Annotated in this window: 52 protein-coding genes and 2 pseudogenes (2 of these 54 cut by a window edge); 23 read left to right on the top strand and 31 right to left on the bottom strand. The window is 67.1% G+C overall.

What is annotated here, in order from left to right:
* The 4 genes and pseudogenes from ACIRR9_RS37600 to ACIRR9_RS37615 all read right to left on the bottom strand — a co-directional run.
* Positions 1–407, bottom strand: the 5' portion of a protein-coding gene (locus tag ACIRR9_RS37600) for a DUF6461 domain-containing protein (protein ID WP_403761539.1). It extends 400 nt beyond the left edge of the window; only the first 407 of its 807 coding nucleotides appear in the window; it begins with the start codon at positions 405–407; the stop codon falls past the left edge of the window.
* 201 nt (positions 408–608) lie between these two features.
* Positions 609–1,847 (bottom strand): annotated as a pseudogene (locus ACIRR9_RS37605) (IS701 family transposase).
* Between the two features lie 125 nt (positions 1,848–1,972).
* The gene (locus ACIRR9_RS37610) at positions 1,973–2,329 is read right to left on the bottom strand and encodes a VOC family protein (protein ID WP_403761542.1); all 357 of its coding nucleotides are present in this window, start codon (positions 2,327–2,329) and stop codon (positions 1,973–1,975) included.
* Positions 2,330–2,374: 45 nt separating this feature from the next.
* Positions 2,375–2,602, bottom strand: coding sequence for a hypothetical protein (locus ACIRR9_RS37615; protein ID WP_403761545.1), 228 nt, complete (start codon positions 2,600–2,602; stop codon positions 2,375–2,377).
* 232 nt (positions 2,603–2,834) lie between these two features.
* Between ACIRR9_RS37615 and ACIRR9_RS37620 the strand changes: the two genes are divergently transcribed.
* Both ACIRR9_RS37620 and ACIRR9_RS37625 read left to right on the top strand, forming a co-directional pair.
* Entirely contained in the window at positions 2,835–3,281 is a 447-nt protein-coding gene (locus tag ACIRR9_RS37620; protein ID WP_403761548.1) for a hypothetical protein, read from the top strand.
* 52 nt (positions 3,282–3,333) lie between these two features.
* Positions 3,334–4,173 (top strand): transposase family protein, encoded by an 840-nt coding sequence (locus tag ACIRR9_RS37625; RefSeq protein ID WP_403761551.1) that lies wholly within the window; start codon positions 3,334–3,336, stop codon positions 4,171–4,173.
* A gap of 152 nt (positions 4,174–4,325) precedes the next feature.
* Here the strand turns inward: ACIRR9_RS37625 and ACIRR9_RS37630 are convergent.
* Positions 4,326–5,129, bottom strand: a pseudogene (locus ACIRR9_RS37630) (IS630 family transposase); the annotation flags it as partial.
* A gap of 469 nt (positions 5,130–5,598) precedes the next feature.
* On the opposite strand from ACIRR9_RS37630, the gene ACIRR9_RS37635 reads away from it, so the two are divergent.
* On the top strand, positions 5,599–7,167 hold the full coding sequence (locus ACIRR9_RS37635) for a hypothetical protein (protein ID WP_403761554.1): 1,569 nt from the start codon (positions 5,599–5,601) through the stop codon (positions 7,165–7,167).
* Between the two features lie 692 nt (positions 7,168–7,859).
* Here ACIRR9_RS37635 and ACIRR9_RS37640 read toward each other — a convergent pair.
* On the bottom strand, positions 7,860–8,585 hold the full coding sequence (locus tag ACIRR9_RS37640; RefSeq protein ID WP_403761557.1) for an SDR family oxidoreductase: 726 nt from the start codon (positions 8,583–8,585) through the stop codon (positions 7,860–7,862).
* A gap of 95 nt (positions 8,586–8,680) precedes the next feature.
* Between ACIRR9_RS37640 and ACIRR9_RS37645 the strand changes: the two genes are divergently transcribed.
* The gene (locus ACIRR9_RS37645) at positions 8,681–9,250 is read left to right on the top strand and encodes a TetR family transcriptional regulator (RefSeq protein ID WP_403761560.1); all 570 of its coding nucleotides are present in this window, start codon (positions 8,681–8,683) and stop codon (positions 9,248–9,250) included.
* 224 nt (positions 9,251–9,474) lie between these two features.
* Here ACIRR9_RS37645 and ACIRR9_RS37650 read toward each other — a convergent pair whose 3' ends face one another.
* The 14 genes from ACIRR9_RS37650 to ACIRR9_RS37715 all read right to left on the bottom strand — a co-directional run bounded on the left by ACIRR9_RS37650 (position 9,475) and on the right by ACIRR9_RS37715 (position 21,922).
* Entirely contained in the window at positions 9,475–12,270 is a 2,796-nt protein-coding gene (locus tag ACIRR9_RS37650) for a BTAD domain-containing putative transcriptional regulator (RefSeq protein WP_403761563.1), read from the bottom strand.
* 26 nt (positions 12,271–12,296) lie between these two features.
* Complete coding sequence (locus tag ACIRR9_RS37655; RefSeq protein ID WP_403761566.1) at positions 12,297–12,743, bottom strand: Tad domain-containing protein; 447 nt, start codon at positions 12,741–12,743, stop codon at positions 12,297–12,299.
* Positions 12,740–13,165 carry a TadE family protein gene (locus ACIRR9_RS37660; protein ID WP_403761569.1) on the bottom strand — a complete coding sequence of 142 codons (426 nt, stop codon included), beginning with the start codon at positions 13,163–13,165 and terminating at the stop codon, positions 12,740–12,742. The genes ACIRR9_RS37655 and ACIRR9_RS37660 overlap by 4 nt, the downstream gene beginning before the upstream one ends.
* The gene (locus ACIRR9_RS37665; RefSeq protein ID WP_403761571.1) at positions 13,162–13,569 is read right to left on the bottom strand and encodes a TadE/TadG family type IV pilus assembly protein; all 408 of its coding nucleotides are present in this window, start codon (positions 13,567–13,569) and stop codon (positions 13,162–13,164) included. The genes ACIRR9_RS37660 and ACIRR9_RS37665 overlap by 4 nt, the downstream gene beginning before the upstream one ends.
* A 3-nt stretch (positions 13,570–13,572) precedes the next feature.
* On the bottom strand, positions 13,573–13,773 hold the full coding sequence (locus tag ACIRR9_RS37670) for a hypothetical protein (RefSeq protein WP_403761574.1): 201 nt from the start codon (positions 13,771–13,773) through the stop codon (positions 13,573–13,575).
* 60 nt (positions 13,774–13,833) lie between these two features.
* Positions 13,834–14,730, bottom strand: coding sequence for a type II secretion system F family protein (locus ACIRR9_RS37675; protein ID WP_403761803.1), 897 nt, complete (start codon positions 14,728–14,730; stop codon positions 13,834–13,836).
* The gene (locus ACIRR9_RS37680) at positions 14,730–15,644 is read right to left on the bottom strand and encodes a type II secretion system F family protein (protein ID WP_403761577.1); all 915 of its coding nucleotides are present in this window, start codon (positions 15,642–15,644) and stop codon (positions 14,730–14,732) included. The genes ACIRR9_RS37675 and ACIRR9_RS37680 overlap by 1 nt, the downstream gene beginning before the upstream one ends.
* A 5-nt stretch (positions 15,645–15,649) precedes the next feature.
* A complete protein-coding gene (locus tag ACIRR9_RS37685) occupies positions 15,650–17,005 on the bottom strand; it encodes a CpaF family protein (protein ID WP_403761580.1) in 1,356 nt (451 codons plus the stop codon).
* On the bottom strand, positions 17,002–17,823 hold the full coding sequence (locus ACIRR9_RS37690; RefSeq protein ID WP_403761583.1) for a MinD/ParA family protein: 822 nt from the start codon (positions 17,821–17,823) through the stop codon (positions 17,002–17,004). The genes ACIRR9_RS37685 and ACIRR9_RS37690 overlap by 4 nt, the downstream gene beginning before the upstream one ends.
* Complete coding sequence (locus ACIRR9_RS37695) at positions 17,820–18,512, bottom strand: SAF domain-containing protein (protein WP_403761586.1); 693 nt, start codon at positions 18,510–18,512, stop codon at positions 17,820–17,822. The genes ACIRR9_RS37690 and ACIRR9_RS37695 overlap by 4 nt, the downstream gene beginning before the upstream one ends.
* 90 nt (positions 18,513–18,602) lie before the next feature.
* Positions 18,603–19,433: a hypothetical protein gene (locus tag ACIRR9_RS37700; RefSeq protein WP_403761588.1), complete on the bottom strand. Its 831-nt coding sequence runs from the start codon at positions 19,431–19,433 to the stop codon at positions 18,603–18,605.
* A gap of 23 nt (positions 19,434–19,456) precedes the next feature.
* A complete protein-coding gene (locus ACIRR9_RS37705; RefSeq protein ID WP_403761591.1) occupies positions 19,457–19,987 on the bottom strand; it encodes a hypothetical protein in 531 nt (176 codons plus the stop codon).
* 236 nt (positions 19,988–20,223) lie between these two features.
* Positions 20,224–20,730: an ATP-binding protein gene (locus ACIRR9_RS37710; RefSeq protein ID WP_403761594.1), complete on the bottom strand. Its 507-nt coding sequence runs from the start codon at positions 20,728–20,730 to the stop codon at positions 20,224–20,226.
* A gap of 244 nt (positions 20,731–20,974) precedes the next feature.
* Complete coding sequence (locus ACIRR9_RS37715; RefSeq protein WP_403761597.1) at positions 20,975–21,922, bottom strand: ATP-binding protein; 948 nt, start codon at positions 21,920–21,922, stop codon at positions 20,975–20,977.
* 343 nt (positions 21,923–22,265) lie between these two features.
* Here ACIRR9_RS37715 and ACIRR9_RS37720 point away from each other — a divergent pair, with 343 nt between their 5' ends.
* The 5 genes from ACIRR9_RS37720 (at position 22,266) to ACIRR9_RS37740 (ending at position 30,130) form a co-directional block, all read left to right on the top strand.
* Entirely contained in the window at positions 22,266–22,727 is a 462-nt protein-coding gene (locus tag ACIRR9_RS37720; protein ID WP_403761806.1) for a hypothetical protein, read from the top strand.
* 25 nt (positions 22,728–22,752) lie between these two features.
* Complete coding sequence (locus ACIRR9_RS37725; RefSeq protein ID WP_403761599.1) at positions 22,753–24,096, top strand: hypothetical protein; 1,344 nt, start codon at positions 22,753–22,755, stop codon at positions 24,094–24,096.
* A gap of 225 nt (positions 24,097–24,321) precedes the next feature.
* Entirely contained in the window at positions 24,322–25,899 is a 1,578-nt protein-coding gene (locus tag ACIRR9_RS37730; RefSeq protein WP_403761602.1) for a type I restriction-modification system subunit M, read from the top strand.
* Positions 25,896–27,083 (top strand): restriction endonuclease subunit S, encoded by a 1,188-nt coding sequence (locus ACIRR9_RS37735; RefSeq protein ID WP_403761604.1) that lies wholly within the window; start codon positions 25,896–25,898, stop codon positions 27,081–27,083. The genes ACIRR9_RS37730 and ACIRR9_RS37735 overlap by 4 nt, the downstream gene beginning before the upstream one ends.
* Entirely contained in the window at positions 27,080–30,130 is a 3,051-nt protein-coding gene (locus ACIRR9_RS37740; RefSeq protein ID WP_403761607.1) for a type I restriction endonuclease subunit R, read from the top strand. The genes ACIRR9_RS37735 and ACIRR9_RS37740 overlap by 4 nt, the downstream gene beginning before the upstream one ends.
* Before the next feature lie 806 nt (positions 30,131–30,936).
* On the opposite strand, the gene ACIRR9_RS37745 is transcribed toward ACIRR9_RS37740, so the two are convergent.
* The 6 genes from ACIRR9_RS37745 to ACIRR9_RS37770 all read right to left on the bottom strand — a co-directional run bounded on the left by ACIRR9_RS37745 (position 30,937) and on the right by ACIRR9_RS37770 (position 38,449).
* A complete protein-coding gene (locus ACIRR9_RS37745; protein WP_403761609.1) occupies positions 30,937–32,199 on the bottom strand; it encodes a hypothetical protein in 1,263 nt (420 codons plus the stop codon).
* Positions 32,200–32,216: 17 nt separating this feature from the next.
* The gene (locus ACIRR9_RS37750) at positions 32,217–32,483 is read right to left on the bottom strand and encodes a hypothetical protein (protein WP_403761611.1); all 267 of its coding nucleotides are present in this window, start codon (positions 32,481–32,483) and stop codon (positions 32,217–32,219) included.
* Positions 32,480–35,125, bottom strand: a complete 2,646-nt coding sequence (locus ACIRR9_RS37755) for an SUMF1/EgtB/PvdO family nonheme iron enzyme (protein WP_403761809.1) — start codon at positions 35,123–35,125, stop codon at positions 32,480–32,482. Before ACIRR9_RS37755 ends, ACIRR9_RS37750 begins: the two co-directional genes overlap by 4 nt.
* 5 nt (positions 35,126–35,130) lie before the next feature.
* Positions 35,131–35,907 (bottom strand): class I SAM-dependent methyltransferase, encoded by a 777-nt coding sequence (locus ACIRR9_RS37760; protein ID WP_403761614.1) that lies wholly within the window; start codon positions 35,905–35,907, stop codon positions 35,131–35,133.
* A 224-nt stretch (positions 35,908–36,131) separates the two neighbouring features.
* Positions 36,132–36,416 (bottom strand): ATP-binding domain-containing protein, encoded by a 285-nt coding sequence (locus ACIRR9_RS37765; RefSeq protein ID WP_403761812.1) that lies wholly within the window; start codon positions 36,414–36,416, stop codon positions 36,132–36,134.
* Complete coding sequence (locus ACIRR9_RS37770) at positions 36,413–38,449, bottom strand: AAA family ATPase (RefSeq protein ID WP_403761616.1); 2,037 nt, start codon at positions 38,447–38,449, stop codon at positions 36,413–36,415. The genes ACIRR9_RS37765 and ACIRR9_RS37770 overlap by 4 nt, the downstream gene beginning before the upstream one ends.
* A 674-nt stretch (positions 38,450–39,123) precedes the next feature.
* Between ACIRR9_RS37770 and ACIRR9_RS37775 the strand changes: the two genes are divergently transcribed.
* The 6 genes from ACIRR9_RS37775 to ACIRR9_RS37800 all read left to right on the top strand — a co-directional run bounded on the left by ACIRR9_RS37775 (position 39,124) and on the right by ACIRR9_RS37800 (position 43,738).
* On the top strand, positions 39,124–39,786 hold the full coding sequence (locus ACIRR9_RS37775; protein ID WP_403761619.1) for a hypothetical protein: 663 nt from the start codon (positions 39,124–39,126) through the stop codon (positions 39,784–39,786).
* Positions 39,774–40,823, top strand: a complete 1,050-nt coding sequence (locus ACIRR9_RS37780; RefSeq protein ID WP_403761622.1) for a hypothetical protein — start codon at positions 39,774–39,776, stop codon at positions 40,821–40,823. The genes ACIRR9_RS37775 and ACIRR9_RS37780 overlap by 13 nt, the downstream gene beginning before the upstream one ends.
* Before the next feature lie 21 nt (positions 40,824–40,844).
* Positions 40,845–41,153, top strand: a complete 309-nt coding sequence (locus ACIRR9_RS37785; RefSeq protein WP_403761624.1) for a hypothetical protein — start codon at positions 40,845–40,847, stop codon at positions 41,151–41,153.
* A 103-nt stretch (positions 41,154–41,256) separates the two neighbouring features.
* Positions 41,257–42,432: a hypothetical protein gene (locus ACIRR9_RS37790; RefSeq protein ID WP_403761626.1), complete on the top strand. Its 1,176-nt coding sequence runs from the start codon at positions 41,257–41,259 to the stop codon at positions 42,430–42,432.
* Positions 42,429–43,085 (top strand): hypothetical protein, encoded by a 657-nt coding sequence (locus tag ACIRR9_RS37795; protein WP_403761628.1) that lies wholly within the window; start codon positions 42,429–42,431, stop codon positions 43,083–43,085. Before ACIRR9_RS37790 ends, ACIRR9_RS37795 begins: the two co-directional genes overlap by 4 nt.
* Complete coding sequence (locus ACIRR9_RS37800) at positions 43,082–43,738, top strand: hypothetical protein (RefSeq protein WP_403761631.1); 657 nt, start codon at positions 43,082–43,084, stop codon at positions 43,736–43,738. Before ACIRR9_RS37795 ends, ACIRR9_RS37800 begins: the two co-directional genes overlap by 4 nt.
* Positions 43,739–43,951: 213 nt before the next feature.
* On the opposite strand, the gene ACIRR9_RS37805 is transcribed toward ACIRR9_RS37800, so the two are convergent.
* Together ACIRR9_RS37805 and ACIRR9_RS37810 are read right to left on the bottom strand one after the other, a co-directional pair.
* Entirely contained in the window at positions 43,952–45,442 is a 1,491-nt protein-coding gene (locus ACIRR9_RS37805; RefSeq protein WP_403761633.1) for a hypothetical protein, read from the bottom strand.
* A gap of 71 nt (positions 45,443–45,513) precedes the next feature.
* Positions 45,514–46,317, bottom strand: a complete 804-nt coding sequence (locus ACIRR9_RS37810; RefSeq protein ID WP_403761635.1) for a hypothetical protein — start codon at positions 46,315–46,317, stop codon at positions 45,514–45,516.
* Positions 46,318–46,397: 80 nt separating this feature from the next.
* Between ACIRR9_RS37810 and ACIRR9_RS37815 the strand changes: the two genes are divergently transcribed.
* Positions 46,398–46,604: a hypothetical protein gene (locus ACIRR9_RS37815; protein ID WP_403761638.1), complete on the top strand. Its 207-nt coding sequence runs from the start codon at positions 46,398–46,400 to the stop codon at positions 46,602–46,604.
* A 662-nt stretch (positions 46,605–47,266) separates the two neighbouring features.
* On the opposite strand, the gene ACIRR9_RS37820 is transcribed toward ACIRR9_RS37815, so the two are convergent.
* The 3 genes from ACIRR9_RS37820 to ACIRR9_RS37830 all read right to left on the bottom strand — a co-directional run bounded on the left by ACIRR9_RS37820 (position 47,267) and on the right by ACIRR9_RS37830 (position 51,049).
* Positions 47,267–48,955, bottom strand: coding sequence for a protein kinase (locus ACIRR9_RS37820; RefSeq protein WP_403761641.1), 1,689 nt, complete (start codon positions 48,953–48,955; stop codon positions 47,267–47,269).
* A 150-nt stretch (positions 48,956–49,105) separates the two neighbouring features.
* Positions 49,106–50,068, bottom strand: coding sequence for a hypothetical protein (locus ACIRR9_RS37825; protein WP_403761643.1), 963 nt, complete (start codon positions 50,066–50,068; stop codon positions 49,106–49,108).
* Positions 50,069–51,049 carry a hypothetical protein gene (locus tag ACIRR9_RS37830; protein ID WP_403761646.1) on the bottom strand — a complete coding sequence of 327 codons (981 nt, stop codon included), beginning with the start codon at positions 51,047–51,049 and terminating at the stop codon, positions 50,069–50,071.
* On the opposite strand from ACIRR9_RS37830, the gene ACIRR9_RS37835 reads away from it, so the two are divergent.
* The 7 genes from ACIRR9_RS37835 to ACIRR9_RS37865 form a co-directional block, all read left to right on the top strand.
* Complete coding sequence (locus ACIRR9_RS37835; protein ID WP_403761649.1) at positions 51,036–52,646, top strand: hypothetical protein; 1,611 nt, start codon at positions 51,036–51,038, stop codon at positions 52,644–52,646. The genes ACIRR9_RS37830 and ACIRR9_RS37835 overlap by 14 nt on opposite strands.
* A gap of 1,072 nt (positions 52,647–53,718) precedes the next feature.
* A complete protein-coding gene (locus tag ACIRR9_RS37840) occupies positions 53,719–54,105 on the top strand; it encodes a CPCC family cysteine-rich protein (protein ID WP_403761652.1) in 387 nt (128 codons plus the stop codon).
* The gene (locus tag ACIRR9_RS37845; protein ID WP_403761655.1) at positions 54,102–54,833 is read left to right on the top strand and encodes a HEAT repeat domain-containing protein; all 732 of its coding nucleotides are present in this window, start codon (positions 54,102–54,104) and stop codon (positions 54,831–54,833) included. Before ACIRR9_RS37840 ends, ACIRR9_RS37845 begins: the two co-directional genes overlap by 4 nt.
* A 3-nt stretch (positions 54,834–54,836) precedes the next feature.
* Positions 54,837–55,466 (top strand): DUF6000 family protein, encoded by a 630-nt coding sequence (locus ACIRR9_RS37850; RefSeq protein ID WP_403761658.1) that lies wholly within the window; start codon positions 54,837–54,839, stop codon positions 55,464–55,466.
* A gap of 84 nt (positions 55,467–55,550) precedes the next feature.
* Positions 55,551–56,162, top strand: coding sequence for a hypothetical protein (locus ACIRR9_RS37855; RefSeq protein WP_403761661.1), 612 nt, complete (start codon positions 55,551–55,553; stop codon positions 56,160–56,162).
* Positions 56,163–56,340: 178 nt separating this feature from the next.
* The gene (locus ACIRR9_RS37860; protein WP_403761663.1) at positions 56,341–56,754 is read left to right on the top strand and encodes a hypothetical protein; all 414 of its coding nucleotides are present in this window, start codon (positions 56,341–56,343) and stop codon (positions 56,752–56,754) included.
* Positions 56,754–57,671: the 5' portion of a caspase domain-containing protein gene (locus tag ACIRR9_RS37865; RefSeq protein ID WP_403761666.1), read on the top strand. The gene runs 1,290 nt beyond the window's last position; the window shows 918 of its 2,208 coding nt (coding positions 1–918); it begins with the start codon at positions 56,754–56,756; the stop codon falls past the right edge of the window. Before ACIRR9_RS37860 ends, ACIRR9_RS37865 begins: the two co-directional genes overlap by 1 nt.

A 57,671-nucleotide genomic window follows, 5' to 3' on the forward strand; every position in this document is an offset into this window, starting at 1 on the left:
CCGTCCTCATACCAATGGAAGAAGTGCATGGGCTTACCTCCATTGCTGGAGTGCACTACAGCGCACCCGCCATCCGACAAGGCCTCCAGAAAGCGCGACTGCATCCCCATGCCCCCGTCTGCGACGTGCAGGACGAGCGTCCAGTCACCACCTTCGCCTGGGACGGTGAATGCTCCCGCGATGAAGGACTCGTCCCAGTAGTCCGTCGGGTCGCCCAGTTCGTCCTGCCGCTCGATCAACGCGTCCGCCCCTGTGCACGTGCCCTGGGGTTCCGCCTCCATCACCTGCAGCACCTCCCTCGGGGCAACGCCCCGCACCAGGGTCAGGGTGTACCCGGTTTCCAGCGCATAGCGGAACAACGGAGAGGAACGTATCCAGGCATAGTCATGTGCGGTCACCGAAGTCATGCGGCACAGTCTGCCTGCTGCCAGTGACAAGGCCAGGAAACAAGCTGGTCACTGTCACAGCCCTCGCACATTCCGCGTCGACCCAGCCGGTGAATCCCTCACGAACCAGTCGCCGGAGTCGTTCACGCGTGCCCAGGACAGCCAGGAATAGCGCACCCACGGAACAAGTGCTCTGCGCCAGTGAGCTGTAGATCGTGATCTTCATGTCTGGGATGTGGCTTGTCGCCGGTAATGGCTGGTGCGAGACCGGGCTTGGTGGCGGCGTCGCCAGTCGGACCAGCCGAGCCGGTGGGTTGCGCTGTGGGTCGGCCGGACGACGAGTGTGATGAACAGACGCTGAATCTCGTTGCAGGACAGCGGGACCAGCCCATCCGGGGCGGGATGGCTGGCGTGTTCGTCGGCGCGGACGACAGCGAGGAAGGCATGGGCGAGCATGGCGAGGGTGACTCAGCGGACCCAGGAGGGATAGCGGCGGACCTGGTGCTCATCGAGTCCGGCCAGCCCCTTCTCGGCCTGGAAGGTCTCTTCCACCCGCTATCTGGATCCGGTGACCCGCACCAGCTCGGCCAGCGGCACCGGCCGGGGCGAGAAGCAGCGGTAGTAGGCAAGTTCTCCGGTGGAGCGGTTACGGCGGATCAGCAGCTGGTGGCGGCCCGGGCACGGGCCGGCCAGGTCGATGACGGCCCAGTCGTAGAAGCGGTGCCCCTTCGCACCGTGTCCGGCCGACAGCCTCTGCCAGGCCCGCTTCGGCAGCCGTTTGACCAGATGGTCGGCCCGGAACTTGCCTGCTGGGGTGGGGACTTCTACGGAGCAGGCCACCGCAAGGACGTAGCCAATGCCGCGTTCTGCCAGAGCTGTGCGCAGTTTCGGGTTGTCGCCGTAGACCTCATCCCCGGTGACCCAGCCCACGTGGTGTCCGGCGTCGAGGAACCGTTCGATCATCGTGCGGGCCAGTTCCGGCTTGGTCGCGAAGACGATGTCCTCGCCGAGCCCTGCTGCCCGGCATCGTTCCGGGTCGCGCGTCCAGGAGCGCGGGATGTACAGCTCCCGGTCCACCGCCGCGTGTCCCCGATCGCCCGCGTAGACGAGGTAGACCGCGACCTGGGAGTTCTCGATCCTGCCGGCGGTACCGGTGTACTGGCGTTGGACGGCGACGGTGTGGGTGCCCTTCTTCACGTCGCCGGTCTCGTCGACGACCAGCACCGCGGCCTCGTCGTGGAGGTGCTCGATGACGTATTCGCGCACGTCATCACGGATCGCGTCGGCGTCCCAGACGGCCCGGGACAGCAGGTGCTGCATGCCGTGCGGGGCGGTATCGCCAGCCCACTCCGCGATCGTCCAACAATTCTTGCGCGGCAGGTCCGACAGCAGACCCAGCACCAGCCGCCCGGCCCGCAGCCGAGGCTCGACCCTCGCGAACCGGCCCGCTATCCGGCCCATGGCAACCTCGAACGCCTCCCGCCAACGCGCGGGATCTATGCTGTGGCCCGCGGCCACCGTCTCGTCGTCAGTCCACACAACTCACGATGATCAACGGTGGCCGCACCTCTTGTGGTCTCCCCCTGTCAGTGCCGGACGAGACAGAACGGGTGTCCTGCCGGATCCCCGAAGATGCGCCAACTCCGTTGTCCGTCACCCGCGTCGAGCAGTACGGCGCCCTGCTTGAGGACGTCTTCCTGAGCTTGTTCCAGGTCCTTGACCTCCAGGTCGAGGTGGAACTGCTGGGGGTGAGTGGAGTCCGGCCACCGCGGCGGCTGGTAGTTGTCCACCCGCTGGAAGGCCAGCACGAACCCGCCGTCAGTGTGGAGTGTGGCCCAGCCCTCCCCGAGCGACCACCGCGGATCCGGCTGGTTCACTACGCCACCGAGAAGCGACTGGTAGAACCGGGACAGCCCGACGACATCGGCACAGTCCAACACCACGCACTGCAGCTCAGTGGTCGGCTCCGGAAGTCCTTCGGGGGTTGATCACGTAGCAGGCACAGCGGAGGATTCTTCCTGGCGAAGGGCAGTGTCCCGGTCGAGTCTGGCCAGCAGATCGTCCAGGTCGGAGGTGGTGAACTTCCACTGGAACGGCTGTGCTGTGACGTTGTAGCGGTCTTCGAAGGCTCGGAGCCGGTTCCTGACCTGGGCAAGGTCGGTGAAGTCGTTGGGTGACACGACCTTGCGCTGGACGATGCAGAAGTAGATCTCCACCTGGTTGAGCCAGAAGGCGTGGACTGAGCCGCGTGCATCGTGAAGTCGCAGGTTACGGGTCTGGTGTGCGCAGGGTTCTCGATACTTGTGCAAGTCGCGGGCGGATGACTTCGGTGAAGATCGTCGGGCGTCCCATTCCGGTGGTCTGCTGGGTTCGGCTGCGCCCGCGACCAACCCGCGCCTACGATCCGTCGGCAGGTCGGCACGCCATGAGATCGAGGGGACTGCGGAAATGCAGGAGCGGCAGTGGATCACCACTCGCCGAGGCGAACTGGATTCCCTCGCCGAGCAGTTGACCAAACAGCTGCAGGAGGTCCAGGTCGAGCGGGACGAACTGGCGATCGCGGAACGAGTGTTGAACCGATTGGCCGAGCAGGCCCAGGCCGACGCCGAAGCTGTCGCTCCGGTGTCCGCGAAGGTGGCCGGGCGGGCGGTCTTGCTCATCCCGCACCGCAGCGACGCGGCCGACGAGGACGCGTTGCCCGGCGACTACCGCAAGATCCTGGCGATCGTGCGGGAGGCCGACGGCCCGGTGCAGGTCAGGGTGGTCGGCGAGCGGCTGGGCCTGGAGACTTCGGTGCGCGGCAAGCTGGAGCCGTTGCGCGCGAAGATGACCAAGCTCGCCGACCGCGGATGGCTGCACAAGCGGCCCGACGGGCGGTTCACCGCGCGTCCGTGACCGCGCAGGACGGGGCGTAACTGGCGGGCCCCCGACGGCAGTTGAGTCTGGTGTGAAGAAAGCCAACCACGTCGTCGAGGGCCCTGACGGCCTTGTCTACACCGCCCGTCTGCCGCTGTCGAGCGCCACCCTGAACTATCTCGCCGCCCTGATACGCGGCCACTGCAAGAAGATCAGCTCACGGTGGCGGGCCCTGCCCCCGGGAAGGATCGCCGCCATCGTGCTCGCAGTACTGCGCTGTGACCAGCGGCCGGGCGATCTGGCTGGCGGCAACGGGATACACCGCACCACCGTCACCCGGTGGGTCCGCGAAGTCGTCGGCCTGCTGGCCGCCCGCACCCCGCGCCTCCAGCGGGCCCTGAAGAAGATCGCCCGAACGGGCGGCGGAGTCGTACTGCTGGACGGCACGCTGATCCGCACCCGACGCCGCACCGGCACAGCGAACCGGAAGAACTACTCGGGCAAGCACAAGTGCCATGGCCTGCTCGTGATCGCCCTCACCGACGACCGTGGCCGGCTGCTCTGGGTCTCGGCGACCCGGCCCGGACGGACCTCGGAGATCACCGCCTGCCGGCACGACCAGCTCACCGCCAAGCTGCGGGCGGCCGGGCTCGGCGCCATCGCCGACCTGGGATTCGTCGGGCTCGACGACAGCGACCCGGACGCCGGCCCAGCGGTGATCACCGGCTACAAGGCCGCTCGGAACCGGCCCCTGGCACGGGGACAGAAGCTATCCAATAAGGCGCTGGCAGCCGTCCGGGCCCCAGTCGAGCACGGATTCGCCCACCTCAAGAACTGGCGCGTGCTCGGCAGGCTCCGCACCGACCCCAAATGGGCGACCGCCCTTGTCAGGGCCCTACTGGTCCTCACGAACCGCGAAGTCACCCGCTGACCGACGATCTTCACCGAAGTCACCCGCCCGCGACCAGCACGAGCTTCCTGAACCCCGCGCACACCAGCCCCCTCACCAGCAACTTCACGATGCACACCGCTCACTGGGGGGTGGACCATGACCGCGTTCGGGAAGACGTTGGTCAGGCGGTTGGCTGCCTTCTGCCCGCGGTGGGAGGAGCCGTTGTCCACGACCCAGAAGAGACGCTCCGCGCTGGCGTACGGCTCTTGGCCCATGACCTGGGCGACCAGGTGCATGAACGGGTCGATGCCGGTGCGGGGCTCGGTGCGGCCGAACACCCGGGCGTGGTGGACATCGTAGGCGGCGAGGTAGGCCAGGGCACCGCCGCGCCCGTAGGTGTGGTTGACCCGCATCGCCCGGGCCTGTCCGGGGGCCAGGGTGGGGTGGCAGCGGCAGCGGGCCTGGATGGAGGTCTTCTCGTCCGCGCTGATGACGTACTCGTCCGGTCCGAGCGGTTCGCCCTGCCAGGTGCGGGCGTACAGGTCCAGTACACGGGCGGCCTTGGGTCCGAAATCGGGGTCGTGGATGAAGATCCAGGAGCGGTGCTGCCAGGGCTTGAGCGCATCCTGGGCCAGCCAGCGGCGGACGGTGGACGCCGACACGGCCGGGGCGATGCCCCGTACCACGGCCTCGCGGGCCAGCTCCGGGCATGACCAGCGTGACAGCGGCGCGTCGGTCTCGGCGGGCAGTTGGCAGGCCAGGGCCTTGGCCCGGGCGGCCTGCAGTGCGGTGAACGAAGGCGGGCGACCGGGGCGCCGGCGGTCGGCCGGCCCAGCCATGCCCTGCTCGGCGAACCGGCCCCGCCACCTGCGCACGGTATCCAGGTGCAGGCCCGTCTCGCGGGCGATGCGCGCGTTGGAGCGGCCCCGTGCCGCGTGAAGCACGACGTTCGCGCGCATCCGCGCCTGGTGGGGCGTCTTGTAGCCGTAGGCCATCTTCTTCAGCCGGTGCCGCTGCGAGGCGGTGAGCGATATCGGGCAGGCGGCGGCACGGGGTAAGGCAGGCAGGCCGATCAGCAGAAGTGGATCTTACCGGCTGGAGCCTGCCGCACCACTGCCGCGGGTGCCCAGGCGGGACGGCCCCATGTCCACCGACCACCTACGACACTCAAGCCCCTGGGCCCGCGCAGCTGCTGCAGGAGCGGGCGGCGCTGGGCGGTGTCGACCAGTTCCGGCGGTGTGGTTCCGGTCAGGCAGGGGTTCGGTTCGGGACAGAGTCCGAGGATGGCGGGGTTCGGACGGGTGGGGGCTGCTTACTGTCGACGAGGTCTGTTGGCAACTATCTCCGGGATGGGCGCGCGGCTTCGAAGGATCTGAACGGACCCGGCAATGCCCCGACTTCACTGCGCGTCTTCTGCCCGCATCGTGTGAACCACCGAGGTAGGGGGTCCTTAGCGTGCCGTCCTTGCTCCATTATGAGATCCTCACGGATCCGACATCGCTTCAAGCCTCGCGTCCTGGTGCGCCGTCCGCGGGGACGGTATACCTGATCGTCTCCAATCCGCACCTGGCCAACGTGAAGTGGCAGCACATCGATGTGCTGATACCGATCGGCAGCGGCAGCGGTGACCTGACGGACAACGCCGCAGCGATCACCGCGAGTATCCCCAGGAGTTACCAGCCACTGCCCGGTGACGACGCCCCGGCCTTCACTTGGCGCAGCGGGGACCGCTTCCGGGCCGCAGCCCCCACGGGGCAGGATATGACGCTGCCCGGACAGGAGCACATGGTCCTGAAGCTGGAGAACATCCCTGTCTCCGAGCATGCGGGCCTGGCCGTCGTGTCGATCCATGAGCTTGCCTACGGCGGCGACAACAACGCGCCGGCGTATAACCCGCAACACCCCTACTACTACGGAACCACGCTCGGGCTGGTGAAGCAGACGCCGCAGGTCCCGCAGAACTTCCGCGCGGAACTGTCCCTGGTGGGCGAGAGCCAGAACGTCGTCCTGCACTGGGACGGGCCGAACAGCCTCAAGTACTGGATTCGCCATCCGGACGGGTCCCCGGAAGAGGTTCCGCCGGTGCAGCCCGGTCCGACACCTTACGGGCACCACACCCACACACTCCGACGCCCCCTGAAGCGGGGCACCACCTACACCCTCGTAGCCGGGACCGTCGGCACCAACGGGCAGGCGCAGGAGGGGTACTTCCTCACCACCACCGTCCACGCGCTCATCCCCGAGTTCGAGAGCGGGACGCGCGCCCCGTGGATCGAGGGGACGACGGACCGAGGCCGGGTCACCTTCACCAGGGACGGCGCGAGGGCCGACGACTTCAACAGTGTCCTGGGGACGATCGAAGCCGCGATTGCCGACGTCCACGACGTGAGGACCGGGAGGGTCAAGGGACGGAGCGCCGACTCCGGCTGGATCGGCTTCCCCGACACCGGCATCACCGTTCACCACGGCCCCAACCAGGACCTCGGCGTCGTCACCGCCGAGCTCATCGACGTCAAGGGCGTCAACACCACGTGGGTCGGTGATCGCGACAGTGGCAAGGGCTGGATCGGGTTCCCCCAGCCGGGCATCGACGTCCGCAAGGACGGCGGCCAGGCATGGGGCTCCGTCTCGGCCGACACAGCGGACCTGAACAGCGTGACCACACAGTGGGTCGAGGGACCCAACGACAAGAAGAGCCGCCTTGCCTTCACCGACACGGGAGTGAAGATCACCGACCCCGACCGCCACAGGGGCACCATCGTGGCGGGCGAGACCAACGTTCGCAGTGTCGTCACCCCTTGGGTGTCAGGGCCTATGCCCGGAGCGGGATGGATCGCTTTCCGAGTGGAGGGGGTGGATGTGATGCGGGACAGTGAGGTCTCCTTCGGCACGATCCGAGCCGCCTCGTACGAGGAGAAGCACGGGGGGACCGGACGCCCCCTGCACCGAAGGCTCCCCCCTTATGAATGGCCGCCGAAGTCGAACAAGCAGACACCTTCCACTAACAGCCACCTGCGCGAGGATCCGGAATAGACGACCAGGCCGGCTTCCTTCGGATCATCGAGCGGCCAGGATGAGGATGCCTGCGACGAGGAGAGCTGCCGGCGCAGAGGTTTCTCAGGCCTCGTGTCGGCGACGTGCGGTGAGGCTGGTTACCCCGCTGAGCGCTTGCCGCCCGTCCTCCAGGTGGGCTTTGCCGATAGCCAGCCGGCGGATTGCCTCGGCGTAGATGCGGACCAGCTTGCCCAGGCCGCTGTTCTCTCGCCGGAGGCGGGCGATCTCGTCATCGGACCGGACGCTGTCCTTCGGGGCCGTGGCCGAGCGGCGCCGGTCGGCCAGCTGGCTCTGCAGTCAACCCCCCGAAGGACTTCCGAACGCGACCACTTAGCGATCATGCAAGGCAGCGTCTCACGGCACCTGATCACGATCTGCGACTGGAGTACTTACTCCAGTCGCAGATCGTGACCTGACGTGAAGGCAGCTGCGGTGCGAAATGAGGGATGTACGGCGGGGTTGTGACGGCGTCAGTTCCACCTGTTCGTAACGCTGACAACCGTTCTGCCGCTCCGCAGCGCCCCGCCCTGCTCACCCTGCATCGACGCTGCCCACTCTGGCGTCAGCGCCACATGTACGCGCACGCTGGCACCACTACCGAACCCACCTCGCGCTCATTGTGTGACGCGGTGTCGGATCACGATCGGGATTGGAGTGCTGAGCCGCTTCCGTCAGTTTCCAGTCAGGATCAAGCCGCCGTCGACGGTGAGCACGGTGCCGGTGACGAACTGGTTCTCCATCAGGTAGAGGTTTGCTGCGGCGATCTGCTGCGGCTCGCCGATCGCGCCGGTGAGGGCGCGCCGCGCGAAGGTGTCGAACACGGCCGCACGCTGGGGTTCGGGAACAGCGTCCCACAGCGGGGTACGGACGGCGCCCGAGCGAACGGCGTTCACGCGTACGGGGGCGAGGTCGAAGGCCAGCCCGCGGGTGAGGCCCTCGGTGGCCGCGGATCCGGCGGAGGCGAGGGCGGCGCCGGGGACCGGACGGACGCCGACCGTGCCCGTGGTGAAGGTGATCGAGCCGCCGGGGCGGATGCAGGGGGCCGCGTGCTTGGCGACGGCGACGGCTCCCCAGAACCGCACATCGAAGGTACGGCGGGCCTGGTCGAGCGGGAGTTCGGCGAGCGCGCGGCGATCGGGCTGGTCGCCGGCGGTGAACACCACGTGGTCGAGTTCGCCGACCCGGGCGAACAGGTCGGCGACGGCCGCCTCGTCGCGTACGTCGAATGCGGCGCCGTCGCACGAGTCCGGGAGTTCGGCGAGCGCGACGTCGATGCGCTCCTTGCTGCTTGAGGCGATGGTGACGACGGCACCGGCTTCCGCGGCCGCGTGGGCCGTGGCCAATCCCATGCCGGAACTGCCGCCGATGACGACGATGCGCTGACCGTTGAGCGTCATGGTGCTCCTCCTGGATCCGTCAAGGCGATGTCTCATTGAGACATCACCGTAGCACCTTAATGTCTCAATGGGACATCAGTGCTAGAATCCCGGCTATGCCACGTTGGGAGCAGGGAGCGGAGGACCGGCTGCGCGAGGCCGCGCTGGCGCTGTTTCTCGAGCACGGGTACGAGAACGTCACCGTCGCGCAGATCACCGAGCGCGCCGGACTGACGCGTCGCACGTTCTCCCGCTACTTCACCGATAAGCGCGACGTACTCTTCGCCGGCTCGGACCAGCTTCCGGCCGCCCTCGCCGACGCCGTATTGAAGGCCGACGCCGAGCTCACTCCCTTCGAAGCCCTGCTCGACGCCCTCGAGAAGGTCGGCGACGTACTGGCAGAACGGGTCGCCCCGCACGCCGCGCAGCGACAGGCCATCGTCGACAGCAGCACCGAACTCCAGGAGCGCGGCCGCACCAAGTTCGCCGCCGTCTCCGACGCCCTCGACACAGCTCTCCGCCAGCGCGGAACTACCCCACCGACGGCAGGCCTACTGGCGAACGTCGGCGTCGCCATCTTCCGGACCGCGTTCGCCCGCTGGGTCGATGAGCCGGACGCCGCCGCCTACTCAGCCCGGGTACGCGAAGCCGCCGACGAACTCGCCCACGCGCTCGACCGTCGCTGACCAGACCCCCCTCGAACCCGAATCGACACCGGCCAAAGATCGCTCGGCGTCAAAAGACGCACGAAACGAGCCGAGCCCGCAGCGGCCTGATCCACCGGCGAGGCATCTACGTTGGTCCGCGTGGCGACGACACCACCGAGCCCGAGCACGCTGGTACCTCTGCCACGCACGCCTCGCCCTCAGCACGTAACGCAGCGCCCGGTCACGATCTGCGGCTGGAGTACTTACCGGGTCTTCCGCGCGGGGGTCCTGGGTGTGATCAGGGCCTGGGTGGCCGGTTCGGGTTCGAGGCCGAGGTCGGCCAAGTGCCGCTGGAGGCGCGTGTACGTGTGCCGTGCGGCGTCGTGGCGGCCGGCGGTTTGGTAGAGGCGGATGGCGTGCTGGTACAGCTGCTCGTGGTCGGGGTGGAGTGCGATGACGTGTTCCAGTGCGGTGAGAGCCGCGTCGGTCTGGTGCGTGTCGGTGGCGTGTTCGGCGTGGTGAGCCAGGCGCAGGACGACGTCGGCTGCTTTGGTGGCGAGGTGTTCGCGGATGCCGTCGGCCCACAGGTGGTCACCGCCGTGGACGAAGACTCCGCGGTAGTGGCGCAGTGCCTCGCGTACGGAGGACAGTTGCGTGCTCGGGTCGCCGGCGGCCGAGATCCGGTTCAGAGCTGCGGTGAAATCAGCGAGGTCTGTTTCCACAAGTTCGGGATGGAGCTTGTGGAGTTCCCCTTGAAGCAGTACGAATTCCTGTTGGGTAATTCCAGTCGCCGCTCGCAAGGCCCGTCGCACGGCGCGTCGTAGATTCTTCAGCTCGCGCGCGTTCTGCTCGATATCGCCGTCCAGGCGCAGGTTCTCGGCGATGTCGGCGGCCAGCAGGCCTGCCGGGTGGGCGGCCAGCAGGGCCAGGAATTCCCGTACTTCCGCTCGGAGGTTGACGCCGACAGGATCGTCGCTGCCCCGCGCGTAGAGGGTGACGGGGCCCAGGACGTGCAGGCGGATCGGCTTGTGCTGCTCGGGCCGCCGCGATTCGCATGATTCGGCAGGACGCGGGAGAGACGCGGGAGCGGCCGGTTCGGCGTCGTTGTCCTCGTCGGCCTCGGCCGGATCTCCAGCGGGTGGTGCGAGTGTCTCCGTGCGTTCGGCGGGGATGACGCGCAGCCGGGGGCGTTGTCCATGGGCGGCGAGGACGACTTCGATGACGTCCCGGGCGGCTTCGGCGGTGAGCTGGAACAGGCGCAGTTCTTCCGTCCACGATGCCCGTGCGGCACGCGAGGAGGTCCTTGTCGGCAGGCTCGTGGCGCCGCCGGCGGCAATGTGCCATGGGGTGGTCCCGGGCAGGGCGGTATCGAGGGTGAGGACCAGCAGGGCGTCGGGGTCGGTACGCGTGGCCAGCGCCTGGAACTGCCCGGTGTGAGCCGGTTCCGGCGTCGCGAGGAGGAGCAGGATGCCGGGGCCGGCGCCGTGCTGCTCTTCGTGATCGCCGTCAGGCCCCGCCACCGCCGCTTCCGGGCCGGGCTCCTGTGTCTGCTGCCGATGCCTCGCATGGGCGATCAGATGCTCTTCGGCCAGCTTGATGGCATGAGCCGTGTCGGTCGCCTGGGTCAGGGCCGTGAATTGAGAGGGAAGCCCAGGAAGCAGGCGGTCCGTCAACTCTTTTGGTACGACAGCCCGTAGAAGCGGTTCCTGCGGGCGTTGGCGTTCGGCGGCGGTGAGGATGCCGCACAGCAGGGCGCGGGTGGCCGCCTCGGCGCCGGGACCGCTCCAGTCGCAGCCTCCGTCGTAGGCCAGGGCGTCGAGGGCGATCTCCGTGTCGTCGGCCTGGCCGATGGTCACTGCCTGAACCGGCTTGGGTCGTTGGGGCTGAGTGCGGCGGGTGACGAGCGTGTCCGGGTCCGTCGGCGTGCGCGGGAGCGCGGCTTCTCGTGCCGCCCGTGTGGCTTTCTCGACGACTGGGCTGAGCTCCGGCTCGTGTACGTCCGTGCCCGGCCGGCGCGAGCGGTTGCGGTGGACGCGGACGTAGCGCAGTGCGGCCAGCAGCCCGGCCGCGGTGGTGATGCCGATCAGGCTCGCTTCACCGACGCTGACAGCGACCGCCCCTCGCCCAGTATGACGTTGCGCATCTCCACGCCTTCGGTCTGCGTCGTCCTTCTGCGCGCTGTGAGGAGCGGCCTGCCGTGGAGCTGCGGGCTTGTCCGGGGTCTCCGGCGTATCGGGGACGGAGGGCGCGGGCGAGGTGAGATGTGCGGGAGGCGGAGTGACCGTTTCAGCGACGGGGATGGCCAGCCGCCAACCCGGCAGGATCAGATCCGGGTCGGTCAGTTGTCTACCGTCGGGCTGGACGCGGTCCTTGTTCAGCTTGTAGATCCGCGGCCATTTCACGGGATCGTCCAGGTGCGTCGCCGCGATGTCCCACAACGTGTCGCCGGCTACCACCGTGTACTCGACGAGCCGATGCCCCTCGGCCGCCTCCGCCGAAAGCCGCATTCGAGCGTCGTCACCCCCGGCCTTCGAGCCTTCCGACCGGGATACGGCTGCCAAGGCCAACGCGGGGTGCAGCGGTGCCGTCGCCGCTACCCGTGACGTCAACTCTCGAATTCCTGACGGCTGCTGGGCGCTCGCGGCATGAGGTCGCCACAGCCCGAGGACGGCCAGGACGAGGGTGCCCACGCACAGCGCCGCCAACGACCGCTTCAAGGAGAGCGTGGCCACGTGCTCGGCGTGCACGCCACGGTCGCGCATCAGCTGCGGCAGATGCGTCGCGTACCAGGCAATCTCCCGCACCACCGAGCAGGCGAACGCGCCCCAGCACACCCAGCCGAACAGCGCCAGCAGCTCGATCATCAGGGGATCGCCGACGGGCTCCGCGAGCCGATCGGTCAACTCCCGCCATGAGAACACCTGCTCGGGCCAGGGGACACCGGCCGCCGCCCACAGCACCCAGGGCATGCCGACCAGCAGGGCGAGCGTGATCAGGCCGGTGCCCGCCGCAGTGGCCGCTGCACGCAGCCGTACGCGGGCAAAGTAGTGGGACGTCATACGCAGGTGGTCCTTCCTTGCCCCGGTTACGGCGTCACGCGCTCGGCCTGAGCGGTGGCGGACGCGGTGACGGTCAGGGTGCGTAGGCCGATGAGCTGGAGGATCTGCGCGCGCTGATGGTGGGTGACGCGCACCGTCACCTTGTCGCCGTGCGCCGTCGCCGTACCGCTGTCGCCCGTGGAGGCGACATACGCCCGCGCCGCGGCCGCGGCCTTCTCCCCCATCAGCCGAACGTCGTCCGTACGGCGCAGACGCCCGATGTCCACCTGCTGCGCGCCGGTGCGGGCGGCCTCCTGAGCCGTGTCCAGGGCGCGGGCCTTGCCGGCCAGTGCCAGCCCGCCGTCCACGACGATCCCGGCGAACAGCCACAGGGCCAGTACGGTGCCGACGACGAACGCGGTGACCTGCCCGCGGTCGTCGCCTCCCGTCACACGGCCCCAGGCCCAGGACTTCAGCCGATTGGGCATGTTCATGGGGTGCTCCGGTAACGGTCAACGGGCGAGTGGGCCGTGTCAGCCACCGTCACGCTCCCGGGCATGGGGATGATCGTGAGGTTTCGAAGATCGGCGGTGCAGGTCACGGTGGCTGATGTGCTGCCGCCCGGTGTCAGGCTGCCGGTGGCGACCGTGACCTTGGGGCGCGCACAGGCGCTGCGGGCGGCGTGCAGAGCGTCCTGCGCCGCACGCTGTGCATCGGAACGGGCATGAGGTTCCGTGCGGGCCAGGGAAGCGGCGCGGGCGGCCTGGTGGGCGGCGTCTGCGACCACGAGTCGCGCGTCCGAGAGGCGTCCCAGCGCGACGACGGTCAGCATCACCATGACGAGCAGCGGGGTCACCAGCACCAGCTCGACCGCCGCCGACCCACGGTCCACCCGCCCTTCGGGGCCGCCCGTCATGGTGTTGCTCCTTGCGGCGTGGTGAGTCGTTCGACGGCTCCGGAGGCCATGCCGGTGGCGTGCAGGTTGAGGCCGGGCACCACGGGCATCACGGCTCCCCGCACCGTCACGGTCGCCTGGACCGCTGTGCGGCGCACGGTCACGGACGGCGAGGTGAGGATGCGGCCTTTGAGTTGGGCGAGACTGGTCCGGGCCTGGGCCTGCCCGTCGGCGGTCGTCGCGTTCTTCGCGCGGGCGGCGGCCAGGGCACGTTCGGCGGTGTACTGCGCGATGTGCTGAGCGTGCCAGGCGAGTGCGAACTGCACGCTGAGCAGCATCATCAGCAGCACTGCCGGAACGACCAGCACCAGCTGGGTGGTTGCCGCGCCACGGTCGTCACGGAACCCGCTCGGGACGTACGGCATGCCCTATCCGAGGTCGATGCTGTTGGCTCGGGCAGTGACCTTGGCGACGATGATGCCGACGACCGTCAGGCCGAGGATCGCGAGCAGTGCGGTGACCACGATCGTCTCCGTGGTGTAGCCCGCGTCGTTGCGGGCGGCGTGCCGTACGCGGGCGAGATGCCTGCGCGCGGTGGCGATCAGGTAGTCCAGGTGCATACGAGACATGCGGATCGTTCTCCGGTCGGTGGTGTGCGTGGGGTGAGCTGCGTGCATCCGAGACGGGCGTCAGGTGGCCGTCAGCACATGGGCGAGGGCCGGGTAGCCGATCAGCAGCAGGAAGGCGGCGAAGAGCACGACCACGGGCAGGGACATCTGCTCAGTGGCGGCCTGAGCGGCGCCGTCGGCCTCGGAGATACGGCGGCGGCGCATCGCCCTGGCCTTCGCCGCGAGCGATCCACGGACTTTGGCGCCCTCCGCGCCGGCCAGGCCGAGAGTGGCGGCAAGCTCGACAAGGTCGGTCACGGCCAGCTGCCGCCCGAGGTCGCCGAGGTGCGTCCAGGGGCTGGTGCGGGTCAGCTGAGCGACATGCAGAGCATGGCGGAGCTTCCCGGCCGCCCACCCTGTCGGAGCGTGGACGGCATGGGTGAGAGCCTGCTGCACTCCGGCCCCGCCCGCGAGCGCGATCACGGTGAGGTCCAGGACGAGGCTGAGGGTGTGCCGCATCTCGCGACGCCGCAGGGCAGCCTGCCTTCGCACCGCAAGATCGGGGGCAAAGAACAGCACTACGGCGAGCGCCAACGAGCCGCTCACCGGCGCCCACGTTCCCGTGTCCATCCCCGCGCCGAGGCGGATCAGCGCCACCGCGAGCCACGGTGCGGCCAGTCCGGCGATCGCGCAGGTCGCCTTGCCCGCGAGATGTCTGTCGACGTCCTGCCCGCACACGGCGAGGTCCGCGCGCAGAGAAGCGGTGGGCAGGCCGAGCGCCCGCACCAGCGGGATGAATCGTCGGCCCAGCCGGGTCGCCCATTCCTCGCCCTCGGCCTCCGGCACTGACGCCGGCGGGAGTGGCGGAGCGTCGAGCGCGGCCAGGACGTCGGCGAGGGCGGGGCGAGGCGGGCGCAGCCCGTGGACGAGGGCGGTCAGGCCGGCCCCGAACATGGCTCCCAGTACCAGGACAGTGATCATCGTGTCCCTCCCGGCACCGCGCCGACGCCCACGGGGCCGGGTGCGGTCGCGGAGCTCATCAGACGTACGGGTTCGTCGACACGACCGATCGCGGTCAGCCAAGCGAAGGACGTAGCGAACAGCGCGCCCACTGCGGCCAGGACCACCTGCCCGGCGAGCGTGTCGAACGGGTCCAGGTAGGGACGGTTGAAGACCACCAGCCCCACCGCCATCCCGAGCGTGACGCTTACGGTGACCCGGACTCCGGTGCGGATGCTGGCCCGCCCGGCGTCGACGCGCTGCCGCATCGCCACCTGCTCGCGCACCGATTCCGCCAGCTCACCGAGTAGTGGTCCGAGTTGGCTGCCCTGCTGCTCAGCCGCCATGACGAGCGCGGCGACCACCACGTCGGCCAGTGGATCGTCCGCTTCCTCCGCGAAGGCTCGCAGCGCCGCAGGCAGCGGACGTCCGGCACGCACCGAAGCGACCAGACTGCCGAGTTCCCGTTCCAGCGCGGTGGGGGCGATGTCCGCGGTGACGAGGACCGCCTGCTCCAGGCCTGCGGCGGCGGACAACGTGTCACGGAGCATCTCCGTCCAGGTGGCCAGCGCCTCCATCCGCTCCGTACGCCGCGCGGCCTGCCGGTCCGGGCCGAGCAGCCCGGGCAGGGTGAGCAGTGCCGCCGTGGTGAGCAAAGCGGCAACCGGCCACGCGGTCAGAGCTCCGACGGCGATCCCGGTCACCCCTGCAATGGTCACCCGTCGCTTGGTCCAGTTCTCGGGCAGACGCTCCATGAGGCTCCGCACAGCGCCGGCCTGTACCTCACGGTCCGGGCGGCGCACGGAGCCGTAGACGATGGTGACGAGGCCGAGTCCGAAGAGCGCTCCGAGCACCGCCACGACCGCCGTCAGCGAGCCGTTCGTGAATTCCATGCCCGTCACGCTCCCCACCGGGGAACGGCGACCGCCTGCGGCTCCAGGCCGGCCGCCATGAGGTCCTGGAGCGTCTCGGCGCGCAGCGGGGCGGCGGGCTCGGCCCGTCCGTTCGGGCCGGGCCGGTAGACCTCGTTGGAGACGACCTGTGCCCCGTCGGCGTCGATGACCTCGCGCACGGAGTCGACCACCCGCCGGCCGTCGGCATCCCAGCCGAGGTGGACGACGAAGTGCACGGCGGAGGCCACGAGCAGGTTCGTCGCTTCGAGCGACAAACGCTCCGGTGCCTGGGCTGCATACGAGGCGAGCTTGGTGAACACGCCCCGGGAGGTGGAGGCATGGATGGTGGACAGAGAGCCGTCGTTGCCCTGGGACATGGCGTTGCACATCGGGATCACCTCCGCCCCGCGGATCTCCCCGACGATCACCCGGTCCGGAGACATCCGCAGCCCCCACCGCACCAGCTCCGCCTGGTCGATGCCGCCCTGGCCCTCGATGTTCGGCTCACGGGCCTGCATCGCCACCACGTTCGGATGCGCCCGGGTGTCCGCGTCCAGCCCCAGCTCGAAGGTGTCCTCGATCGTCACCAGCCGCTCGGCCGGCGGGATCTCGCTGGCGAACGCCCGCAGCACCGTGGTCTTGCCGACGTTGGTGCCGCCGCCGATCACGATGTTCTTCCGGGCCCGCACCAGCGCGGCAAGGAACGCGGCCAGCTGCGGGTCGCACACTCCCAGCCGTACAAGCTCGGCCATCGACGTGGCCGGGAAGCGATGCCGCCGAATCGTCAACGACACCCGACCGGTCACCGCCATCACGGCAAACAGCCGAGAGCCATCCGGCAGTTGAAGATTCAGACGCGGCATGCCGCGGTCGAATCGCCGTTCCTCACCGTCCACGCTCGCCGCGAGGGTGCGCGCGAGTTCCACGAGCTCGGCGTCCGAGGCAGCCACCGGTGGCCGACGATGCCACTGCCCGTGTGCGTCCTTGACCCACACCACATCGCAGCCGTTGACGCAGATGTTCTCCAGGCTTTCGTCAGCGAGGAGCCGCTCCAGTCCCCCGGTGCCGAACAGCGAGTCCTCCACGGCCTGCGCGATCCGCTGCTCGGCCCATTGATCGAGTCCCTGGCCGCCTTCGGTCACGGTCCTGCGCCAGTGAGTGCCGAGTTCCTCGCCCAGCAGGCGCTTCACCGTGTCCCGCCGCGCCATGTCGTCCTCGGGCGGGAGCCCGGCCGCCTCCCGCTCACCGGCGTACGCCGCAAGCCGGGCCACCACACGTTGCCTGACCAAGTCCGCCAGTTCCCGTTCGTGCGCTCCGAACTGGCCCGGCACCGCGCCTACGGACATGCCCACTGCGCTCATACGCCGCTCCCCTCTGCCGCGGCCTCCACCAGCGCCGCCCGCATCTGCCTGACCACTCCGGCGCGCTCAGGCGCCTCCACCTGCCCGCCGGCTCCACTGATCTGCCGGGCGAGGAGATGCGCGGCGGCCATCAAGGGCAGCGTGCGGAAACCGGAAGTACGCAGGGTGATCCGCCGTTGGCTGCGCATCGCGGCCACGGTCCTCACATCCCACGGCAGGAAGACCACGTCCTGAATGCCGAGGGCCTGGGAAATCTCCTCCGGCGGAAACGGGCACGGCCCGACCACGACGAGAGTGATCCGCCGGGCCTCTTCGGCGACGCCCAGGAGGTGCGCGTAGACGTGGGTCAGCGCCTCCGGACAGCCGCGCGTCACCAGCATCACGTGATCCGACGAGGCCAGCAGCCCATCGACGTCCCCGCCGATCCTCCCGACGTCCAGGAGCGCCGTGCCCCGGTCACCGACGTCTCCGGTCAGAACGCGCCGCCCGCTCTCAGCAGCCAACACCCGTACCGCCTCGCCGCACGCACCCCGGCCGGCGGGTGCCACAACAGCCCGCACGTTGAAAGGCAGTTCGGCGACCGCTCCCAGAAGCGAACCCGGTTGGGGTTGCCGGGCTGCGGCGGCAGCATCCAGCAGGCCAGGCGTGTACGGCGCGCCGTACCGCGTGGCGAGATCACCACCCCAGACATTGGCCTCTACGACGACCGGCCGTACACCACCGTCCGCTTCGTGAGGCCACGCAGCGGCCAACGCCAGCGCGGTCGTCGTCACTCCCGGGGCACCGGTCAGCGAGCCCAAGGTGATCAGCCGCCTCACGGTGCCTCACGCCCCTCGGCCGGAAGCACCACGATCCGCGGGTACTCGAACGCCGCTGCCCGGCGCACCGCACCGGTCTCCACCAGCACCGTCACCACCCGCACACCGCTGGCGGACTCCGGGGCCTTCACACCGGTCACCGTCCCGACGACGGCAGCCGGCGCCTTGTCCTCTGCCTCCTTGTCCACAGAGCCGCCCTCGGTGGACGGGCCCGGGAGCACGGCGACGCGTTCTCCCCGCGCAAGCTCGGGCGGAGCACCCCCCGTCTCGACCGCGAGCGACAGCTGCGACCACCCGGAAGGTGGAAAATCCGCCCGCTTCCCGACCTGCTCCCTCGCAAGCAGTGACCCGGCCACCAACGGCACCCTGGCCTGCCGTCCCACCACCTGCGCCCGGTCGGCAACCCGCACCACGCCCGCCTCAGCCGCAACCTCGACGGAACGCAGATCACCGGCGGTAAACACGTGCCCGGCCGGTACGTCCCGGGCGAGCACCAACACGTCCGTACGACCGCCCAGCTCCGTCGCAATCAGCGTGAAGCCGACCGCGGACGCCAACACGGTCCCGATCCCGCCCCACAACCAGCCCGGTCTGCGCTTGACGCCGCCGCCGTGGGCCGACGGCCGCTGCTCCGGTCCGCCCTTGCGCGCACCGGGCAATCCGATCCCATGGGCCGGCGGAGAAGACATGGAGGTACCCACAAATCACCTCGCAGAAGAGAAAATCTGACTGTTCCGGGGCCCGTCCCGTCTCGACGAGCTGGTCCTCATCCGGCGCCGTCACCGCACGACGACGGCCTGCACCTCATCCACCACCAGTTGCCGCTCCGCGCCTATCATCAGTCCGGGTACCACTCCGGACTGACCGCCACCGCGCCACTCCACATCCCAGGTCACCCGCACGGACACCGTGAACCTCTTGTCCGGCTGGGCCAGCGAGGCCCTTCGGTACGTATAGCCGCAATCCGGCGACTTCGCGTCCGGTCGGTACTTCGCGGAGTACGGCGTCCCCGACCCCGTACACGAAACCGTCGAGCCATCCCCCATCGACCACACCGCCAGACGCGGACGCGCGGTCGCCGTCACTTGCACGCCAGGCACCGACACGGTTTCCGTAACGGGTCCCCAGCTGCTCTTCTCCACCCACATCCACGTCGGCACGTGGACCACCTGGGCGGAGTCTTCGTCGGGACTCATGTGAATCACGGGCTCGGGCAACTGCAGCCGCTCGACGGCCTGTCGAGCCACTGCCTCCACGGAGACCTGCGGCCGTTGCGCGCCGCCGGACTTCTTCCCGTCTTTCTTGTCCGCGTCAAACCGCGGCAGAATGCCGATGCCGTTGCCCAGGTCGTACTCCCACCCGTCCGAGACAACCGTCGGTGGCCCGGCGGACCCACCGCCCGCACCACCGCCGCCTCCACGACTGCCACCGCCGCTTCGGCGTACGGGAGCTGTCCTCGGGGAGCGCCGCGCCGGACGCGTACGAGAAGCCTTGAGATCGCACCCGCCGCCCGCGCAGCTCACGCCGGTGCCGGTACCGAATCCGTCGTCTGCGAACGCCTTCGGTCCGGCCAACAGGCCAGTCCCGACGACGGCCAGGAGGATGGCCATCGGCACGACCGCCCCGCCGCGGCTTACTGCACGCACGTGCCGACCTCGCCGATGTACAGCGACTCGACCAGCCAACGGCCGCCGTGCTTACTGACCGTCGCGTCGACGCGATGATGCCCACCCGGCACGTCGTCCTCGAGTGCACCGTCCTTGGTGTACTGGAGCCACCGGGAACCGTCGGCGCAGTCCTGGATGACGACCGTCGAAGCCCCGGCCTTCGTGACCACGGGCGCAAACTTCGGTTGCCCCTTCGTCACGACTCCCTGCTCCTTGTTCGCTCGCATCATGTGGCGCAGAAGCTGAAGGGCACCACCCTCTGCATGGTCATCCAGCCGCGAGTGCCCAGCATCCAAAGTCCGAGCCGCGACGACCACGTCGCCCCACATCGCCCGGTAGGCCGCGAGCGCCGCATCCCCCGAGGGCGGAGCAGCAGCCGCAGATCGGCCCGAAGCAAGCGTCCCAGGAGGCGCCGGAGCGCCATCTGCAGGCGTGCATGCTGCAGCAGTCAGCAGAAGCACCAACGCAGCCAGGCCGCCGTGCCCGTTCTTCACCACAGACCCCCATTACTCATTGCCAACATATAGCAACTCTTAGTAGTCGAATGCGACTGGAGTTACCCGGCGAGACGGAGGGTCAACCGCAATCAGAGCGCTCAATTTGAGCCAGTCTTAGCCTTGTTGCATACCTTTGGCCATAGATGATGCGCGGTGTTTGTCGCTCGGTCGAGCGACAAACACCGCGTGAACGAGGGGGAAGGCGGTCCAGCACTTACCCAAACGCCCTCAACACCTCAGTCGCCCGAAGGTACGAGACGATCAGCCGTACCGACAACGCCCGGCAGCACGAACCAGGCCGTCTTGGTTCCCTTCCGGCTACGGAACCCCCAGGCTCCCTTGGTGAGTTCGTGGACGATGAACAGGCCTCGTCCGCCCTCGGACAGCAGCGCGCACAGCGCCTCCAGGCCGCCGCCACGCTTGTCCTCGGCCGGAGCGTACGGTGTCGCGGCCGGGAAAGCAGGGATCTTCGGGATACGCGGATCGTGATCCTCGACCTCGCAGATGACCTCCGCAGCGGTGCGACGCAGACGCATCTCGTACGGCCCCACCGCGTGCTTGGTGGCGTTGGTGACGAACTCGGAGACGGCGAGTACAGCATCGCTGATCGCCTCGCCATCGAATCCGAGCTGGTCGAGTGCACAGCGGAGAGCGGCACGGGCCTGGGCCGGAGCGTCGGGAGTGCAACTCGTCCAGCGCCACACGACGCACGGCGCAGCGCCCAACGCGCGGAGCGCGGTCATCGACGGCCTCCCCGGACTGCGTGGCGTCCGCGTACGACGCGGCGGTGACGACCGCTTCCGGGACGTACGCAATCGCGCGCTTCGCACAGCGCGAACGGACCGGCCATTGTCACGAACGGCAGCGACAAGACGGCAGTGAACAGAATCGGCACCACGGCAGGGACCTCCCCGGTGATCGCGACTGGGTCGCGACCACAACACCGTGGACTCGATGAAGAGCGGAACCCCCCTCTGACCAGCTCTTTCAAGGACTTTTCGCCGCGCCGAACGTATGAATCACCCCGCGAGCGCGAGGGGACGTCGCGGCTCGGGCGCAGCCGATGTGAAGGCGGTTCGACGGCAACCCGCAGTGGACGTACAAGTCGACTTCGGCAGGCGCTGCGCCCACGGCGAGAGGATCGAGCCCTACGGCGATGGCGAGTTCGCCTCGCTCGGCCAGTAGTCGGGCCAGCCGGGGATGGGCGGGCACTCGCACAGCGAACGGTGAGCCGTCGGGGTGCAGCAGGATGCGGGCGCCAGGATGAAGCGTGACCCGCGGTCCGATGTCGGTGAGTGGCCGACCAGCCTCCACGAGGCCGAAGGCGTCAGCGAGGCTACGCATCTCCCACTCGATCCGCTCACTGGTCTCACCGCGGCGCCGCGCCGGCGGGTGCGCCAGCAGCACGATCCCGAGCGGATCGCCTCGGCCATCGGCGCCGATCCATGTCCAGACACCGAGTGATGCGAACAACCCAGCTGATACGGCAGAGGCAGAGGGTTCGGAGCGGGCTGGTGTGAGCGTGTGAGCATCATGCCCCGGGACGGGGACGCAGGGCTTGAACTCCGCCCACACCGTCTTGCTGACCCCCGCCCCATAGGCCACGCCCCAGTCGTCGGCGAGGGCGCCGACGAGAATGAGTCCGCGCCCGTGGCAGTCATCGGCAGTGGCATCTCGTACGGTCGGGATTCCGTCACCCTGGTCACGCACTTCGACACGCAGTCGCTCGTTGCCCAGGCTTACCCGCACCAGGAAGTCCTGCCCGGCAGGAGCGGCATGCTCGATCGCGTTCGTGGCGAGCTCGGAAACGCAGACGAGGATGTCGTCGGACTGGCCATCAAGCCCCCACTCCGCGAGGGCGTCAGCGACGAAGCTGCGCGCATGTGCAGCGGAGGCCGGATGGCTGGTGAACTGTCTCTCACGTGGCTGCTGCACGGGCCGGCTCCCCTCGCTTCTCCATACCGCGGGGATGCCCGACGCACCGGCGGCCGAGCAGGAAGGAGAGCCGATGCGCGGTGCCTGCCTCGTCACCGGACTCGCCCAACTCGTACCCCCAGCTGGTGGCATAGAGCCTGTCATGGGCGGCAACAGCCTGGACGAAGACCGGGTTGAGCGGGTTCACAACGCCCAGTGCCTGATCATCCGCGTCTATCACAGACAGTCCCTGTGCCTTGAGTTGCTCCGCGAGAATGACCGGTACGGGGGTCGCATCCATGCGCTGATCTCACCGCAGCCCTGTGCAGCCCGGCATCTGACAACCTATGACACGGAGTCGATCATGCCTCTGACCGTGACGATTACCGGCACGCGGTCAACCCACCACCACGAACTCACCTGGTACGCGAACCTGTTCAAGCAATTCCTGGGCCCCTTCGCCAGCGACGATCAGGCTCATTTCCACATCGGAGGCGCGAAGGGCATCGACAGCCTGACCCTGGTGTGGCTCGCGGCGAACTCGAAGGCAAAGATCACGATCGTTGCGCCGGGCATGCTCGCGCAGCAGCCACCCGAAGCGCAGGAGGCAATCCAGAGGTGCTGCGAACGGATCGCCGAGATCGTAGAGCTGGGCGCTGCGGAACTGAAGACTCCGGCCTATCACGCGCGCAACTCCTGGATGGTGGACCACTCCGACATGGTGATTGGCTTCCCGCTCAGCGGACCCGAAGCCACGTCCGGCACTTGGCAGACCCTCAACTACGGGGCGGAGCAGGGTAAACCTCGCTTGATCGTGCCCGTGTAGTCCGTGCAGCGGGCATCATGAGGGTATGACCGCGCACCACCGGCGCGTCGGCGCCGCCACGCTCAAGCGGCTCAGGCTGTCCCGCGGCTGGTCTCTCGCGGACACCGCACGGTCGCTCATTGACACGGCGTCCCGGCTCGGGCAGCCGTTCGGCTCCAGCCTTGCCAGCGTGCAACGCTCCGTCGCCCGATGGGAGAGCGCGACCGCGCCGATCCTGCCGGGCGAGCGGTATCAACTCCTGCTCGCCCACGTCTATGCGCGCGGCCGGAACGGGCAGCACAGTCTCGGGCCAGGCTCTGACTTCACCGAACTTCTCGGTGCTCTCGCCCACCTGGGGGAAGGCGAGCGTCAGCTCCACGAGTTGCGCGCGTTGCTCCTGCGCAAGGCCACCGACGCCAGCGGCGGCTTGCTCGCTCTGCTCGGCCCGACGACGCAACACGCCTTGCTCGAAGCGCTCGCAGATCCGACCCGCATCGACGGAGAACTACTCACCGGCATGCGGGCGGCCGTCGCCGACGTGAACGTGCAGGTCGGCAGCATCCCCTTCGTACGCCTGCAAACTCTCCTCGCGCCCGTCGTCGAATCCTGCCGCCGCCTGCTGACGGACGCCGTGCCTGGACCGCTGTTGCCCGAGTTGCGCTCGATCGCGGCGCAGGCCTACACCCTCGCCGGCCGCTTCGCCTTCGAGACCCGGGACGACGCGGCATCACGTGCCCTGTATTCGGCGGCCACCGACACGGCCGGCCGGATCGGCGACCCGTGGCAGCGCGCTGTCGTCCACATGAGCCACGCCCTGGTCACCCTGTACTCGACGCCCGGCATCGAGCCGGCACGCGCCCTCGTCGACGCCGCCGTACGCGACGCACGAGCCGGAACGAGCATCACCGTCCGGGGCCGTGCCCACGCCCTACAAGCAGAGATCGCCGCACGCGCCGGGTCCAGACAGCACGCCCAGGCCGCGCTGTCGCTGGCGTGGTACGACATGGACGGCGACCGGGTCGGCGACCCGTCGTCGAGCAGCTTCTCGCCCGCACACCTTCGCGGTTTCGACGGACTGTGCGAGCTGTACGTCGGCGACCCGGCCGTCGCCCACGACGCCTTCGCCCGCTCCGCCCAAGCGCTCACCAAACAACGCGAACGCGTACAACGCGCCATCGTCACCACCGACCAGGCACTAACCCGTATCCGACTCGGCGACCCACACGCTGCCGCCGAACTGCTCCACGACTGCATCGACGGAGCGTCCAGCACGGGCGGCCGCGTCGCCACCATCCGACTGCGCCGAGCACGGCAGGAACTGCGCCCGTGGCGTACGGAGGGCTTCGTCGCCGATCTTGACGACCACCTGATCGACGCTCTGGGTGCGTAGAACGCGACGAAACAATGCGACTGTATTGATCACGACCGATTGCAGGCCCGAGGATGCGAGCCAACCTCATCAGCGGACTAGCCACCTTCTCACACACCCATAATGGACAAAAGCTGACATATGCACCATCGGCATCGGCCGGATGCCCTCTTGCCAGAGGGCGCCACGAGACCACCAATACCGAGCACTGACCAAAGTGTCAGTGCCACCTGGAAGAATGTGCACGTGACGCGCGACAACAAGGAAGCTCAGCGGGCTGAGCTGCACCGGACCATCTGGCGGATTGCTAACGACCTGCGCGGCAGCGTCGACGGCTGGGACTTCAAGGCCTATGTCCTGGGGATGCTGTTCTACCGGTACATCTCCGAGAACCTGACGGCCTACATCAACGAGCAGGAGTACCAGGCCACTGAAGATCCGGACTTCGACTACGCCGACCTAAACGACACCGTCGCCGAATCCGGCCGCACCGAGACGGTCGAGGAGAAGGGCTTCTACATCCTGCCCTCGGGTCTGTTCGCCAACGTACGCAAGCGTGGGGCTGGGGATGAGAACCTCAACAAGACCCTGCATGAGGTGTTCAAAGACATCGAAGCCTCGGCCCAGGGCACCGCCAGCGAGGACGACTTCAAGGGCTTGTTCGCCGACCTGGACGTGAACAGTCCCAAGCTCGGCCCGACCGTCGCTAAACGCAACGAAAAACTCCGCAAGCTCCTGAACGCCATCGGTGACCTGAACTTGGGCTCGTTCGCCGACAACACCATCGACGCGTTTGGCGACGCCTACGAGTACCTCATGACGATGTACGCCTCCAACGCAGGAAAGTCCGGCGGTGAATTCTTCACACCGCAGGAGGTCTCCGAGTTGATGGCACGCATCACCGTGGTCGGCAAGAGTGAGGTCAACAAGGTTTACGACCCCGCCTGCGGATCCGGGTCGCTTCTGCTGAAATTTGCCAAAGTGCTCGGCAGGGACAGGGTCCGCCAGGGATTCTACGGCCAGGAGATTAACCTAGCCACGTACAACCTGTGTCGGATCAACATGTTCCTGCACGATATCAACTACGAGAAGTTCGACATCGCCCACGGCGACACCCTCACCGACCCCGCGCACATGGACGACGAGCCATTCGAGGCCATCGTGTCCAACCCTCCTTACTCCACCAGATGGGAGGGCGACTCCAACCCGCTGCTGATCAACGACGAGCGGTACAAGCCGGCTGGTGTACTGGCCCCCAAGTCAAAGGCTGACCTGGCCTTCACCATGCACATCCTGTCATGGCTGGCCGAGAACGGCACCGCTGCGATCGTCGAATTCCCCGGTGTGCTCTACCGCGGCGGCGCCGAAAAGAAGATCCGCAAGTACCTCATCGACAACAACTTCATCGACGCGGTCATCCAACTGCCCCCCGACCTCTTCTTCGGCACCACAATCAGCACCTGCATCATCGTGCTCAAGAAGGCCAAGACCGACAACAAGACACTGTTCATTGATGCTTCCGCCGAGTTCGTGCGTCAGGGCAACAAGAACAAGCTTTCCGAGGCCAACCGCACCAAGATCCTCGAAGCCTACATCACCCGTCAGAACGTTGATCACTTCGCCCGACTGGTTGACAATTCCGAGATCGATGACCAGCACGACTACAACATCTCAGTGTCCTCATACGTCGAGGAGCAAGATACACGCGAGGCCGTGGACATCACGACGCTGAACGCCGAGATCGCGCAAATCATGACCCGCCAGTCCACTCTGCGCTCCCAGATCGACGCCATCGTCGCCGACATCGAGGGAATCGCCAAGTGAGCCGGATCGACGGGCTGCTCAAGCAGCACTGCCCTGACGGAGTTGAGTACAAGCTGTTGGGCGAGGTCGGTGAGTTCATTCGTGGCCGCCGGTTCACCAAGAACGACTACGTCGAGTCGGGTCTGGGGTGCATCCACTACGGGCAAATCTACACCGACTATGGCACCGCAGCAGACTCGACAGTAGCATTCATCAAACCTGACCTCCGAGGTTCCCTCCGGCTGGCTCGCAAGAACGACCTTGTCATTGCAGCAACTGGTGAGAATATCCAAGACGTATGCAAGGCTGTGGCATGGCTCGGCGAGGAAGAAGTCGCAGTTCACGATGACTGCTACATCTTCCGTCACTCCTTCGACCCAAAATTCGCCTCCTACCTCTTCCAGTCCTCCATCTTCCAGGAACAGAAGGTGAAGTACGCGAACGAGTCCAAGGTGGTCCGAATCTCTGGCGCTAATTTGTCTAAGATCAAAGTCCCCGTCCCACCGTTGGAGGTTCAGAATGAAATCGCTGAAATCCTCACGACGATGGAGACGCTGGAGACCGACCTGAAGGCCGAGCTGAATGCTGAGCTGAAGGCCAGGAAGCGCCAGTATGCGTACTACTACGACGCCTTGCTAACCCTCCCCGGGGAGGGGCGGACCAAGTGGGCGACCTTGGGTGAACTCGCCGAGATCGGCACGGGGAGCCACAACACGAACGAAGGCCTCTCCGTCGGCGAATACCCCTTCTTCGTCCGCTCCCAGGAAGTCCGACGACTGCAGGCGTACGACTTCGACGAGACGGCGATCATTACCTCGGGCGACGGCGTCGGCGTCGGGAAGGTATTCCATTACATTGAAGGAAAGTACGCCCTCCATCAACGGGCTTATCGAATTCATGTTACGGACCCATCGCTAATGCCGAAGTTCTACTTTCATTACATGCGATCCACTTTCGGAGACTACATGGAGCGGAGCGCCGTTCGTTCTTCCGTTACCTCGGTTCGACGCCCTATGCTCGAGCGTTACCCAGTCCCAGTCCCTGACCTCCTGGAGCAGAAGCGCATCGTCGATACTCTCGACGCGCTCGATGCTTTGGTGAACGACTATTCGGCAAGCCTCCCGGCCGAAATCACCGCGCGTCGTCAGCAGTACACCTACTACCGTGACCGCCTCCTGACTTTCGAGGAGAAGACCGCAGCATGACTGCCCGCTCTGGTATCACTTGCCATATCGACCCGATTGCGCTCAGCGAGGAATCGACCGTCGTTGCGGAGTACGAGCCCGATCCTGCAACGTCGGACCGGTACCAGAGCGAGTCCGAGCTCGAGAAGGAATTCATCAAGCAGCTGCGTGGGCAGGCGTATGAGTACCTGCCCATCACCAGCGAGGCCGACCTCGTGGCCAACTTGCGCATTCAGCTGGAGGCATTGAACGGCATCACGTTCACCGACGCCGAGTGGAAGACATTTTTCTCTGAGAAGATCGCCAGTGCCAACGACGGCATAGTGGAGAAGACTGCGCGCATCCAAGAGGACCACGTCCAAATCCTCAACCGGCAGGACGGGTCCTTCGAGAACATCGCGCTGATTGACAAGACCAACATCCACAACAACCGGCTGCAGGTCATCAACCAGTACGAGTCCGAAGGCGAGCGTGCAAGCCGATACGACGTGACGATCCTGGTCAACGGCTTGCCTATGGTCCACGTCGAACTCAAGCGGCGCGGTGTGGACATCCGCGAGGCGTTCAACCAGATCAATCGGTATCAGCGCGACTCGTTCTGGGCCAGCTCGGGCCTGTTCGAGTACGTGCAGTTGTTCGTCATCAGCAACGGCACCCTGACGAAGTACTACGCGAACACGACTCGCGACCGACACGTGGGCGAGACCACGGGCAGGCGACGTCGTAAGCAGACCTCGAATTCATTCGAGTTCACCAGCTGGTGGGCCGATGCCAACAACAATCGGATCGCGGATCTGCCGGGGTTCACCCGAACGCTTCTGTCCAAGCGGACTCTACTCAACGTCCTGGCCCAGTACTGCGTGTTCGACGTCGACCGCAACCTGTTGGTCATGCGGCCTTACCAGATCGTAGCCACTGAGCGGATCCTGCAGCGGATCGAGACATCCACGAACTACAAGCAAACCGGCACCATCGACGCCGGCGGGTACGTGTGGCACACCACCGGGTCGGGCAAGACCCTGACCAGCTTCAAAAGCGCCCAGTTGGCGACCCGCATGGACGGCATCGACAAGGTGTTGTTCGTCGTGGACCGCAAGGACCTCGACTATCAGACCATGCGCGAATACGAGCGATTCGAGAAGGGCGCGGCCAACTCCAACGCCTCCACCACAGTACTCAAGAAGCAACTGGAGGACGCCGACTCCCGGATCATCATCACCACGATCCAGAAGCTCTCGATCTTCGTGGAACGCAACAACCAGCACCCGGTTTACGGCAAGCATGTAGTGATCGTGTTCGACGAATGCCACCGCTCCCAGTTCGGCGACATGCACACCGCAATCACCAAGGCATTCAAGCGCTACCATCTGTTCGGGTTCACCGGAACGCCAATTTTCGCCGACAATGCCAGCACCAGCGGCAACCCGAAACGTCGCACCACTGCGCAGGCCTTTGGGGACAAGCTGCACACGTACACGATCGTGGACGCCATCGGCGACAAAAACGTCCTGCCGTTCCGCATCGACTACGTCAACACGATCAAGATCGCCCCGCAGGCCACGGACAAGCAGGTAACTGCGATCGACACCGAGTCCGCGCTGCTACACCCCAACCGAGTGCGCATGGTGGCCAGCTACATCCTGGACCACTTCGACCAGAAGACCCGCCGTGGCGAGGGTTACGTCCTCAAAGACAAGCGTGTACGCGGGTTCAACTCGATGTTCGCCACCGCATCCATCGACGCGGCCAAGCGATACTACAACGCCATCGAGATGCTTCAGCGTGAACGTGAGCAGGCAGCCCAGGCCGCAGGCAAGCGGTACGAGTGCCTCAAGGTCGCGCTGATCTACTCCTTTGCCCCCAACGAGGACGCGGCCGACGGCCTGCTGGGCGAGGAGGACTTCACGCCCGACGGCCTGGACAATGTCTCCCGCGACTTTCTGGAGAACGCAATCCAGAAATACAACGATATGTTTGGCACGTCATACGACACATCGTCGGCGAAGTTCGAAAACTACTACAAGGATCTATCTGGTCGGCTCAAGAACCGTGAGGTCGACCTGGTCATCGTGGTCAATATGTTCCTGACGGGATTCGACGCCACCACTCTCAACACCCTATGGGTGGACAAGAATCTCAAGCAACACGGTCTGATACAGGCATTCTCCCGCACCAACCGTGTTCTCAATTCAGTCAAGAGCTACGGCAACGTCGTCTGCTTTCGCAACCTGCAGAGCGAGGTCGACGACGCCCTGGCGCTGTTCGGGAACAAAGACGCGGCTGGCATCGTCAAGATGGCCCCCTACAGGGAGCACTACGCCAAATACCAACAGCAGATCGCCGACCTGCTTGACCGCTTCCCTCTGAGCCAGGAGGTCGTTGGCGAGCAGGCACAGAAGGAATTCATCGCGCTATTCGGCGCGATCCTGAGCCTTCGCAATATTTTGGTCGCCTTCGATGAGTTCGCGGGCGACGAGATCCTCACGCCACGGCAGATGCAGGACTACCAGTCGATATACCTGGACCTGTACGAGGATTTCCGCCGAATCGCTGACGGGGACAAGGAGTCCATAAGTGACGACGTCGTCTTCGAGATCGAGCTGGTCAAGCAGGTTGAGGTTGGCGTTGATTACATCCTGATGCTGGTGCGCGAATACCAGAGGCAGAAGGGCAACGGCATCGACAAGGAGCTCGAGGTCCGCGAGAACATCGCCCGTGCCCTGGACGCCAGCGCATCACTGCGTAACAAGAAAGACTTGGTCATGGAGTTCGTCGACTCCATCTCCGCCGACACCGACACCGACTACGCTTGGCAGGCCTACATCGCCCAGAAGAAGCACGACGAGCTTGAGCAGATCATCACCGACGAGAACCTGAAGTCCGAGCCCGCCCGCGCCTTCGTCGAGGATGCCTTCCGCAACGGCGAGATCCCCACCGGCGGCACCGCAATTACCAAGATCCTACCCCCGGCTTCCCGGTTCGCCCCCGACAACAACCACGGTGCCAAGAAAGCCGTCGTGCTACAGAAGCTCAAGGCCTTCTTCGACCGGTTCTCCAGCCTGTCCTAAGCCTGCATTGTTCCGGACGCCGATGGCCACGCCTTCGACTTTCGAAGAACCTTTTGGTCGACGTGCCGAGGGTAAGAACCTCCTGGACGATGACGGCACCCCGCTGACGCTGGTCTGACCGGTGACTAGGCTTGACGGGCCAGCAGCAACGCCTGTCACTGAGGTTTTCGCTTCGGGGTGCCGTCATGGCGGAGTCCAGGTGAGACTGGTCTCGGCGATGGAGCCGTCGAGGAGGTACGGGCTGGGACTGAATCTTCTTCAGCCGAGTGCCGGTGAGGTCGGCGAGGGTGCAGGCGGCCAGGTACCTCAGGTCGTTCTTCGGATTTACCCACACGCCTTCGGCCGGTAGACGTTCAGGGCGTAGGTCGGCAGACGGAACACAGTCAGCTACCGGGCCGGGCTGCCAGTATCGCAATACTCGCCGGCGTCCGGCGCTGGGTCTTCGCCCCATCCGTGCACGGCCGGACCCTGCTCCAGAGCACGCGCAAGCCACTTCCGCGAGGCCAGCTTCACCCGGGACGCCTCCCCCGAGGAGCCCTTGGAGCACAGGCGTACGTCCAGCACGCCGCCAGGCGGCGTGCTGGACGTACTCGTTTTCCGCGGCACCTGTAACACCCGCGCGACCAGCAGCGCCCGCATGCCCGCCACCAACATCTCGGCAGTCTGCAGCCGCACCCACACCCGCCGGGCCCGCTCCACCGTGGTCATGCCACCCCGTCGGAATACCTCATGCCACCGGACTACACCCAGGCACAGTACCCACGTCATCCAGCGAAAACCTCGGGAGTGTCAATGGTCACAGCTTCCTAGGCCTTGTCATCGGCGCCCCGCAGTGATGCCAGGACCAGGCGCCCATACCGTGTGGTGAGAGCTGCGGCGGTGGCGGCCACCGACAGTGCTACCGAGATGAGCAGGTGTGCCGTGGAGTGGTCGTCGAGGACTTGAAGGATGCTGAGGGCGGTGCCGAGTGGCAGGCCGAGAATGGTGAGGACGCCCAAGGCTCCGCTGATCTGCTGGCTCTCCTGGTTCTGTACAAGCCGGCTGTAGTCGGCCGCTTCAGCCAAGATTTCGTCGAAACGTGCAGGCAGCCGGTGCTGGTTCTGGAAGGCGAGGAGCAGATCGTTGGCCGGGCCGTGTGCGGTGAGGTGCTGTCGCCAGTAGGTGCTTCGGAAGACGGCGATGTTCCGCTCAAGCGTGGCTACACGTCGCGCGAGACGGGAGGAGTTGAACACTTCCGAGAGTTCATCGGTGAGCTCGTCGATGTGATCGCGCTGAAGTGAACCGAGGAGCAGGGCGTCGAGATAGACAGTACGCGAGTGCAGGGCGCCGAATTCATAGAAGTCGCCCTCACCTGCGTCCGGCCGGTGGCCGAGGAAGGCGGCGCCTTGGCGCAGTACCAGGGCACTCCAGTCCGCCGAGATTCTTACGGTGTCCTTGAGCTGTTCGCGGGCGGTCTCCGGGGGCAGGGGGAAGTCCTCCGGTGTGGAGCGTGACGCCAGCTGCCACAGCCAGCGGTCCGCGGTGGTCGGCAGCGCTCCTTCGGGGCCGGCTCGGAGGGCGAGGGCGTGCTGCGCCGTGGGAGTCATGAAGGCGATGGTGTACGGCCGGGCTATGGCGAACGGCGTGTCGGGGTCGCGGACGTCGGCAATCCCGGCGAGCAGTACGGCCGGGTCGAAGGGCCCGGTGAGTGGTTCGTCGGCGGAGTTCGACCTCCGCCCGGCCATGGCCCGCAGGACAGGTAGCAGTGGTCTCTCTACGCTGAAGTGCAGGACCACGAGGGCGTGTTCGGGGTTGCGCGCGGTGGCCGCGCGGAGAAGTTCCATGCCCAGGAGGTGCAGCCCGTCGTTCTTGACGTCGAGCGGCAGGTGCCAGCGGCGCGGCCGTCCGGGCGCTCCGTACAGTGCGCGGGCGGAGGCGGGGGCGAAGTAGGTGGACCGGGTCTGGGCGTCGGTACGGCGATTGCCCAGTTCGAAGGGGAACGGGCCTTCGGGCCAGTCGGGTACGCGTAGCAGCCGCACCGGCAGTACCACGGTCAGCTCTTGGCGTGCCCCCACGGCGTTCTGGAGCAACGGAACTCCCTGGGGAGTCACCGGTAGTACTCGGCCGGGTCGGGTTGGTCGAGGCGGATGACGAACTCTGCTCGGTCGGGGCTTTCGGCACTGATGTGGAAGCGGACCCGCTCGCCCGTGCGGATGGTTCGGAATCCCTCGGTGACGATCTGCCGGTAGTCGAAGCTGTAGTAACGCTCATCCTCGTCGTCCCGAACGACGTAGGAGCCAAGCGCTCCGCTCAGTCCGCCGCCGCTCGGGCGTCTATCCACGATGGTTCCCTGACGGGGGCCGCCGCTGCTCATGCCGTCTCCTCCCTCGTCCGTGACGTGTCGAGGTCTTGCACGCAGCGGAAACCGACCGCGTTGCTACCGCCGCGCTTGCGGTAGATGCCCTTGCTGCTGGTCTGCACAGCACGCATCGGGTTGTCGTAGCTGCCGCCGCAGATGACGGCCTCGCCGGGGTCGTCCAGGCTGGTGGATGTCCATTCCCAGCAGTTGCCCACCATGTCGAGGATGCCGAACGGGGAGCGGTTGCCCGGTCGTTCGTCGACGGGTATCGCCCCAGCCCGTCGGACGGCGTCGCCTGCGAAGTCCCGGTACCACGCCTGGTACGTCACGACGGGCCGGCCGACCCAGGTGTCGGCGCAGTTGATACGGCTGCTGTCGGGCGTGTCGCCAGAGGGGAAAATGCGTCCGTCCGCACCTCGCGCAGCCGCTTCCCACTCAAGGGAGGTCGGCAGCCGCTTGCCCTCGAACACGGCGAAGGCGTACGCGCTCCACCAGCTGACGCAGATGGCCGGGTGGGCGTCGTAGCGCGGGTTCTCGTAGTAGTCCGGCCGCCGCAGTCGGTCGGTCCACGGGCGGTGTGTGACGTCGGCCGGCTGGTCGGGGTGGTCCCACTGCGAGGTACCGTCCTCGTCGAGGGCGTCGAGGAAGCGACGGTAGCGTGCGACGGTCACGGCGTGGCGGTCGAAGTATACGGGGTGCTCGACGCGGCGGATCAGCAGCCGTTCGGCGGGACCGACCACGTACGCCCCGGCGGGCAGCACGCAGTCATCCGCTTCAGCGAGGCCGGGCATACCGGCGAGGAACGCGCGAACCTGCTCGGTGAGGAAGGCGCCGCCCGGAAGATCCGCTGCCGAGTCCCGGTTCGCCGGGTCGGCGAGAAATCTGGCAGCCAGTAGTTCCTGGTACGCCGTGTGTACGAAGGCGACATGGTCGGGCCCTGCGGGCCGCAGCAGCGGAGCAAGGACAGACGCGTCGAGGTCGAGGCGCCCGTCCTTGAAGGCGTCGGCTCCCAGCTGCCGGTGAAGGTCAAGGAGGGAGAACACGGTGCGGTCGGTGAGGAAGGCACGTCCGAACGCGGCTGGCAGCCGCCGCTCCAGGTCGGGCTGCCCTCGTTCGGTCAACGTCCGTGTGATGTGTGCGCCGAGGATGTCCGCGAGCGGGCGGCCCGAAGGGAGGTCCAGGGATGCGGTGAGGTGTTTCTCCAGAGGGGTTGCCTCGGGCTCGGCCAGGCGTACGACGTGGAAGTGCGGTACGCGGGACGGGTCCAGGCCGTTCGCATACATCTGCTCGACCAGTTGCTCGGAGCGGCCCGCGCCGCTGTCCAGCAGCTGGCGTACCTGGGGCGAGTCCGCGAGGAATGACACCCGTGAGCTCATGACCACCGCTGATTCGGCGGACAGGACGGCCGCGAGATCGGCGAAGAGCCGCAGGAAACCGGCCGCGCTTGGTTCATCCACACCCTCGTCGACCGCGTCGAGCACGCACAGCGCGGTCCCCGAGCGGATGAGAAAGAGGAAGAGGTCGTAAGCGCGCGAGCGATCTGACGTCATGGCCGGTGCGAGGAGGCGGGCCGCGTACTCCGAGAACGGTTCGTCCTTCGGTTTGAGACCGAGGTCGAAGTAGAAGCGGAAGCGGCGGATCTCGGAGTTGACGGCCAGTGAGCGCAGGAGCGTGCTCTTGCCGCTCCCCGGGCGACCGGTGACCAGGACGTTCGCGCTGCCGCGCGACAGACGTGTCAGGAGCTGTGCCGCGTCATCGGACTGCTCCATCGTCGACTCGCCAGTGCGGGGATCGACGGTCAATGCCGCCGCGGCGATCGCGGTTCTTTGCTCCACCGGGGTGGCCACGGAGGCGAGATCGGCAAGATGGATGTCGAGATTGACGATGGTATCGACGAAACCGTCGTAACGCACGATACGAAAGTCCAGCCCTAGCATGGAATGGAGGGCGCCGGGTGTCGCACCGCCGTCGTCGTCGACGACGACGAACCGGGTGACCTTTGGCAGCCGGGTGCGCAACAGCTCGCCACCACTGGAGGCCAGGACGGTACTCAGGTCGTCAGCGTCCCGGGAAAGCATCAATTCCACGTACTCCAGCCGCATCCCCGCCTCGCGGCAGAACAGCTGGTAGACCGTGTCCGGGCTAAGGACGAACCGCTTCGCCTGCCGGTAGCCGAGGGTGACGTACAGCCCAGCGAGGAACTCGCAGCGGCCGGCCACCTCGGGCGCCATGTCGGGCTCGCCGCCGAGAAGGGCCGCGCTTCCGGTATTGGTGAACCAGACCAGGACGTCCACGAGCCTGCGGACCGCCAGCAGCCCGTCCTCGTCGCTGATGTGGTATCCATCGTGCGTGGATCGGTTGCGGAGCCGACGGATGTCTTCGAGCGCGTCCACAACCGTGCTGCTGCGGATGTACGGGCGGCAGCGCTTCACCAGGTCGTTCAGGGCCTTCGTGGCGGGGTCGCCCTCGACGCCATGGTGGCGCCACAGCTCCTTGAGCAGCTTCTCGGTCAGTTTCCCGACCAGGGCGACCGCATTCTCAGGATAGCCATCGTTGAGGGACCGTAACGGCCGTTCCAGATCGAGCCCCAGTCGATCGGCGATCCGTGAGTGGTCGTCGAGTTCACTCCGCAGGCGCCGCAGCCGTTCGTCGACCATGGTGCTCACGCAGGCCTCCCGCCGCGGCGGCCGAGGACGAACGCGAACCGGTCAGGAAACACCAGCACGGGCTCCGGATGAGCGGCTCGCATTTCTTCGATGCCCTTCTCGATCTCGCTGTCGCTGAAGGTGGAGAGCAGGGACATGTAGCGGGCGCGCACCATGCCGAGATACTTTTCCCGCTCAATGCGTAGCTCGTGCTCGACATGGCTGAGATCGGCTCCCAGGCCGGCAGCTCGCAGGTGTTCCTCGATGACGACCGGATCCGGCTGCAGTTCCTCGAAGCGCGCGAGGGCCGCCTCGAACAGCGGGTACTGAATGGTGGCCGGAAGCATCACCACCAGCAGCCGTCCTCCGGGCGCCAGACGATCGGCCAGGCCGCGAAGCGTGCGCGCTGGATCGGCCACGTGGTGCACCGACTCTTTGAGCCACATCGCGTCGAGCTGTTCGTACGGCAGCCGAGTACGTCCTTCGGCGATGTCCTCGGCGGAGGCGACGATCGGCGTCAGGTCTGCCGGAGGTGGCGTGCCGAGCTGGCGGAGCATCGCCTCGGAAGGATCGACGCACAGAACGGGATGGCGCGGCTGGAGCTGCTTGGCCACTTCCCTGGCGAACAGGCCCGTTCCGGAGCCGATGTCGGCGATCCGGTCAGTGGGACCAAGCCGCAGGGCATCGGCAATCCGGCCGGACATCCAGGGAACGTAGTCAGGGCCGTAGATCCAGTGCTCGTCGTACTCGGCCGCCAACTCCTCGTAGTGCCCTCGCACGTAGCGCCGCTCCACGATCCCCCTCGTGCCCTCGTGTGTCGCCGGTTGTACTGCACAAGCAGGTTATCGCGGGTACTTGCGCGGCAACAGTCAGTAATTCGGCTGTTGCTAGAGGTTGACCGACTTGCCTCGGGCGCACGGGAACACGTGAACGTGAGACGAGGAGCCACACCCCTTGTGGAAACCTATGGGGCTTGCAAAGTGGGCCATTGACGCGGGTCCAGTCCCACGTGGCAACTTCAGCCCCAGGCCAGTTGGCGGCTCGGTGTCTGGACGCGGGGAGCCGGTGCGGCGGCCTCGGGGTGGGCGATGCGATACGTGAGGGCGGTGTTGCGGCGCTGGGTGCGGTTGTTGGCGACAGCCCGTTCGACGGCCTCGCTCTGGCCGATGAGCATGACGCCGCGGCGGGCGCGGGTGACGGCGGTGTAGAGCAGGTTGCGTTGGAGCAGCATCATCCCGGCGGCGCTGACCATGGGAATGATGACGTAGGGGTATTCGCTGCCCTGGGAGCGGTGGACGGTCAGCGCGTAGGCGTGGACAAGTTCGTCGAGGTCGGTGAAGGGGTAGGTGGCCGCCTCGCCGTCGGGAAGCTGACAGTGAGCTGGTGGGCTTCGACATCGACGGTGGTGACGGTTCCGCTGCTGCCGTTGAAGACCCCGGTTTCGCCTCGGTGGGGGTTGTTGCGGACCTGCTGAACGCGGTCGCCGAGCCGGAAGGCGGTCCCGCCGTGATAGTGCTGGGGCTTGTCGTCGGCCGGTGGGTTGAGGCATTCCTGCAGGCGCAGGTTGAGGTCGGTCATGCCGGCGATGTTCTTCTTGCCCGGGCATAGCACCTGGATGTCCTCTGGACGGGCCCCGAGGTGCTTGGGCATGAGCTCGCAGACAAGGTCCACCACGCGCTGGGCGATGTCCTCGGCGCTGGGCAGGGGGCGGTTCCAGAAAGCCTTGGGGTCGTCTCTGGGGAGTTCGCCGCGCAGGATGCAGTGAGCGTTGATGACGATCGCGGCGCTGTCGTCGTGCTGGCGGAAGACTTTGGTCAGCCGGGTGCGCGGAATGTCCTCGACGTCGAGGAGGTCACGCAGGACTCGGCCGGGTCCGACACTGGGCAGTTGATCGGTGTCGCCGACGAGCAGCAGGTGGCAGCCTTCACGGACGGCGGCGAAGAGCCTGCGGGCCAGGGCAAGGTCGAGCATCGACGCCTCGTCGATGACCACGAGATCCGCGGTCTCCAGCACGCCGGCATGGTCGAAGAGAGAGTCGCCGTCGGGCGGCCGGATGAGCCGGTGCACGGTCATCGCGGACTGGCCGCAGGTCTCTTCCAGGCGTTTGGCGGCCTTCCCGGTCGGGGCGGCCAGCGCGACGACCGCACCGGCTTCGTCGGCGAGGTCGACCAGGGTGCGCAGCGTGTGCGTCTTGCCGCAGCCCGGCCCGCCCGTCAGGACGGATACGTGGCTGTTCAGGGCGGTGTGGATCGCCTGGTGCTGCTCGTCTGTCAGGCCGGCGGTCTCCTGGCCGGTCAGCGCGGCCAGCTGCTCCGCCCATGGGGCGAGGCCGGCCAGTGCCGGTGCGGAGGCGAGCAGGCGCCGTACGTGGAAGGCGAGTTGTGTCTCGTGCCGGTGCCGGTGCGGCAGCATGGCGATCTCGGTGTCGGCCAGCGTGCCGGTGCCGTCCAGCACGGGCAGCGGCAGCGTCTCGGTGACCGCCTCCCCCTGGGCGCGCAGCGCCTCCAGGGCGTGGCGCAGTACCGCATCGTCGAGGATCTCCGGGGTCACCGGGTCGTCGTCGGTCAGCAGCTGACGGGTGCGGGCGATCAGCACGCGCACCGGCAGATGGCAGTGGCCGTTTACCCCGGCCTGGTCGAGTTCGTGGAGTAGGGCGGCTTGGAGCCGGGCGTCGCTGTGTTTGGGGATGCCGACGGCGAGGGCGATCTTGTCGGCGTTGTGGAAGCCGACACCGTGCACGTCCCGGCACAACCGGTAGGGGGTGCGGCGGACGATGTACATCGGGTCGTCGTCGGTGTCGGCGTACGCGGTGTAGATCTTCACGGCGAGCGCCGGACTGATCTGGAGCCCCTGCAGGAACACCATGATCTCCGCAATGGCCTTCTGTTCCTGCCAGGCCGCGGAGATCCGGCTCAACCGGACCTGACCGATCCCATGTACCTCAAGGAGCCGCTGAGGTTCGGCGTCGATGACCTTCAGAGTCTGTTCACCGAAGGTATCCACGATCGCGGAGGCGAGAACGGGCCCGATCCCACGAATCATGCCCGAGGCGAGGTAGAGGCGGATCGCCCGATCGTCGGCCGGTATCGTCCGCTCACACCGCTCAGCCCTGAACTGCTGCCCGTGGCGTGGATGATGGCCCCATGCGCCGTAGAGCCGCAGACTCTCCCCGGGCCGCACCCCGAAGAGCGCCTTGCCGACCGCGGTGAGGCTCTCCTCGTCGCCCGTCGCGGCGGTCAGCCGCAGCACCGTGCGCTCGTCGTAGCCGATGTGCACCAGGTGATCGACCACGCCCTCGATCACTTCGAGGGCGTCCGGGGGCACTTGGTGGGGCACGCGCACCATCTCCAGAGGTACGTACGGCTGCAGATGACGTAATGCTGCTGGGCTGCAGCAACGTCAGCATGCGTCCCCGGACAGCCGTCTGTCGCGCACTTGAAGGATTCTCCTCACCCGCACGAGCGACATCCCCAGAGGCCAACGCGCGTACGGCCGGTTCGGCGGAGTGGCGCGCAGGCCGGACACCCGCGGGGTAGGTGGTCTACGTGGCGACTGGTGGTGACGGCATCAGGAGTCGGATGCCGTCCGTTTAGGTACGCTGCGCGGACGAACCTCAATGTTGGTGTCACGATGCAGCAGTCCGTTCACGGAGCTGCGGCTGCATCCCAGTTCGTCGGCGATCGCTGGATGGAACCGCCGACGGCGTACCCCTCGGCGGCGATCTTGGCGTAACCCTCGCACCGGGTTCCGAAGACGCACCTGCTGTGGTTTGGGTACAGGATGCTCTCCAACTGGGGCTCCAGGGGCTGGCGTTCGGCTGGCACGGCCATGTTCACGTATCGCATTGCGTTATGAAATGGTGACAATACGACTGGATGATCGGCGAGGATTTCTGTCGGGATATGCCCAGTTGATCCCTCATAGTTGACGTGATCACACCTGGTGTCACCCGGATCCCGCCGATAGCGTTGACGTACTCGTGAGAACCCTCGCCCCACCGGGAGCCATCCGTGAACCGCCGTCCCACCCTGCTCGCAGCCGCCGCGCTGACCGCTGTCGCGGCCCTGTCGCTGTCCGCCTGCGGGAGCGGTGACGGCGACTCCAAGAGCAACGACAAGATCGCTGGTGCTGACACGGGTGACCAGTCGTCTGCTTCAGCGCCGTCGAGTACCTCCGCCTCGACGCCGTCCGACCGTCCCGCCATCAAACTGCCGTCGGACCTCACCATGACGTTCGAGGGCGAGAAGACGGGCGACTCCGTCAAGGATGCCGTGCTGGCCGACAGCGCCGAACGAATGCGCGCGGTCAACGCGGCGATCGCGGATACGGACCCGAAACAGCAGGGGATCGACTTCTACGACAGCGGGAAAGCTCTGGAAGCGGCCGTGACGTGGGTGGGGAAGTTCAAGAAGGCGAATCTCGGTATCACCGGCACGTTCCGCTACTACGACCGGACCGTGACGCTGAGCGGCAGCAAGACCGCGTCGGTCATGTTCTGCGCCGACGAGAGCAAGGGCTACGCCAAGGACCTCAAGACGGGCAAGCCCAAGGTCACCACGCCGTCCGACCAGGACTTCATCCTCTACAACACCCGACTGGAAAAGAACGGTGACGGGGTGTGGCAGACCACGGGCATCGTGTCGACCGCGGGAGCGAAGCAGTGCCTGAAGTGAGCCGGCGAGTACTGGGGGGTCTCGCCCTGACCATGGCGTTGGTGGCTCTGGGTGCGCCGGGTGCCTGGGCGAGTGCCACCCCTGACGGCAGTCGGGAAGGCGACACGACTGCGTCAGGGGACCGCAAGGGCGACACACTGTCGGCAACGGCCGGTGCTGTCGTGTTCGACCGTTCGAAGAACGGTTCCGGGCAGTCCGCGGGGGCGGTAACGTCCACGAGCACGTGGACCCCGCCTGCGTGCTACTACGCACCCAAGTACACCCCGGCCGAGCTGAAGGCCTACCTGGAGCCGATCTGGGAAGCCGAGTCGACGGGGGCTCAGTGGGACCTGGAGCAGCGCAACAAGTACGAGAACGGCGGCAAGACCGACGGCACGTACAAGGACTTCAACAAGGACAAGACCAGCAAGGGCTACTGGTGGGACTCGTACGTCACCAAGGGACGTGAGGGCGACCCGGGCGCGCTCGACTGCACCAAGCCCATCTTCTGGGTGGACCAGGGTGAGGCCCCGCCGGCGGACATCCCTCAGGCGGTCACGCCGGAGGTGCTCGCGCAGCTCGCCTACGCCGAGATCCGTGTCCCCTCAACCAAGGTCCAGCTCGCTCCACAGGGCACCACGAAGGTGAACCTGCCGACCTGGGCGTGGCTGGACGCCGCGAAGTTCAAGCCAGTTTCGGTCACCGCGCGGGTGCCTCTCCTTGGTATCGAGGCGACGACCACCGCCGAACCGGTCTCGCTGAAGATCGACCCGGGCACGGACGACGCGGTCACCTACCCCGCCTCCGGCACTTGTCAGATCAACGCGGACAAATCCATCGGAGAGCCCTACGCCAACGGCAAGGCCGACGAGACTCCGCCTTGCGGGGTGAAGTACCTGCGCTCCTCCGGCGACGGCTCGTACCAGCTCAAGGCCACGGTCACGTGGAAGATCCACTGGACCGGCACCGGCGTGAATCGTGAACGGGCCCTGCCGGACGGCACGTTCGGCGCTGACCAAGATGTCGCCGTCCAGGAGATCCAGTCCGTCAACCGCTGAGCCAATCCAACCAGGGGAACGATGAGTGACATCCGCATCGACATCGGTGTGCTCAACCGTGTCCGCAGCGACATCAATCGCATCGGCGAGATCATGGAGCGGCCGGGCCGGGAGATGGACGAGGTCGACGGCGACTCCATGGGTGTGAGCCTGCTCGCCTCGCGTATGAACGACTTCGGGGACGAGTGGTCGTACGGGATCAAGCAGATCAAGAAGTATTCCGGTGCGGCGGTCAAAGCCCTCGACACGATGAAGAAGGAGTTCGAGGAGCTCGACATCAAGTTGGCTGAGGCGCTACGGAAGTCACAGGAGGGGGAGGCGTGTGAGTGATGTCTTCCCCTGGACTTCGCCCACGCAGACCTCACCCCTGAGGGGTCGGTTCCCGGCTCTTGGGTTCGTCCCGTGCCCCGGCGACCCCCACGCGGCGAAGCACGTGGCGGATGTCGTGCAGCGCACTGCACTTGCGCTGCACGAGATATCCGACGTCCTGCACGGCACGGGAGAGGGCGACTGGACGGGTAAGCACGCGGACGCGTTCCGCCAGCAGTTTCACGAGAACTTCCGGCCCAAGGTCGACAAGGCGAAACGCTCCTTCAGCAAGGCCGCGACGGCTCTGCGTGACTGGGCCGACGCAATGCCGGAGTGGCAGCGCAAGGCCGAGGTCCTGGAGCAGCACGCGCAGGACGCCCAGGACGCGTTGCACGCGGCGAAGCGGAAGCTGGCCGCTCTGCCGCCCAAACCACTGATCGATCTGCCATCGAAGGACGACGCTGAGGCGAACAAGCGGGAGAAGACCGAGAAGGACAGGTCCTCGGCGGAGCTGGCGGCCGCTACCGCGCAGTCCGATCTCGACCTGTACCGCGCTCAGGCCCGCAAACTGGCCAGCGACTACGACCTGGAAGGCCAATCGGTCGCCCGGCGCCTGGACAAGGCAATGGACATTGCGCCGAACGAGCCCGGTCTGATGCACGAACTGGGCGACGCCTTCAAGGACCTCGGGAAGGTACTCGACGCGCTCGACGACGTCGTCGCCAAAGAGATCAGTGCGGCTGTGGCGGACGCGGTCAAGTGGCTCACTGAGCATGCGAACGCCATCGCCGCCCTTGGTGACGTGCTCGGGACCATCAGCGCCGCACTGGGCGCAGCCTCGCTCATTGTCGCCCTCGTCTCTCCGGTGTCCGGGCCGTTTGCACCTATTTTTCTCGCGGCTGCAGAGGGCATCGGCGTCGCGTCGGGTGGCTTCTCCCTCGGCGCACTGGCACTGCACGGCGCCGCCCGAGCCGTCGGCGGAGACTCAGTGGTCTCCAGCCGTACGCTGGCCGAAGACGCTCTCGGTGTACTGCCCTTCGGCGGCGGCTTCAAAGGCATATCCAAGCTGGCCGCCGACAGTCGCTTGGCAGTCCATGCTTCCAATTTCGGCCTGGTCGATACGGTTGCGGCCTTCCTGGGCGATCCGACCGCACTCGGATACTGGGAGCCGAACAACGAGCGACAGGTCGCTGAGGTCGCGGCAACCCCGGTCATCCCCGGAGCCCCCTTGCTCGTGGCGTTCGAGAACGCCTGGGAAGCTGGAACCGAGAAGGACAAGGCAGCCCGGCAGGGAAAGTGAGCCACACGATGAAAGATGCAGAGATCCTGGCCCACTTCGATGGGCGCGGCACTGCCGAGTTCAGTCTGAGCGGCCTGGAGGCCGGCCAGTCCGACATGATCACGGCGATCGGCTTCGAGTTCGGCTACGACCTCAAGCAAGCCGAGGCGGTGAGCAGGAGCACGATGCGCATGATCTTTGTGCGCAATGACTCCCCAACGGCTCGTCAACGCGCCTGGCAGACGCACGACCGGTTGCGCGCGGGAGGTCCGCTCCTGGCGACGTGGACCGTCCCTGGTGCAGCACCAGGAGCGGTCGGCTCCGTCACAGCCGTCGACATGGCGTCGAAGCGACGAGGTCTCGCCGCCTACGAGGCCAACGGCATCAGGGGATTCGTCGTCTTCATCGCCATGCTCAGCCTCGGCTGCTTCATCCTCGCGTGGGTCCTGCGCGACAGCCCGAACACACCCCTCGCCGTGATGGCGGCAGTGCTCGGCATCGCCGTTGCCGTGGCCGCGGCCCTTACCCCTCGGTGGATGAAGCAGTGGTACGAGAAGAACCGGCGGCTCGTGGATCTCTACGACCAACAACGGTCCGGCCAGGTGGGCCCCCCGCCGCCCCCGCCGCCTCCCGGGCCCACCGGTCCGCATCCCGGTAGCGGGAGCAGCCAGTGATACGGGTCGACTTCTCGGTTCCCGCCGAGTTCGAAGAGATGCCTCTGGGCATGGACTTCGACACGGCCTGGGCCACCGTGAACGCCCGAAGCACCTCCGCCTCACTGGCGCCCGAGGCCGAGCAACAGCCACGGGCGGAGATAGCCCGCACGCTCCAGCAGATCTCGCGGTTGCTCGCAGAGGTCGGCGTCGTGTACACAGCCACCTCCCTGCAGTCCGTCGAGGGCGAGACTTCCATCGGCTCGCTCGCCGTCGCTGTTGTGGACTTCCCCTACGGCGACGATCCCGCCACCGCAGTCAGAGGGACCCTGCGAGGAATCCTCGACTCGCAAAGAGAAGGCTGGGCCGCATCGGTGATCGACGCTCCGTGCGGCCAGGCTGCTGTCTTCACCGGCAGCCAGATCTATGTTCTTCCTGCGGTGTTCTCCCCGAGCGGTGAAGAACTCAAGGTCCTCACCGCCCAGTTCCACGCGATCATCCCCATCCCGCCCAAGGCGGGGGGAGGCGGCCAGCGCATGTGTCTGGTGGCATTCTCCACACCCCAGATCGCCCACTGGGAGAGGTGCTACGCCCCGATCATGGCCACGGTGCTGCGAAGTCTCCACTTTCGGGAGGAAGCCGAAAGCAACAACGGCGATGGAATTGAGCTCTGACACGAAAAGAATGACGTCGGCGCTGATGGGGATATGTTCAGAGATCCCCATCAGGCACCAGGCCCGCGACCGCGTCTACCTGGCCGTCGGCATCGGCTGCTACGTCCTCGCCTTGATCGTGAGTCTGTTCCTCCTGGCGGACGACTTCGGTCCTGCCCTACTGGTGCCCGCGTGGATCGTTGCCACTTCGCGGGATGCGAGCCCGGCCCCTGATCACCGGCCGTGTGGACCGTACGGACTCCAGCCATGCAGGAACGGCTCCAGGTCACTGGGGCGGGGATCGGGCACTTCGGGCATGCGGAGTGGTCGGGTGAGGGGGTCGAGTGATCGTGCATGGTGCGTCGCCCAAGACAGCCAGGCTTCGGCCTCGGTGCGCTCGGTGCCCTGTGGCATGGCTTCGATCCGCTCGTTCACCGCGGTGAGGTAGGTGGAGAGCTGTGTGGCCTGTTGCCATGCCTTCTGCTGTTGTTCCAGCACGCGGATGCGGAAGGCCTCGGCGTAGTCGTGGTGGGCCTGCCGGATCGCCGCTTCCCATTGACGGCGTTTGAGCCTGGCCTGTTCCTCCTCCTCGGCGCGCTTGCGTTCGGCGGCCTGTCCGCGCAGGTCCACCTCCTGCAGAATCTGTGGCAGTTGGTCTTCAAGCGGATGGTCAGCTGTGTCTTTCCAGACGGACCGGCGGTGGGTGATTCCTCCGTTGAGGGTGATGGTGAGACGGTCTGAGGGCGCGTAGTCGTACTTGGAGACCTTGACCCAGGAGTACCGCTCGGCGTCGTCAAGTTCCTTCGCCGTAGGCACGTGCTCGATCATGTCCCGCTCCTGCCCGAGACAGAAGCCGCATGACTGCCCTTGAGCCGTGACGGTGAAGAGGCCTTCGGCGTCCGAGCGGCGTGAGCGGTGTCCCGCGTGTTCGCCGCGGGCCAGTCGGACCGTGTGCCCGCGATGCTCCGCCTCCGTCACGATGGCCTGCACGAGGCGCAGCGCTCGTGGCTGGACGGACTTACTCAGGCCCAGAGCAGGTTCCCCGTCCCGGAGCGTGGCCACGATGGCATGCGGCCTGTGGAGTCGCTCGGGAACGGCGATCGGGTTCAGAACGGCCAGTTTCCACGCTGGCATGTCCTGGATGGTGATCTCGTAGCCTCCCGCCCGCCAGCGGTAGACCATCTCTTTCCCTTCAGGCAGCTTTCCGCATTGCTGCGCCGATCTGATCCGAGCCGTCCAGTTGGGTGCCCCTGCCCCGTACTCCTGCTTGATCACGAGGGAACCACCGGCCGCGAGAACATCATCGATGAGCTGCTCACCAAGAGTCTTCCTCGGTTGCTTCGCCGTCGTACGTCGTCTGGGCGAAGGGCGAGCGACGGCTTCAGGGGCCGTGGGCTTGCCGGGAGTCAGGGTCTGCGGTGGCGCGGATTGCGCCGTTACCGACGTCGCCGCAGGCGCCTTGGCTCTGGTGTGTCGCACGGAATGCTCCTGCCGCGCCGTGTGCGCGAGGTAGGTCCCGTGTTCAAGGTAGTGACGGCCGGGGGCCGTGACCTCGACGCTCCAGACACCCGCCCGTCTGGCAATCTTCACCAGCCCGCGATTCTGCAGTGCCTGCGCGCTGATCTTGTAGGCGAAGTCGTTCTCGTCCCAGGCTCCCGCGGGGCAGCCTTTGGCGATCCAGCGCAGCACCTCCAACTGCCGCTCGGTGAGGGGCTTCTTGGCCATCTCTGTCTCCTGCTCGCATACCACGGACGATGCAGTCGCCGACCAAGCGCGGACGTCGTCCCGTGGACGGGTCAGCCGGGCGGCTGCATCCTGCGGAACTCTGCCACTGGGATCTCGAACTGTGCCTCGAGTTTCGTGGCGCCCTTCTCCCGGCCTGCTTGCCGGAGCATGCCGACGGCCTGCTCCACGATCCTGCCGAGCCTGACGACCTCGGCCCGCAGGACACGGAGTTCGGCATAGGCCTCGCCGGCTTGCGTACCGCACCACTGCCGTACGAGGTCTCGAGCAGGCTTGAACTCCCTGTCGACCTGGGCGCAGACCTCGGGGCTGAAGTGATGCCCCTCCCGTTTGCCCCGCCCTGGGGTGTACGAGCCGTAGATCGCTTCCTTTCGGGCCCGTTGATCCTCCCGTTCCACCTCTGCCATGACCTGCTCGGCGTGCAGGGTGGCGCCCTTGCGCGCGCACGCCAGCGTCACCGGCCAGGGCGCCTCCGCACTCCCGTCATCATGAACGGCAGCCAACGGGTCACCGGTGAGGAATTCCGTGCTCTCCTCCAGCGCCTCGGCGAACGCCGTCACGTCGTGGATGTACAAGACGCCGTCGTCGTGCCGCGAAAAGCCGACGCTCGCCAGTTCATCCCAGGGGCAGGCATCGAACACGATGTCCACCGCACGGCGTTCGGGGGCGTCACGTAGAGGCGTGGCGGCTGCGAGCTCTTCCCGGCGGCGTTCCTCCGCGAGCCACCGGTCAGCCCGTTCCCACGGAACACGCAACTCGGAGGGAGGCACCCAGGCTTCGCGGCCCTCTTCCTCGTCCCCGGTGAAGCGGACCTTGACACGTGGCGGGCGCTTGGAACCAAGGCGGAGAACCTCCACCCGGGCTACCGGGCCATGCGCCCGGGCACGGTGCGCCCAGAACTCCCCTACTTCCATCACATTCCTAAATGGATCCGGTCGTGAAAGCACCCGCAGACCTGGCACGCCCGACGAGAACCGGGCTCCTCGTCGTAGACAGGGCACTGCGCACCGCTCCGGTCGGGCTCCTCGACACCTTGCTCCTGACCAACGAGGAATTGCAGGACATCGCGTATCGCACTCAGCTGGCGTCGGCCGAGTTCCTCGCCCACCGGCCCATCAACGACAACGTGTTCGGACCTGAGTAGAGGCGGGTAGTCCCCACCTGCCGGGCGCGGCGAGGAGGTCGACTGCGCACGCTCTACATTCGCCATGCCACCCACTTTCTCTTCGGCACGCGGACTTTCCACGATGTCGGCCGAACTCGTGATAGACGCCACAAGGAGCCTGTACACTTCCTCACCGCACTCGGGGATTCTGCAGCCGTCGAGTCCCCCCACCCGGCAGGAACCGAACTACTCGCTGGACGCGCCCCTGACCCCGCCAACCCGCTGCAAGGGCCGAACGGACTCCAGCGGTGGAGGGACGGCCCTTCAAGCTGCTGGCCGAGTTTCGGGCACTTCGGGCGGGACCTTTGCGTCGAGGACGGGAACGACACCAGCCGAGACCGCCCTTCCACCCTCACCGTCGCACAAATCCGCAGGTCAGCGCCGTTTACACGACCAGCCATGTTTTGTGGCTCCCGCCAGGGGCACCCAAAACATGGCTGGTCAATGCCCCGACCGGTCGCGGTGAGCGGGGCGACCACTTGCCGTGTCAAGCGGCCTCGTCACCCGCTACGCCTACTACATGTAGAACTCGATCGCCGCCCCGGCCGCCGAGCTTTCCGCAGTTTCGGCTGCGGCCGCCAGCGGCCGTAGCGGTGGCCGATCCGACCATCCGCCGCTTCAGCGGCGCGGCCGTCGGCGCGCTACTGGTAGACGGTGGTAATCGGCGTCGCGACGCTGGCTCCGCTGCCGGGGGCGGCGTAGGAGATGGTCCACACGGCGGCTGTCTTGTTCGGATAGCCGTACAGGTAGCCGCCGTTGTCGCAGCCGTAGTTCAGCCGCTGTCCCGCGAGCGTCGCGGTGCCGCCACCGGCGAACGAGCAGCGGGCGCCGTTGGCCAGGACGAGGATGATCGGTTCGATGTCGGGTCCGCCCGGCATGTGGTCGTTGTTGCCGGGAAAGCCCTCGGGGACCGACAGTTCGACCATGCGGTCGGGAGCTCCGTCCAGGCACAGCGCGCTGGTGTCCGAGGGATCGGAGTCTGGGGAGAAACACGGGTCGAGGATCCGGTCGCCGACGGTGCAGCGCCAGGCGTCCGTGCGCATCGTGGATTCGGCGGTCCCGAAGCAAGAGCCACTGGCCCGGTCGGTGATGGTGATGCCGGTTGCCGGGGTGCCGCCTGGGGACCAGGGGCTGAGGGTGACCACCTGGGTCTGCGTCGGCGCGGACGACGCCGCGGCGGTCGGGGTCTGTGACTCGGTAACGGCTGAACGGGCGAGAGGGGACGTGGTCGCAGCCGGTGTGGCGCCAGGGATAGAGCGGGCCGCGGACGACTGCGGGGAGTGGGTGGCGCGCGCTGAGGCGTGGCCCGGGGCCAGTGCGAACCATGTCCCCATGGCGGCCGCGGCGAACACGGCGGCCGCGACGACGACGAGCCGGGCGCGCCTGTAGGGAGGGCGTACCGCGGAAGCCGGCCAGGCGGGGTCTTCGACGGTCGGGGGGTGCCACTGCTCTGCGATCAGGTTCGGGACCTCGGTCGGCCGGTCGTGGACATCCCCGAGGACCTGAGTCGCCTGCTCGCCGACCAGCTCGGCGGTCTTCTGCGCCACGACGGAGGACGACGGCCGATGGCCCGGTTCTTTGGCGAGGCACGCCGTCACCAAGCTGAGCATGTCGTCGGGGACGCCGTCGAGGTTTGGCTCGGCGCTGAGGACGCGAAAGGCGATGGCCTCGGCATTGCCGGTGCCGAAGGGGTGGCGGCCGGTGGCCGCGAAGGCGAGCAGCACACCCCAGGCGAAGACATCCCCTGGCGGCCCGGCAGTGCCGTCACGGTAATACTCGGGGCTCAGCCAGCCCGGTGTTCCGGTGAGCATGCCGGTACGGGTGACCGCGGTGCCGTCGGCGACGTGGGCGATACCGAAGCCCAGCACCTGCGGCCCGTCCGGGGCCAGGATCACATTCGCGGGTTTCAGATCGCGGTGGACCACCCCGGCGGCGTGTACGGCCGCGAGCGCCCCGGCCGTCCCCGCGGCGAACAGGTGCAGCTGGATCCCGGCCAGCGGCCCGTGCACCGCCGTGTGCTCTCCGAGCGTCAAGCCGGGTACATAGGCCGTCGCCAGCCACGGGATGTCCGCCTCGGGATGGGCCTCCAGCAGCGGCACCAGACACGGCCCCGACACTCGCCGCAGAACCTGCACCTCGCGCCGGAATCGGGCCCGGAACTGGTGATCTGCGGCCTGCCCGGCGTGCACGGCCTTCACCGCTACCCGCTCGCCCCGCTCCCCGACCGCGGCGTACACGGTGCCCATCCCACCCGCGCCCAGCACCCCGACCACCCGGAAGCGCCCGATCCGAGCCGGGTCCGAGGCACGACGAGCAGCAATCTGCGACACGAACAAGACTCCCGCCGTGAGCAATTGTGGACGAGATATGGACCCTAGCGGGGATCGCCGACGCCACACGCCAGTCGGCATCAGATGAGATCCACCCGCGCCATGCCCGCCCAGCCGGACCCCGAGCCCTCCGCGATCAGCCTCCATTGATCACGGGGTGTCGTGCAGCCGACGGGCACCCGGCACACCTTCGCCGGGCCACGCGACGGCATACGTTGAATCCCCGGATTGCAATTCGACGTCACAGCCCTCTGACTCTGCTTCGGCGAACTCGCTGTGCTGCAGGCGGCTCCTTGGTGAGCGGCGTGTGCCGTCGCCGGTGGCCGCCATACTGGGCGGATGTCCGCGAACACCAGCGACGACCCGGCAGAAGAACTGACACTGGCGCAGCTGACCCGCCACAGGCAGTCCGGCCCCTTGACGCCGCCGATCCAGAACCCTGCCCTGTTGCCGTTCAACGAGCTGGATCCCGAGGTGTTCGAACGGGTCGTCGCCGAGGTAGTCAGTCGGCGGCACAACCTGGGTGTGCAGTTCTACGGACGGCGCGGGCAGAAGCAGCACGGCCTGGACATCGTCGAGCGGGAGCCGTCGCAGCGCCGCTCCCTCTACCAGGTCAAGCGCTACCAGAAGATTACGGAAGCGCAGCTGCGGGAAGCCGTCGAGACGTACGCCGGACCCGTCAGGGGCCCGGACTTCCAGGGAGACTCCCGGCGGTTCGACCCTTACAGGTTCGTCGTGGTGACGTCGGCGCAGACCGAGGACGACACTGCCACCGTGGATGCGCTGGCCGAGTTGCAGAACGAGTACGCCGGCGATCTCGTGATCGAGGGTTGGGGTGCGGAAGCGCTCAGCCGCGCCCTGCGCGATGCCCACCATCTCGTGTTCGCGGTGTTCGGACCACATTGGGCCGAGGCGTTCTGCGGATTCACGCTTTCCCCCGCGGCCCAGATCGCGCCCGAAGCCTTGGGCTTGGTCGATGACCCGGCCGAGGTACTCGGCCTGGACGCGCTCCAGGCCGACGCTGTCGCGCAGGAGGAGCGGGCCCCGTTGGATGCGGCGCACTTGCTGGGGCTCGTCGCCGACGGTCTGCAGGCAGGCGGCTTCCCGGTGCACTCAGCGGCGATGTATCGTCGCCAGGCGCGGACCTTGCTGTCGGGCGGTGATCTGTCTGGTGCGTTTTCCATCCTGGTCAAGTTGACACTGACGGCGATCTCCACTGCCGACCACACGGCAGCCGCGTTCGTCCGCATGGAGTTGGAAAGGGCTGCGGGCCAGCTGGGGAATTCGGCACCCGCCACGGCAACAGTCCTGGCCGCGGTCGACGGCTGGTCCGAGCACGGAAGCCAGCTGGCTGCCACGGTGCCGGCGCTCGAGGCCCTGGCTGCTGCTGGCGACGAGCATGCCGCCTTGCTGTGCTGTCTGGTGATCGAGCAGGCCATCGTCGACGGCTTGTATGACCGGGTTCCCGCACGGTCCGTCTTGTCGCCGCTGGACGCGGACACCGACGGGCTGTTGGCGCGGCTTCGGTCGCTCGCGGCGGCCGCCGACCACCGTGATCCGGTGATCCGGGCGCGGCTGCGCTGCGCTTACGCCGACGCCGCCGTGCCCCTTGAAGGCACGCGCGAGGAGCTCGAGCGGGCATGGCAGCAGCTCGTCCGTGCTGCGGCGGCCGGGCGGTTCCGTGGAGCCCGCGCGCTGGTGGCCTCCCGAGCCGCATACGCCTTCGCGGCACGCGGTGATGGCGAGCAGGCGGAGAACCTGTGGCGGCAGGCCGTGCTGGCCAGCAGCGAGGAGCAACTGTATGGCGACGCCCGTGGAGCGATGCGGTCGCTGCAGTACTTGGCCATCGACCAGGGCCGGCCGCTTAACGGACCGAACGGCGCCACCGGCGGCCTGCCCGATCGCAAGCGGCTGCTGGCGGCAGCTCTTGACCCGGCACTGTCCGCGCTGGAGGCCGCCCACCACGGTCGCCTGCCCGATGCACTCGGAGACGTCCGCCGGTACCTGTGGGAGGCGCGACTGTCCGGCGACCGACGCGAGGAAGCCAGCGCGCAAGCGCTGTTGGGCGATGTGCTCAGCAGTGGCGGTCACCATCGCCCAGCCACGCACTACTACCTGGAGGCAGGGGCCGGGGACAAAGCTGCCGCGGCGGTGCGCGCTGCCGCTGCCGTTCGACGTCACCAACTGGCTCAGCTCCCCGGTGCGTCACCGCCAGGCCGCGGGCATCGAGGTCATGAAGGCGCAGGCAGCCGCCCTGCCCGACACTGTGGTCTCCGAGTCGGTGCGCCAGCTCTTGGAGCATGCAGCCACGGTGTGGGAAGCTCCCCATGCAGATCCCGCTCCCGAGCGCCAGGCCCTGAACGCTGTGGCGGCGTTCGGACCGCGGATCCCCGACAGCGCCGTGGACACCATCCTCGCTCTGGCCAGGCCAGCCACCGCTACCCCCGCGCCTGCCTCTTGGGCGGCGGTCGCCCCCGTCGTCGCGAACCTCCTCATCCAGACCTACTGGGCCGTGGAACCACAACGCCCGGAAATCGCCCAGATGCTGGACGCCCTGCTGGCGCTGCCAGTGCCGACTTTCAACTTGTGGCCCCTGATTCTCGAGATCCCCGAGCAGGCACGCGAGCCCTTGCAGGGCATCATGCACTCCCGCGCCGAGGACGGCGACCGGGACGCCCTGCGTGTCCTTGCGCACTGGCACGAGGACACGCCCGCGGTCCAGACCGCAGCCCGTCAGGCCTGCGCCGCGCTGCTGCGCCGCCCCGTGGCCATCCCTCGCAACGTTGTGACCGTCGACACCCAGGCCACCGAAACCGTCGGCTTCCTCAAGGCACTGCTCAAGGCAGACGCCCTCGTCGACGTCTCCCCCGACGACCTAGGTCCCGACCAGGCCCAGCCCGCTGGCCGCGTCGTGCTGCAGATCCAGCTGAATCCCCCGGCCGGTACAAGCAGTACCCAGGTCTATGCTCAGCCCACCGCACAGCACATACCTGACCAGGCAGCTAGTCAGACGGCCACGGGGCCCGACCATGCGGCTCTCCTCGCTTCAGGGCCGCTGCCCGCCCTGGCTGAGGCCATCGCACGACACCTGCTCGCCATGGCCGAGGACACCCACGACACGTCACCGTCGCGTATTCAGGCGATCGACGCACTGCGCGCTCTGGCCTTCCACCTGCCCGGGTCGGTCCTGTGCGACATCACTGACCGGATGCTGATCGTCAGCCGTAACCCAGGGCTCCCGGAGATCGACCGGCTCACGTTGGAGGTCAGTGGCGCGTTCAGCCGAGGCCGCCTGAATCTGGGCATCACGCATCTGCCCGGGATGGCCTTGGTACTCGCGACCGACGCGTTCATCCAGCAGCGTGATCGCCAGTCCCCACTCGCGGCACAGGAGACCGCGTTCGTTGACGAAGTGATGGCCTCGAGTGCGGCGCTGATGCGCGATCCGGACGCGGAGGTGCGGAAGTTGGGCGCGATCGCAATGCACGATCTCGCTCACGGCGCACCCGAGGCCGCCGTCCAAACCACCGGCATGCTCTCCCACCCCGATCCGCAGGTCCGCGCCCTCGGCGCCAGCATCGTCCCTCTGACGCCAGATCGACAAGCGCTTCTCGCGAGTGATCCGGCGCCGGAGGTACGGCAGGCCCTATCCGACCGGCTCGCGGCGCAATTGCCAACCGCACCCAATTGATTGGGAGGAGCACGGGCAGCCGAGCTGTGCATGCGGATGGAGCGCGTTGCCGGGGAGAACGCAAGTGGGGCGCCCGACGGCTCACCCGACAGCCGACGTCCACCCGCCCCGGAGCTGGCCGCGACAAGCCCCTGATCGGCAAAGGGGTCGGACTTGCCCTTCAGCCTCTGGGTCTTGCGGTCCGGGCGGTCCGCGTCGATGACCGTCCCGTCGGATCTTCGCGTACGCCGGGAGAAGGCTGACAGGCGGCGCCCCGATGAGGACCTCGGTTTTCGTGTTGTGACAAGTTCGGGTCGCGCCGCCGAGACCGAAGTTCCGGTCACTGGGCGCACTACAGCGCCCTATCACTGCCCAAGCAACCGAATCCGCGGGGTTGGCTCACGCAAGCGTCCAGCTGCCGCGTCAGCCAACCCGCGTCTTCGGCAGAAATCCCGACACGGTCACCACGAGCGAGTCTCCGCAGGTCACAGGGGGTGCGTCACGACCAGCCCTTGAATGCGGCTCCTGCCCAGGACTCGAACCTGCGGCTAGGTGCGGCCTCGGGACAGCCATGACGTCCAGCCAACCGGCCTGTGCGGGCAACGACATGGCCGTTCGCCGCATCCAGGCCCCAGGGCGCGATTACCCGAAGCGCTCGGCCCACGCGGGCATACAAGCCGCCCCTCCGAACTGACTCGCCGTTCAGCTACATCCAGCAGCGATCCAGCCAGCGTGCGGAGAACGACGGATGACAGCAGGTGACGAAGCGTCAGTTTATCCAGCCAAAATCCAGCCAGGGGCACGTGAGCGGAGTCGACCCGAATTCGGGTCGACTCCGCCTGACCTGGCGTTTTGCTAATTCGCCGAATCCACGGTAATGCGTGGCCTATACATTGAAGCGGAATGTCTGCGGCCCGCTCCTGACCTGCGGCGGAGCCCTATCCAGGGCTCTGACCTGGGACTTCCTCGTTGGGAAGCGTTGGCTCCCGACGGCCGTTTATGCGTGTCCTGCGGACTGGCCGCGGACTGGCTGGGTACGCCGAGGCAGAGAAATCCATGGCACACCGGCGGGACCTGCAACGAGACTGCGCGGGTGAGCGACTCCTACCCCTGTCCCTGCTGCGGGCACCGCGTGCTGGACGCGATGCCCGGCTCGTACGAGATCTGCCCCATCTGCTTCTGGGAGGACGACGGGGTCCAGTTCCGCTGGCCGACCATGGACGGCGGAGCGAACAAGGTCTCCCTGATCGACGCCCAGCGCAACTACCAGGACTTCGGGGCCTGCGACCAGCACGGCCGCCGGTACGTCCGCCCACCGGCCGAGGACGAGCCGCTCGACCCCGCCTGGCGCCCCATCGACCTGACGCGCGACTCCTTCGAGGACTGGGAAGCCGAGGACCGCGCCCCGTGGCCCGACGACCGCTCGGTGCTCTGCTGGTGGCTCCCCACCTTCTGGCGCCGGGACCACTCCGCGTCATGACCTTCCACATCGAGACACTCGTCCGGCAGCTCGACGGCAAGGCCGACGAGTCCTACGACGCCCGCGCGGAGCTGATCTGGATCGGCGCCGATGCCATACCCGCCGTCATCAACGGCCTGCCTTCCCTCGGCGGCTTCGGTCAGCTGACCGCCATCGAGGTCTTCGAGGAGGTGGGCGATCCCTGTTGCGGCCCCGCTCTCATCGGACTGCTGGACAGCGACAACCCGACCGTCCGCGAATGGGCTGCCATGGCCCTGGCGCGCCTGGAGATCGACGGCGCCATCGAGCCCCTGCGCCGCGCCTACCGCGCCTGCCTGGAACGGGCGTCCCCACCGGACTGGACCGAGTCTGTCGGCATCCGCTGGGCGCTGACCGAACTCGGCGCACGCACCCCTGTCGTCCCAGCGCTCACCGCACGCCTACGCCCCACCGCGGCGAACGACGCCCCCGGCTGGTCCTCGGCCCACTTCACCGAGATCATCAACGACCTGGCCGACCACGCCCAGGTGATCCTCTATTCCCAGTTCTGGCGGGTGGACGCCGGCCGCACATGCGGCATCTCCGGCACTGGCCTGGACTGGGAACTCGACTGGACCGCGCCCTGGGAGCACCTGGTCGAAGAGTCCCGCAGATGGTCCCTGCTGGAAGCCTCCGAAGCCCCCGCCGGCGACAACATCTTCGTCACCCTCACCTGGATCGACCGTACCGACCTTCACCCGGAGAGGTGACCGATGCCGTCCCAGCACCCTGAGGAGATCGGCTACGGCCATGTGGTCGAGAGCTACGTGACGAGGATGTACGCGGGCCTCCCGCGCTACCTCGTACTGAACGGCGGACGCTTCCTGAGCCCCCGGTGGTGGCACACCACCCGCTTCACCCGACACCTACTCAACGACGCCGCTGCGATCACCGACGAGGAACTGGAAGCCCTCCTCGGGTACGAATGGCGCTCGCGCCTCACCGCCGCCTGGCTGATCGGCGTCGACCGCCGCGAACGGTTCCGGGCACGCATCGGCGACCTGCTCCTGGCCAGCGAGGTCTGCTATTCCGGCGGCGCCTACTGCTTCGCCCTGGCCCGCTTCGGCACACACACGGACGCCGAGATCCTCACCGCCTACCTCGACCGCTACCTCCCCCGCACCGACCTGCACTACGACCAGCCCGCTGCCCTGGGCGCCCTCCTCCGCCTCGACGCCCTCCTCGGCACCCACCATGCCAACCGCTTCACGGAGCCCGACGGCCTCTGGGACGAGTGGGTCAAGGGCGTGGGACACCTCGGCTACCCCAGCCACACCCCCGTCGAGCAGCGCCGCTGGACGGACCTCCACTGCGAGTTCGCCAACGGTTGGACCCGCTCCTGAACTACCTCGCCCAGCCACGGCGCCTCTGGCGCTGATATCGCGATTGCGTCTGCTGCAGCTCAACTCAGATGAAATAGTTGGCAGATGAAACAGCTCTGGTTCGAGGGCGGCAAGAGAGGGAGCACCATGTCGTACTCACTGGTCGTCGGTGAGCCGTACCCGAGGCAGGTCAACTGGCCGAAGTCTGCTGCCACCCTGGTACTTAGCGAGAACTACGTCGAGATCATCCATTCGTTCGACGGCCTCACGTCGGACGAGCTGGCCGCCTTCACGACCGGCTCAGCGACGGTCGCGGTCACCATCGGGGACAGACATTTGATGTGGTGCTACCGCTTCGACGCCCCGACCCGCCCCGGCGCCCCGAAGGCGACTCTCGGTTGGGGCGACTCGCCATGGGAGGCATACCGCCAGCACGGCCGCACTGTCGGCGTGCCCGGGCAGCGAGGTGAGCCCTTCACCGCGTACATGGTGCTCGTCGATGCCTCTACCGGCATCGTCGAGGGTCTACGGACGGCCGAGATAGGCAAAGACGTCGCGGACGCACTCCGGTACGGCGTCGCCCGTCAGCTCGCGCTGCCCTACGACCATGCGGCCGCATCGCGTGAGATCGACGCGGTGTACCGACGGCACCCCAGCACACAGAGCCTCCTGAGGGAGGCCATCGCCGGCCAGCAGATCCCCGCTCTCGGCAGCTGACCGATCAGCCGCAGTCAAGCGGGGTCACCGATGTGCACGGTTGCCGAACTTTGCGGGGAGCCAAGCCTGTTGGGGGACGTATGCTTCCAACCAGATTGAAAGCTGGGGCAGGAGTTACGAAGGGGCACCCGTTCCCTGCCATGAGCAGCGAGCACTGTAGGTGATAGGGGGAGACGGCATGGAGCTGCAGATCACCGTCGATACACAAGGCGACGACACGGCGGCCCACGATCTGTACTACTGGCTCCGGCAGGATCGTGAGCTCCGGCGCCACGCACAGGTCGAGCTGGCACTGCCTGTTAGCGCTTCCGGCCGCATGAACGCGGGAGAGACCATCAACATGTTCGTCAGCAACGGTCTCGCCGCCGCGAGCCTGTTGGTGAACATCGTGGTTGCCTGGCGAACAGCCCGCCCATCGTCACCCGGGCCGGTCGTCATCGCCCGCGACGGAATGACCGTGACAGTCCACGACACATCAGAGGACACCCTGCGTCGCGTCGCGGCCCTGCTGACATCCACACCTCCCGAAGTAGCGCCAGGGACCATCGGCACGAGCCAGGCGTCGGCGCCCTCGGTCTCCGAAGATCGGTGATGCGCCTGCCTGATCCTGACGGAACCCGTGTAGTGTTGATCGGGGTGGACGAATACCAGCACTTCCCACCCTTGCCGGCGGTGCGCAACAACCTCACCGAGCTGGCCAAGCTCTTCAGGTCCCCACTCGGTGGAAGCCTTCCGGACAGACATTGCACGACGGTACTCAACCCGACTGACATCAGCAGCGCGCTCGACCCCGTACACCGGGCGGCGAGTGAAGCGTCGGACACCCTGGTGGTGTACTTCGCCGGCCACGGTACGCGGCTACCCGATGGCTCCCTCCGTCTCGCCGTGCGCAATTCAGAACGGGGCAGGAAACAGTACGCGTCCGTGGCCTTCGACGACCTCCGTGCCGAAGTGCTGGACAGCATGGCTGTCAACAAGGTCGTGATCCTGGACTGTTGCTACAGCGGTGCTGCGCTGGAGGGGTTCATGGGGAGCACCGATGAGGTCGCGGACGAGACCATCATCGAAGGCACCTACGTCATGACCGCCTCAGCAGCGACGCAAGCGGCTATGGCTCCCCCGGATGCCCCACTTACAGCGTTCACCGGCGAACTCGTCAAAGCGATTGCCAATGGCATAGCTGAAGTGCCGGACCCGCTGGACATGAGCTCCCTCTACAAGTACGTGCACGGTCGACTCAGATCGCAGGGAATGCCACTGCCTCAGCAACGAGCCGGCGGCCTGGGGCACGACATCGCGCTGTTCCACAACAAGTGGAGCCCGCCCACAGAGAAACCGACGCTCTCGGCAAAGCGGGATGAATGGTTCCACGAGATTCATCACAATCTGGTCGGGCGCTTGAGGAATGTCTCGGCACTCGCCCAAGACCGGCTCCGCCCCGAGTTCGGCGATCCGGCGCTCATCCGCTCCCTGCTGGTAGCGCGAATCGCCGTCCAACTCGCCCAGGGC

Source organism: Streptomyces sp. NPDC101234 (genome assembly GCF_044767525.1).
Lineage (GTDB): Bacteria > Actinomycetota > Actinomycetes > Streptomycetales > Streptomycetaceae > Streptomyces > Streptomyces sasae.

Coding starts and splice junctions, on each gene's coding strand:
- ACIRR9_RS37620 (WP_403761548.1), top strand. CDS start 2,835: ATGCAGGAGCGGCAGTGGATCACCACTCGCCGAGGCGAACTGGATTCC.
- ACIRR9_RS37640 (WP_403761557.1), bottom strand. CDS start 8,585: ATGACGCTCAACGGTCAGCGCATCGTCGTCATCGGCGGCAGTTCCGGC.
- ACIRR9_RS37645 (WP_403761560.1), top strand. CDS start 8,681: ATGCCACGTTGGGAGCAGGGAGCGGAGGACCGGCTGCGCGAGGCCGCG.
- ACIRR9_RS37650 (WP_403761563.1), bottom strand. CDS start 12,270: ATGACGTCCCACTACTTTGCCCGCGTACGGCTGCGTGCAGCGGCCACT.
- ACIRR9_RS37655 (WP_403761566.1), bottom strand. CDS start 12,743: ATGAACATGCCCAATCGGCTGAAGTCCTGGGCCTGGGGCCGTGTGACG.
- ACIRR9_RS37660 (WP_403761569.1), bottom strand. CDS start 13,165: ATGACGGGCGGCCCCGAAGGGCGGGTGGACCGTGGGTCGGCGGCGGTC.
- ACIRR9_RS37665 (WP_403761571.1), bottom strand. CDS start 13,569: ATGCCGTACGTCCCGAGCGGGTTCCGTGACGACCGTGGCGCGGCAACC.
- ACIRR9_RS37670 (WP_403761574.1), bottom strand. CDS start 13,773: ATGTCTCGTATGCACCTGGACTACCTGATCGCCACCGCGCGCAGGCAT.
- ACIRR9_RS37680 (WP_403761577.1), bottom strand. CDS start 15,644: ATGGAATTCACGAACGGCTCGCTGACGGCGGTCGTGGCGGTGCTCGGA.
- ACIRR9_RS37685 (WP_403761580.1), bottom strand. CDS start 17,005: ATGAGCGCAGTGGGCATGTCCGTAGGCGCGGTGCCGGGCCAGTTCGGA.
- ACIRR9_RS37695 (WP_403761586.1), bottom strand. CDS start 18,512: ATGTCTTCTCCGCCGGCCCATGGGATCGGATTGCCCGGTGCGCGCAAG.
- ACIRR9_RS37700 (WP_403761588.1), bottom strand. CDS start 19,433: ATGGCCATCCTCCTGGCCGTCGTCGGGACTGGCCTGTTGGCCGGACCG.
- ACIRR9_RS37710 (WP_403761594.1), bottom strand. CDS start 20,730: ATGACCGCGCTCCGCGCGTTGGGCGCTGCGCCGTGCGTCGTGTGGCGC.
- ACIRR9_RS37720 (WP_403761806.1), top strand. CDS start 22,266: ATGCCTCTGACCGTGACGATTACCGGCACGCGGTCAACCCACCACCAC.
- ACIRR9_RS37725 (WP_403761599.1), top strand. CDS start 22,753: ATGACCGCGCACCACCGGCGCGTCGGCGCCGCCACGCTCAAGCGGCTC.
- ACIRR9_RS37740 (WP_403761607.1), top strand. CDS start 27,080: ATGACTGCCCGCTCTGGTATCACTTGCCATATCGACCCGATTGCGCTC.
- ACIRR9_RS37750 (WP_403761611.1), bottom strand. CDS start 32,483: ATGAGCAGCGGCGGCCCCCGTCAGGGAACCATCGTGGATAGACGCCCG.
- ACIRR9_RS37755 (WP_403761809.1), bottom strand. CDS start 35,125: ATGGTCGACGAACGGCTGCGGCGCCTGCGGAGTGAACTCGACGACCAC.
- ACIRR9_RS37785 (WP_403761624.1), top strand. CDS start 40,845: ATGAGTGACATCCGCATCGACATCGGTGTGCTCAACCGTGTCCGCAGC.
- ACIRR9_RS37805 (WP_403761633.1), bottom strand. CDS start 45,442: ATGGCCAAGAAGCCCCTCACCGAGCGGCAGTTGGAGGTGCTGCGCTGG.
- ACIRR9_RS37830 (WP_403761646.1), bottom strand. CDS start 51,049: ATGGTGACCGCCACTGCTGAGCACATCGCCCAACAGCGCTTGCGCGCT.
- ACIRR9_RS37845 (WP_403761655.1), top strand. CDS start 54,102: ATGACCTTCCACATCGAGACACTCGTCCGGCAGCTCGACGGCAAGGCC.
- ACIRR9_RS37850 (WP_403761658.1), top strand. CDS start 54,837: ATGCCGTCCCAGCACCCTGAGGAGATCGGCTACGGCCATGTGGTCGAG.
- ACIRR9_RS37855 (WP_403761661.1), top strand. CDS start 55,551: ATGAAACAGCTCTGGTTCGAGGGCGGCAAGAGAGGGAGCACCATGTCG.
- ACIRR9_RS37860 (WP_403761663.1), top strand. CDS start 56,341: ATGGAGCTGCAGATCACCGTCGATACACAAGGCGACGACACGGCGGCC.